Annotated in this window: 55 protein-coding genes and 1 pseudogene (1 of these 56 cut by a window edge); 30 read left to right on the top strand and 26 right to left on the bottom strand. The window is 55.2% G+C overall.

The window, feature by feature from the left end; all coding sequences use genetic code 11:
- Positions 1 to 243: 243 nt before the first annotated feature.
- Positions 244 to 801 (bottom strand): SgcJ/EcaC family oxidoreductase, encoded by a 558-nt coding sequence (locus tag V8G57_RS11365; RefSeq protein ID WP_425458267.1) that lies wholly within the window; start codon positions 799 to 801, stop codon positions 244 to 246.
- 396 nt (positions 802 to 1,197) lie between these two features.
- On the opposite strand from V8G57_RS11365, the gene V8G57_RS11370 reads away from it, so the two are divergent.
- Together V8G57_RS11370 and V8G57_RS11375 are read left to right on the top strand one after the other, a co-directional pair.
- Positions 1,198 to 2,451 carry an alginate lyase family protein gene (locus V8G57_RS11370; protein WP_342829478.1) on the top strand — a complete coding sequence of 418 codons (1,254 nt, stop codon included), beginning with the start codon at positions 1,198 to 1,200 and terminating at the stop codon, positions 2,449 to 2,451.
- 59 nt (positions 2,452 to 2,510) lie between these two features.
- Positions 2,511 to 4,781, top strand: coding sequence for a carbohydrate-binding protein (locus tag V8G57_RS11375; protein WP_342829479.1), 2,271 nt, complete (start codon positions 2,511 to 2,513; stop codon positions 4,779 to 4,781).
- A gap of 3 nt (positions 4,782 to 4,784) precedes the next feature.
- On the opposite strand, the gene V8G57_RS11380 is transcribed toward V8G57_RS11375, so the two are convergent.
- Positions 4,785 to 6,296, bottom strand: a complete 1,512-nt coding sequence (locus V8G57_RS11380) for an FAD-dependent monooxygenase (RefSeq protein ID WP_342829480.1) — start codon at positions 6,294 to 6,296, stop codon at positions 4,785 to 4,787.
- Positions 6,297 to 6,351: 55 nt separating this feature from the next.
- Here V8G57_RS11380 and V8G57_RS11385 point away from each other — a divergent pair, with 55 nt between their 5' ends.
- Positions 6,352 to 6,990 carry a TetR/AcrR family transcriptional regulator gene (locus V8G57_RS11385; RefSeq protein ID WP_342829482.1) on the top strand — a complete coding sequence of 213 codons (639 nt, stop codon included), beginning with the start codon at positions 6,352 to 6,354 and terminating at the stop codon, positions 6,988 to 6,990.
- On the opposite strand, the gene V8G57_RS11390 is transcribed toward V8G57_RS11385, so the two are convergent.
- Positions 6,987 to 7,931 (bottom strand): LysR family transcriptional regulator, encoded by a 945-nt coding sequence (locus V8G57_RS11390; RefSeq protein WP_092399473.1) that lies wholly within the window; start codon positions 7,929 to 7,931, stop codon positions 6,987 to 6,989. The two genes, V8G57_RS11385 and V8G57_RS11390, sit on opposite strands and share 4 nt — an antisense overlap.
- A gap of 105 nt (positions 7,932 to 8,036) precedes the next feature.
- Between V8G57_RS11390 and pcaD the strand changes: the two genes are divergently transcribed.
- Positions 8,037 to 8,828, top strand: coding sequence for a 3-oxoadipate enol-lactonase (gene pcaD, locus V8G57_RS11395; protein ID WP_342829685.1), 792 nt, complete (start codon positions 8,037 to 8,039; stop codon positions 8,826 to 8,828).
- A 35-nt stretch (positions 8,829 to 8,863) separates the two neighbouring features.
- Here pcaD and V8G57_RS11400 read toward each other — a convergent pair whose 3' ends face one another.
- From V8G57_RS11400 to V8G57_RS11410, 3 genes are all read right to left on the bottom strand, one after another.
- Complete coding sequence (locus V8G57_RS11400) at positions 8,864 to 10,237, bottom strand: FUSC family protein (protein WP_342829484.1); 1,374 nt, start codon at positions 10,235 to 10,237, stop codon at positions 8,864 to 8,866.
- A 51-nt stretch (positions 10,238 to 10,288) separates the two neighbouring features.
- Complete coding sequence (locus tag V8G57_RS11405) at positions 10,289 to 10,918, bottom strand: glutathione S-transferase family protein (RefSeq protein WP_342829686.1); 630 nt, start codon at positions 10,916 to 10,918, stop codon at positions 10,289 to 10,291.
- Between the two features lie 164 nt (positions 10,919 to 11,082).
- Positions 11,083 to 11,874 (bottom strand): SDR family NAD(P)-dependent oxidoreductase, encoded by a 792-nt coding sequence (locus tag V8G57_RS11410; RefSeq protein WP_342829485.1) that lies wholly within the window; start codon positions 11,872 to 11,874, stop codon positions 11,083 to 11,085.
- Positions 11,875 to 12,106: 232 nt separating this feature from the next.
- Here V8G57_RS11410 and V8G57_RS11415 point away from each other — a divergent pair.
- Positions 12,107 to 12,202, top strand: a pseudogene (locus V8G57_RS11415) (transcriptional regulator); the annotation flags it as partial.
- A 38-nt stretch (positions 12,203 to 12,240) separates the two neighbouring features.
- On the opposite strand, the gene V8G57_RS11420 reads toward V8G57_RS11415, so the two are convergent.
- The 13 genes from V8G57_RS11420 to V8G57_RS11480 form a co-directional block, all read right to left on the bottom strand.
- Positions 12,241 to 12,813 (bottom strand): DUF6529 family protein, encoded by a 573-nt coding sequence (locus V8G57_RS11420; protein WP_342829486.1) that lies wholly within the window; start codon positions 12,811 to 12,813, stop codon positions 12,241 to 12,243.
- Between the two features lie 64 nt (positions 12,814 to 12,877).
- Entirely contained in the window at positions 12,878 to 13,576 is a 699-nt protein-coding gene (locus V8G57_RS11425) for a CDGSH iron-sulfur domain-containing protein (RefSeq protein ID WP_342829487.1), read from the bottom strand.
- A gap of 19 nt (positions 13,577 to 13,595) precedes the next feature.
- A complete protein-coding gene (locus V8G57_RS11430; protein WP_342829488.1) occupies positions 13,596 to 13,979 on the bottom strand; it encodes a cupredoxin domain-containing protein in 384 nt (127 codons plus the stop codon).
- Between the two features lie 3 nt (positions 13,980 to 13,982).
- Positions 13,983 to 14,888 (bottom strand): metallophosphoesterase family protein, encoded by a 906-nt coding sequence (locus tag V8G57_RS11435; protein ID WP_342829489.1) that lies wholly within the window; start codon positions 14,886 to 14,888, stop codon positions 13,983 to 13,985.
- Between the two features lie 80 nt (positions 14,889 to 14,968).
- Positions 14,969 to 15,358 carry a c-type cytochrome gene (locus V8G57_RS11440; RefSeq protein WP_342829490.1) on the bottom strand — a complete coding sequence of 130 codons (390 nt, stop codon included), beginning with the start codon at positions 15,356 to 15,358 and terminating at the stop codon, positions 14,969 to 14,971.
- Positions 15,359 to 15,465: 107 nt separating this feature from the next.
- A complete protein-coding gene (locus tag V8G57_RS11445) occupies positions 15,466 to 16,170 on the bottom strand; it encodes an anti-sigma factor family protein (protein WP_342829492.1) in 705 nt (234 codons plus the stop codon).
- A complete protein-coding gene (locus tag V8G57_RS11450; RefSeq protein ID WP_342829493.1) occupies positions 16,170 to 16,799 on the bottom strand; it encodes an RNA polymerase sigma factor in 630 nt (209 codons plus the stop codon). The genes V8G57_RS11445 and V8G57_RS11450 overlap by 1 nt, the downstream gene beginning before the upstream one ends.
- A 359-nt stretch (positions 16,800 to 17,158) precedes the next feature.
- Positions 17,159 to 17,671, bottom strand: coding sequence for a dethiobiotin synthetase (locus V8G57_RS11455; RefSeq protein WP_342829494.1), 513 nt, complete (start codon positions 17,669 to 17,671; stop codon positions 17,159 to 17,161).
- Positions 17,672 to 17,774: 103 nt separating this feature from the next.
- The gene (locus tag V8G57_RS11460; protein WP_342829495.1) at positions 17,775 to 17,912 is read right to left on the bottom strand and encodes a hypothetical protein; all 138 of its coding nucleotides are present in this window, start codon (positions 17,910 to 17,912) and stop codon (positions 17,775 to 17,777) included.
- Positions 17,913 to 18,349: 437 nt separating this feature from the next.
- The gene (locus V8G57_RS11465; RefSeq protein WP_342829496.1) at positions 18,350 to 18,715 is read right to left on the bottom strand and encodes a nuclear transport factor 2 family protein; all 366 of its coding nucleotides are present in this window, start codon (positions 18,713 to 18,715) and stop codon (positions 18,350 to 18,352) included.
- A 112-nt stretch (positions 18,716 to 18,827) separates the two neighbouring features.
- Entirely contained in the window at positions 18,828 to 19,457 is a 630-nt protein-coding gene (locus tag V8G57_RS11470) for a glutathione S-transferase family protein (RefSeq protein WP_342829497.1), read from the bottom strand.
- Between the two features lie 57 nt (positions 19,458 to 19,514).
- Positions 19,515 to 19,952, bottom strand: coding sequence for a DoxX family protein (locus V8G57_RS11475; protein WP_342829498.1), 438 nt, complete (start codon positions 19,950 to 19,952; stop codon positions 19,515 to 19,517).
- 95 nt (positions 19,953 to 20,047) lie between these two features.
- Positions 20,048 to 20,803: an SDR family oxidoreductase gene (locus V8G57_RS11480; RefSeq protein ID WP_342829499.1), complete on the bottom strand. Its 756-nt coding sequence runs from the start codon at positions 20,801 to 20,803 to the stop codon at positions 20,048 to 20,050.
- Between the two features lie 105 nt (positions 20,804 to 20,908).
- Between V8G57_RS11480 and V8G57_RS11485 the strand changes: the two genes are divergently transcribed.
- The 13 genes from V8G57_RS11485 (at position 20,909) to V8G57_RS11545 (ending at position 35,846) form a co-directional block, all read left to right on the top strand.
- The gene (locus tag V8G57_RS11485; protein ID WP_342829687.1) at positions 20,909 to 21,826 is read left to right on the top strand and encodes a LysR family transcriptional regulator; all 918 of its coding nucleotides are present in this window, start codon (positions 20,909 to 20,911) and stop codon (positions 21,824 to 21,826) included.
- A gap of 275 nt (positions 21,827 to 22,101) precedes the next feature.
- Entirely contained in the window at positions 22,102 to 23,361 is a 1,260-nt protein-coding gene (locus tag V8G57_RS11490; protein ID WP_342829501.1) for a tyrosine-type recombinase/integrase, read from the top strand.
- A 20-nt stretch (positions 23,362 to 23,381) separates the two neighbouring features.
- Positions 23,382 to 24,884 carry a hypothetical protein gene (locus V8G57_RS11495; protein ID WP_342829503.1) on the top strand — a complete coding sequence of 501 codons (1,503 nt, stop codon included), beginning with the start codon at positions 23,382 to 23,384 and terminating at the stop codon, positions 24,882 to 24,884.
- Positions 24,885 to 24,894: 10 nt separating this feature from the next.
- Entirely contained in the window at positions 24,895 to 27,015 is a 2,121-nt protein-coding gene (locus tag V8G57_RS11500; protein ID WP_342829504.1) for a hypothetical protein, read from the top strand.
- A gap of 8 nt (positions 27,016 to 27,023) precedes the next feature.
- Entirely contained in the window at positions 27,024 to 27,422 is a 399-nt protein-coding gene (locus tag V8G57_RS11505) for a hypothetical protein (RefSeq protein ID WP_342829505.1), read from the top strand.
- Between the two features lie 177 nt (positions 27,423 to 27,599).
- Complete coding sequence (locus tag V8G57_RS11510) at positions 27,600 to 27,812, top strand: hypothetical protein (protein ID WP_342829506.1); 213 nt, start codon at positions 27,600 to 27,602, stop codon at positions 27,810 to 27,812.
- Positions 27,813 to 28,101: 289 nt separating this feature from the next.
- On the top strand, positions 28,102 to 28,935 hold the full coding sequence (locus tag V8G57_RS11515) for a hypothetical protein (RefSeq protein ID WP_342829507.1): 834 nt from the start codon (positions 28,102 to 28,104) through the stop codon (positions 28,933 to 28,935).
- Complete coding sequence (locus V8G57_RS11520) at positions 28,932 to 29,561, top strand: hypothetical protein (protein ID WP_342829508.1); 630 nt, start codon at positions 28,932 to 28,934, stop codon at positions 29,559 to 29,561. Before V8G57_RS11515 ends, V8G57_RS11520 begins: the two co-directional genes overlap by 4 nt.
- Positions 29,562 to 29,564: 3 nt before the next feature.
- Positions 29,565 to 32,918, top strand: a complete 3,354-nt coding sequence (locus tag V8G57_RS11525; RefSeq protein WP_342829509.1) for a UvrD-helicase domain-containing protein — start codon at positions 29,565 to 29,567, stop codon at positions 32,916 to 32,918.
- A gap of 87 nt (positions 32,919 to 33,005) precedes the next feature.
- Positions 33,006 to 33,497, top strand: a complete 492-nt coding sequence (locus V8G57_RS11530) for a hypothetical protein (protein WP_342829510.1) — start codon at positions 33,006 to 33,008, stop codon at positions 33,495 to 33,497.
- Positions 33,498 to 33,983: a DUF7665 family protein gene (locus V8G57_RS11535; protein WP_175501071.1), complete on the top strand. Its 486-nt coding sequence runs from the start codon at positions 33,498 to 33,500 to the stop codon at positions 33,981 to 33,983.
- Positions 33,937 to 34,458, top strand: a complete 522-nt coding sequence (locus V8G57_RS11540; RefSeq protein ID WP_175501070.1) for a Mov34/MPN/PAD-1 family protein — start codon at positions 33,937 to 33,939, stop codon at positions 34,456 to 34,458. Before V8G57_RS11535 ends, V8G57_RS11540 begins: the two co-directional genes overlap by 47 nt.
- 2 nt (positions 34,459 to 34,460) lie before the next feature.
- On the top strand, positions 34,461 to 35,846 hold the full coding sequence (locus V8G57_RS11545) for a ubiquitin-activating E1 family protein (RefSeq protein ID WP_342829511.1): 1,386 nt from the start codon (positions 34,461 to 34,463) through the stop codon (positions 35,844 to 35,846).
- Between the two features lie 310 nt (positions 35,847 to 36,156).
- Here the strand turns inward: V8G57_RS11545 and V8G57_RS11550 are convergent, their stop codons facing one another.
- Together V8G57_RS11550 and V8G57_RS11555 are read right to left on the bottom strand one after the other, a co-directional pair.
- Positions 36,157 to 36,894, bottom strand: a complete 738-nt coding sequence (locus V8G57_RS11550; protein WP_092399441.1) for a DUF5677 domain-containing protein — start codon at positions 36,892 to 36,894, stop codon at positions 36,157 to 36,159.
- Between the two features lie 9 nt (positions 36,895 to 36,903).
- Entirely contained in the window at positions 36,904 to 37,257 is a 354-nt protein-coding gene (locus tag V8G57_RS11555; protein ID WP_342829512.1) for a hypothetical protein, read from the bottom strand.
- A gap of 474 nt (positions 37,258 to 37,731) precedes the next feature.
- Between V8G57_RS11555 and V8G57_RS11560 the strand changes: the two genes are divergently transcribed.
- From V8G57_RS11560 to V8G57_RS11570, 3 genes are all read left to right on the top strand, one after another.
- Positions 37,732 to 38,640 carry a hypothetical protein gene (locus tag V8G57_RS11560; protein ID WP_342829513.1) on the top strand — a complete coding sequence of 303 codons (909 nt, stop codon included), beginning with the start codon at positions 37,732 to 37,734 and terminating at the stop codon, positions 38,638 to 38,640.
- Positions 38,641 to 38,860: 220 nt separating this feature from the next.
- Positions 38,861 to 39,289, top strand: coding sequence for a hypothetical protein (locus V8G57_RS11565; protein WP_342829514.1), 429 nt, complete (start codon positions 38,861 to 38,863; stop codon positions 39,287 to 39,289).
- 94 nt (positions 39,290 to 39,383) lie between these two features.
- Positions 39,384 to 40,973, top strand: a complete 1,590-nt coding sequence (locus tag V8G57_RS11570) for an MFS transporter (RefSeq protein ID WP_342829515.1) — start codon at positions 39,384 to 39,386, stop codon at positions 40,971 to 40,973.
- A 75-nt stretch (positions 40,974 to 41,048) separates the two neighbouring features.
- On the opposite strand, the gene V8G57_RS11575 is transcribed toward V8G57_RS11570, so the two are convergent.
- Positions 41,049 to 41,180, bottom strand: coding sequence for an ATP-binding protein (locus tag V8G57_RS11575; RefSeq protein WP_425458268.1), 132 nt, complete (start codon positions 41,178 to 41,180; stop codon positions 41,049 to 41,051).
- 112 nt (positions 41,181 to 41,292) lie between these two features.
- Entirely contained in the window at positions 41,293 to 41,526 is a 234-nt protein-coding gene (locus V8G57_RS11580; RefSeq protein WP_342829517.1) for a hypothetical protein, read from the bottom strand.
- A gap of 299 nt (positions 41,527 to 41,825) precedes the next feature.
- On the opposite strand from V8G57_RS11580, the gene V8G57_RS11585 reads away from it, so the two are divergent.
- From V8G57_RS11585 to V8G57_RS11600, 4 genes are all read left to right on the top strand, one after another.
- Positions 41,826 to 43,208 carry an aminotransferase-like domain-containing protein gene (locus tag V8G57_RS11585; protein ID WP_342829688.1) on the top strand — a complete coding sequence of 461 codons (1,383 nt, stop codon included), beginning with the start codon at positions 41,826 to 41,828 and terminating at the stop codon, positions 43,206 to 43,208.
- A gap of 300 nt (positions 43,209 to 43,508) precedes the next feature.
- A complete protein-coding gene (gene mqo, locus V8G57_RS11590; protein WP_092399423.1) occupies positions 43,509 to 45,227 on the top strand; it encodes a malate dehydrogenase (quinone) in 1,719 nt (572 codons plus the stop codon).
- 603 nt (positions 45,228 to 45,830) lie between these two features.
- A complete protein-coding gene (locus tag V8G57_RS11595; protein WP_342829519.1) occupies positions 45,831 to 46,466 on the top strand; it encodes a hypothetical protein in 636 nt (211 codons plus the stop codon).
- Between the two features lie 220 nt (positions 46,467 to 46,686).
- Positions 46,687 to 48,189 (top strand): arabinofuranosidase catalytic domain-containing protein, encoded by a 1,503-nt coding sequence (locus V8G57_RS11600; protein ID WP_342829520.1) that lies wholly within the window; start codon positions 46,687 to 46,689, stop codon positions 48,187 to 48,189.
- Positions 48,190 to 48,255: 66 nt separating this feature from the next.
- Here V8G57_RS11600 and V8G57_RS11605 read toward each other — a convergent pair whose 3' ends face one another.
- Positions 48,256 to 48,891: a LysE family translocator gene (locus V8G57_RS11605; protein ID WP_342829521.1), complete on the bottom strand. Its 636-nt coding sequence runs from the start codon at positions 48,889 to 48,891 to the stop codon at positions 48,256 to 48,258.
- A gap of 136 nt (positions 48,892 to 49,027) precedes the next feature.
- Between V8G57_RS11605 and V8G57_RS11610 the strand changes: the two genes are divergently transcribed.
- A complete protein-coding gene (locus V8G57_RS11610; protein WP_342829522.1) occupies positions 49,028 to 49,519 on the top strand; it encodes an Lrp/AsnC family transcriptional regulator in 492 nt (163 codons plus the stop codon).
- Positions 49,520 to 49,544: 25 nt separating this feature from the next.
- On the opposite strand, the gene V8G57_RS11615 is transcribed toward V8G57_RS11610, so the two are convergent.
- Both V8G57_RS11615 and V8G57_RS11620 read right to left on the bottom strand, forming a co-directional pair.
- On the bottom strand, positions 49,545 to 50,687 hold the full coding sequence (locus V8G57_RS11615; RefSeq protein ID WP_342829523.1) for a branched-chain amino acid ABC transporter substrate-binding protein: 1,143 nt from the start codon (positions 50,685 to 50,687) through the stop codon (positions 49,545 to 49,547).
- 126 nt (positions 50,688 to 50,813) lie between these two features.
- Positions 50,814 to 52,046 (bottom strand): NAD(P)/FAD-dependent oxidoreductase, encoded by a 1,233-nt coding sequence (locus V8G57_RS11620; protein ID WP_342829524.1) that lies wholly within the window; start codon positions 52,044 to 52,046, stop codon positions 50,814 to 50,816.
- A 300-nt stretch (positions 52,047 to 52,346) separates the two neighbouring features.
- Between V8G57_RS11620 and V8G57_RS11625 the strand changes: the two genes are divergently transcribed.
- From V8G57_RS11625 to V8G57_RS11640, 4 genes are all read left to right on the top strand, one after another.
- The gene (locus V8G57_RS11625; protein ID WP_425458269.1) at positions 52,347 to 53,753 is read left to right on the top strand and encodes an aminotransferase-like domain-containing protein; all 1,407 of its coding nucleotides are present in this window, start codon (positions 52,347 to 52,349) and stop codon (positions 53,751 to 53,753) included.
- A 509-nt stretch (positions 53,754 to 54,262) separates the two neighbouring features.
- Positions 54,263 to 55,810: a phage tail sheath family protein gene (locus tag V8G57_RS11630; RefSeq protein WP_342829525.1), complete on the top strand. Its 1,548-nt coding sequence runs from the start codon at positions 54,263 to 54,265 to the stop codon at positions 55,808 to 55,810.
- Between the two features lie 12 nt (positions 55,811 to 55,822).
- The gene (locus tag V8G57_RS11635; protein ID WP_342829527.1) at positions 55,823 to 56,350 is read left to right on the top strand and encodes a phage tail protein; all 528 of its coding nucleotides are present in this window, start codon (positions 55,823 to 55,825) and stop codon (positions 56,348 to 56,350) included.
- 6 nt (positions 56,351 to 56,356) lie between these two features.
- A protein-coding gene (locus V8G57_RS11640; protein WP_342829528.1) for a T4 family baseplate hub assembly chaperone crosses the window boundary here: on the top strand, positions 56,357 to 56,989 show its 5' portion. It continues 147 nt past the right edge of the window; 633 of the gene's 780 nt are visible here — the first part of the coding sequence; it begins with the start codon at positions 56,357 to 56,359; the stop codon falls past the right edge of the window.

Consider the following 56,989-nt stretch of genomic DNA (forward strand, 5'->3'; position numbering starts at 1 on the left):
CAGTCGACGGCAACGATATCTGGCTAGGCGCCGAATACATTGCGCATGGCTGCACGCTGGGGCAATTTGCCAGCCTCGCCGATCCGGTGGCGCAGTTCAGCTGCAATGGCAGCCGCGTCGCCCTGACCAACTGGGCCACCCGCATCAGCAGGATCCAGCCTTGAAATCTTGAGCGGAGAAGAGGGACCTGGCATCGTTCGCCCGGTCCCTCGGCTAACCGGCGCTGGATGGCATTCCGTACTATTATTTCTCCGGCATCATGGACGAATGATGGGTCGAGATGAGCCATTGCTTGCCATCCCATTTATAGGTAAAGGTATAGCGCGCTTTTACCTCTTGCCCCGTTTTCCCTAGCGTGAACGTATACAGGCCGATATCGATGGCGGTAGTGCAATCGATCTTGATGGTGCGCCAATTGATTTTCCCGCTCGGCTTGTTTTCCAGGAAATGTTCAAAATAATCGATTTTCTCTTCGCGGGTAACGCGCGGCTTGTTTGACAGGGTGGCAAGCAATACCGATTTATCCGCATAATTTGCAGCAACCTCACGCGGGTTGCCGGTCTTTAGCGAATTGTTCCAGCGATCAAACAATGACGCGATGTCAGGCTCGCTGGCTGCGGGACACGCTTGCGCATTTTGCGGTCCTGGAGTGTCGCTTCCTGTTGGAGTCGTGGCGCAGCCGGAGATCGCAAAAGCGATGGCTGCTGACAGTGCTATGCGGCTCATTTCCATGGTTTTCCTATCGGGTAAGAGAGTTTGCCCACTTTCGGCACGGCTTGAAACTAATGCAAATAATGCCATATGGAAACATTGAAATGTGGAACAGATGCATATCGGCTGTGCATATTTTTATATGAAGGCCTGACCAGGCAGCCATCCTCGCCAACAGCAGCAAGTCCACCTGGAAAAACAACAGATCAGATGACTTGTGGAAAAATTAATGTAAACAACGGCTTGTGCGCGTATCCGAGATACCGGAACAGGACCGGATCGCCTCTCCTGCAATACCACTGAAATACAGGTTGACAGCATTTTTTGCAGCTCCTACAGTCATCAGACAAGTGTTTCCGCATGGAAATATCGAGGATAGATTAAACCGGCGCAACAAAAAAGCGAGGCCTGCAATGTGTTCGACCTTGGCCATCGCACACCGCGCCGACAGCAGGCAAGCCATTCCAATCTATCCAGGAGAATCAATTGACATCGAAAATGATAAAGGGCCTTGCGATCGGCCTTTCATGCATGGCGTTCTCAGCGCATGGCGCCGAACAGGCAGATGCGGCGGGAACCAGCGCCACCAGCTTGAGCAGCTTTAAACATCCCGGCGTGCTGGTCGACCTGGCGCGCCTGAATTACATAAAAAGCCGGGTCAATGCCGGTGCCGAGCCTTTTTCCTCGGCTTATGAGGCGGCCAAAAGCAGCGCGCTGGGATCGCTGAGCTACAGGGTGCAAGGGCCGCCGTCGAACCACCTGATCGAATGCGGCTCCGGTTCAGTGCCTGACCACGGCTGTTCGACCGAGGACAGCGACGCCGCCGCGGCCTATACCCAGGCGCTGCTGTGGTTCATCTCCGGCAACGCCACTTACGCCAAGAACGCGATCGCCATCATGAACGCCTATGCCCGCAACCTGACCGGCGGGCACACCAATTCCAATGCGCCGCTGCAATCCGCATGGACTGCGGAAAAGTGGCCGGCGGCAGCTGAAATCATCCGTTATACCTATACCGGCTGGGCGGCTTCCGACATCACGGCCTTCCAAAAGATGCTCTCGACCCAGTACCTGCCATATATCAACGGCAACCAGGCCGCCGGCAAAAACGGCAATTGGGAATTGAGCATGATCGACGGCATGATCGGCGTCGCCGTGTTCACTGAAGACAAGGCGCTTTACGCCTCGGCGGTTGCGCTGTGGAAGAAATGGGTGCCGGCCTACTTTTACAACCATGCGGCAGACGGCGGCGCACCGGTGAAGTTCAGCGGCAGCCCGAGCGGCTGGAACGGGCAAACCGTGTTCAACGCGGCCACCAGCGGCGTGTCGCAAGAAACCTGCCGCGACACCCAGCATGTGCAGCTGGGCCTGGCTGCCGTCTTCAACGCTGCCGAGACCGCCTATGTCCAAGGCACGGACTTGTACACCCCGATGCAGGCGCGCCTGACCACATCGCTGGAATACCTCGCGCGCTCGCTGCAAGGCGTGCGCAATACCTCGCAGACAAACACGGTCAACGTGCCTGCCGGGTTTCCCGGCCTGTGCGACGGCAGCTACATCCCGGTGCTGAAGGGCACGATGGAACGCGCCTACAACGGTTATCACAACCGCCTGGGCGTTGCGCTGCCGCAGACATTGAAACACCTGGTCAATGACGTGCGTCCGCATGCAAATCCCAACGATGAGCATGACGTGATCCTGGAAACGCTGACCCACGGCGGCAGCCCGGCAAGCAAATAAATCCATTGCCGGCCCCCGGCCGCAACCAGATACCGAAGAAAATCCAACAGGAGAATATTTTGGAGAATGCCCCCGTTGCATATTTATTCAAAAGCATTACGCTGGCCTTTGCAAGCGCCTGCATCCTGAGCGCTTGCGGCGACGGCGCGACATCCGCTTCCAGCTCGGCCGCCAGCGCTGCGAAACTCGCGGCAGCCGCCGGCACGCCTTACGGTGGAACCGCATGGCAGCTGCCGGGAACCGTCCAGGCGGAAAATTTCGATAGCGGCGGACAGAACGTCGGCTACTTCAACGCCGCCAACACCAACCAGGGCGGCCAGTACCGCAGCGCCGAAGGGGTGGCGATCGAAGCGTCCACCGATGCCGGCGCCGGCTACGATGTCGGCTGGACCACGGCGGGCGAATGGCTCAACTACACCGTCAATGTGACGGCCGCCGGCAGCTATACGGCGCAGGTGCGGGTGGCCAGCCTGGGGCAGGGCGGCACTTTCCATTTCAATGTCGACGGCGCGCCTGCGACCTCCCAGCTCACGGTTCCCGATACCCAGGGCTGGCAGAACTGGCAAACGGTGTCGGCCGGCATCACCCTGAGCGCAGGCCCGCATGTGATCCAGCTGTTCATGGATAGCGCGGGCAGCGGTGGGGCGGTCGGCAATTTCAACTGGTTCGCGATAGGCAGCGCTGCCGCAGCGCCGGATTTCGGCCCCAATGTGCTGATCTTTGATCCGTCCATGCCGAGCTCGGCTATCCAGGGGAAACTGAATACGGTCTTCAACCAGCAGCAGAGCAACCAGTTCGGCGCCGCACGTTATGCGCTTTTGTTCAAGCCTGGTTCATACAGTGTCGACGTGAATGTTGGTTTCTACACCCAGGTGCTGGGCCTGGGCAATTCTCCTGACGATGTCAACATCACCGGCGCGGTGCATGCCGAAGCCGACTGGTTCCAGGGCAATGCAACGCAGAATTTCTGGCGCGGCGCTGAAAACATGGCGGTCAATCCGTCCGGCGGCCTGGACCGCTGGGCGGTCTCCCAAGGCTCGCCGTTGCGCCGCATGCATATCCGCGGCAACCTGGCGCTGGACGACGGCGGCTGGTCCAGCGGCGGTTTCCTCGCCGATTCCAAGATCGACGGCCAGGTGCAGTCCGGCGGCCAGCAGCAATGGTTTACCCGGAATTCCCAGATCGGCAGCTGGAGCGGCTCCAACTGGAACATGGTGTTCGCGGGCGTCGATGGCGCACCCGGCGGCGTCACCTGGCCGAATCCGCCCGATACGATCCTGGCGACTACCCCTGTGGTCCGGGAAAAGCCATTCCTGACGATCGACGCCAGCGGCAAATACAGCGTTTTTGTCCCGGCGCTTGGCAGCAACGGCCACGGCGCCACCTGGGCCAGCGCGGCGGCGCCGGGCCAGGCGATCGCGATCAGCGAGTTTTATGTGGCGAAGGAGGGGGCCGATACCGCGGCCACCATCAACGCCGCGCTTAGCCAGGGCAAGAACCTGATACTGACCCCCGGCGTCTACCACCTCAACGATACGTTGCGCGTGACCCGCGCCAACACGGTCGTGCTAGGCCTCGGCCTTGCCACGCTGACGCCGGACAACGGCGTGGCGGCGATGTCGGTAGCCGATGTCGATGGCGTCAAGATCGCCGGCATCTTGTTCGACGCCGGCCCGGTAAGTTCGCCGATCTTGCTGGAAGTCGGCCCCTCGGGAAGCACGGCCGGCCATGCGGCCAATCCAACCTCGCTGCATGACCTGTTCTTCAGGGTCGGCGGCGCGGCCGTAGGCAAAGCCGCCGTCAGCCTGAAAATCAACAGCAGCGACGTCATCGGCGACCACTTCTGGATCTGGCGCGCCGACCACGGCAACGGCGTCGGCTGGACCACCAACACGACCACCAGCGGCCTGATCGTGAATGGCGCCAACGTCACCATCTACGGCCTGTTTGTCGAACATTTCCATCAATACCAGACCTTATGGAACGGCAACGGCGGCCGCGTCTATTTTTACCAGAGCGAGCTGCCCTACGATGTGCCTAACCAAAGCAGCTGGATGAACGGCAGCAAGAACGGCTATGCATCCTATAAGGTGGCGGACTCGGTGACCAGCCACCAGGCGTGGGGCCTGGGCATCTACTGCTATTTCAGCAGCAACAACAGCGTAAAACTCGGCAGCGCCATTGAAGTGCCTGCAGCCGGCCTGAACGGGGCGATGATCCACGACATGACGACCGTGTCGCTGGGCGGCGTGGGGGAAATCACGCACGTCATCAATCAGTACGGCAACAGCGCGAACTCGGCGGCCAATGTGGTCAGGCTGGGGCAGTAAAGGTCAGGCCGGCGCCGGGATGAACCAGCGCCGGAGCGCTTCCTTCAATCCGTCCATGCTGTCCTCGTCGCCAGCCCAGGCAACGCAGGCATCGGGACGGATCAGCATCGAAGGCCCTGTGTCGACCGCCACGCAGCGTATCCTCTGCGTGGCGGCCGCAGCGAGATTGGAAGCCTTCCCTCCGGTTGAGGCATCGAGAAGGACGCCCATGCCATCCTGCATGGCATCGTAGAGCGAGACGCCGGCATCGCCGCGGCTGATCGGCTGGTCGCCGATCAACCGTCCGATGCCATCCAGCTCGGACCCGAGATCGTAGCGGGTGGAAAGGCCGCTCATCATCTCGCCGATGAGCCGGTTGACGTCATCGAATTGCATGAAGTTCGCCACGATGTCCCGCATTGCACCTGATTGCGGATCGGGCCGCAGCAGGGCGATCTGGGCAAGCGTGTTGGCCAGCACGGCTTGGGCGACGGGCCGCCGCTCGGCGGTGTAGCTGTCGAGCAGGCTCTCCGGCATCTCGCCGCGGATGACCGAAGCGAGCTTCCAGCCGAGGTTTGCAGCATCCGCCAGTCCGAGGCTCAGGCCCTGGCCGCCGAAGGGCGAGTGAACGTGCGCGGCATCGCCGGCAAGCAGCACTTTGCCTCGGCGGTAGGTATCGACCAGCCGCGTGTTGTCCGTCCACCGGCTTCCGCTTTCGAGTGCTTTCACACGGACCTCGGCGCCGCTGATGCGGCGCAGGACGGCTTCGGTCTCTTCAAGCGTGACCGGAGCCTGCCGGTCCTCCGGCGGACCGCTGAAGTCCAGCATGAACAATCGGCCGGGAACAGGCCCGTAGGTGAACACGCCACCCGATGTGCGATTCCAGCCAATGGGCAGCAGGCGGTCGGGATGGTCGATCTCCGCAACAACCTGGTAGAACGTCGACGTCGGGGCCGTGCCGGGGAAGTCAAAGCCGGCCATCTTGCGGATCAGGCTGCGCCCGCCGTCGCAACCAACGAGATAGGCGCAGGAGATACGGCCTTCGCCCGCCGGAGATATCCACTCCAGGTCGACGCCGTCTGCCTGCTGGACGAAGCCGGTGACCTCGCACCCGCGGCGTACCTCGATCCCGAGAGCGCGCGCACGATCGGCCAGCATGGCTTCGATGTCATGCTGACGCACCAGGCGGGGACGCCGCTCAGGCTCTTTCTGCGCGTCCTTTCGGATCAGGGACAGTCCGCCGAAATGGCCGCTGTACTTCGACGCCCGGCTACGCAGCTCGGCGCCGGTCTGTTTTGTAAACTCATCCATCGCCGCGAAAGTGCTCGCCTCCGCGGCCGCAATCGCCGCGGCCATCCCGCGACGCGTCAACGCTTCGCTGCCAAGAGGCCCGACCGACATTGCTTTCATGATCATGTTCACGCCGGCCAGGCGCTCCAGCACGAGCACGCGCACGCCGCCCAACGTCAGTTCGATGGCCGTCAGCAGCCCGACCGGTCCGGCTCCCACCACTACAACATCAATTTGTGTTTCCATGTACTTGATCCTAATGTATACTGAGTACATATATTATTATGCCATCAGGAGCTACATGTCAACACCATCCGACCTCCGATCCCGTAAGCGCCTTGCCATGCGACAAGGCATATCCAATGCCGCCACGCGCCTTTTCTTCGAGCGGGGCTTCGATCACGTGACGGTGGACGAGATCGCGGCGGCCGCCGATGTCGGACGGATGACAGTGTTCAATCATTTTCCCCGCAAGGAAGACATGTTCTTCGACCGCGACGAGGAAGGCCGCGAAATATTGCGCGAAGCGTTGCGCCGGCGCGATCCCGGCGTCGCTCCGATCGAGACCTTGCGCCTGCTGGCTCATCGGCTGGTTGCGGAGCAGAGTCCTTACGTCAGGTTTTCCGTTGAGAGCCAAGGCTTCATAGAGACGATCGAGGGCAGCGAAACCCTGAAAGCACGGGCCAGGGCGATACGCGACGAGATCGCGCAAGTCGTCACGCTGGCGCTAACCGAATGCGCAGGGCGCGAACCTGCCGATCCCGACGCTTGTCTGGCGGCTGACCTGCTTCTGGCGACATGGGCCGTGGCCCTCATCCAGGCTCACCGGACTTTTCGGCAGAAGCGAGATGCAAAGGAAGCGGAAGCCGCCTTTCTCGCTATTGTCGATAAGGGAAGCATCGGGTTAAAAGCGGCTATGGCGAGCACGCCTTACGCTTAAGCAATCGGCTCCGGTCCAATGGCCGGTTTCCGAGGTTCGAGCGCGCGGCGCAATTGTGGCGCCTCTTGCTGGATATGGTCCCACAAGCGGTTCGCGACCGGCCCGTGCGGCCGGTCGCGGCGGCGCGCCACCGCCAGTTCCTCGATGCGGCCTGGCAGATGGCGGCCAGCAATCGATTGCAGCCGGCCGTCGTGCAGCTCGTCTTCGATCAGGAAGCGGGGCATGTGGCCCCATCCGAGGCCCTGCAGGATGATTTCCTTCTTCATGCCCTGGTCGGCAACCATGCATTGAGGCGCGCCTTCGATCATGAAGTAGTCTTGTTGCGGTGAATGGCGGGCAGTGTCGCGCATGATGCATTGGGTGAAAGCGTGCATCCGGTCCGGCGTAATGGGGCGCTTGGTGCGCTCTGGCAGAAAGCCCGGCGCCACGACGGGAATGAACGGCACCTTGCACAGGTCAACCCATTCCACGCGCGGGTCGCTCTTGTCGATCCAGTGCAGGATCAAATCGGCGTCACCGTCGAATAGCCGCTCCCACGGGCCACCCACCGCTTCGAAGTGCAGGTGCAGGCGCGTGCCAGGACACTGGGCGAAGAACCGTCCGAGCATCCCCAGCGCCTGCGGGCGCGGGCACAGGTCGCCGATCACCACATGGATATCGCTTTCCTCGCCCATCGACAGCTGGGCGGCATGGATGCGCAAGCCGTCCAGTTCGCGCAGCAGCGATTGCGCCCGCCGATGGAACGATAGCCCCGCCTCGGTAGGATGCACGCGATAGCCGCTGCGATCCAGCAGGACAAGGTCGAGTTGCCGTTCCAGCTTGGCGACGGCGGCGAACACCGCCGGGTGCGAGCGATGCAGCATGGCCGCAGCAGGCTGAAAGCCGCCGGAGCGGACCACGGCGTCGAAGCACTGCAGGTCGTGCAAGGTGAAATCTGACATGTCATTTTTTCCTACAGAGATCATCATATCTTTGTAATATCATACAAATTGCGCCGCAGCTAGAATTTGCTTCATTCATCAATCAACAAGGAAGGTGTTTCCATCATGAATGAACTGAATTTTGTCAGCGCCGGCGACGGCGCCCGCATCGCTTATCGCATCGACGGCGACGCCGGCAAGCCGGTGCTGGTGCTGTCCAACTCCATCGGCACCACGCTGCGGATGTGGGACGCGCAGGTCGACGGCCTGTCCGCGCATTTCCGCGTTTTGCGCTATGACTTCCGCGGCCATGGGGGATCAAGCGTTCCGGCCGGCGCCTACTCGCTCGACCGGCTTGGCCGCGACGTGATCGAGCTGCTCGATGCGCTCGGCATTGAACGGGCGCACTTCCTCGGCCTGTCGCTGGGCGGCTTCGTCGGGCAATGGCTTGGCGTTCACGCTCCCGAGCGGATCGACCGCCTGGTCCTGAGCAACACCTCGTCCTATCTTGGACCGGCAAAGCAGTTTGATGAACGGATTGCCGCCGTGCGGCAGGCGCCGGACATGGCGGAGACCGCCGAAATGTTCCTGGGTAACTGGTTTCCTGCACATATGCTTGCGGCGAAGGCCCCCGTCGTCGAGGGGTTTCGCACCATGCTGCAGGCGATAGACAGGCAAGGCCTGGCTGGCTTGTTCGCGGCAGTGCGCGATGCGGATCTCCGTCGCACAATTGTGCTGGTCTCGCGGCCGACGCTGGTGATCGCCGGCCAGTACGACACTGTGACTGCCGCCAGCCACAGTGAGCTGATCGCGGCTACGGTGCCCGGCGCAAAGCTGGTTGTCCTGCCGGCGGTTCACTTGTCGAACGTGGAATATCCCGCCGAGTTCATGGAGGCGGTGCTCGGCTTTCTGCGCTGAATTACTTCGATGGCGAGTACGATGACGTCGTGAAACTACTCTGTCATCGAACGATGCAAATCCTGCAAGGCCGGCAGGATATTCCGGGGCTCATGCATGGATTTGCGTGCGGCGCCGACAGCTCGGCGCACGCTGCCCGGTGTCTCGCCCTTGTCGATCAGTGCGATCGCAGGGGCCTTGCACGCCATCAGTATGTCCACCCAGTCCGCAGGCTGCATCGGCTGGAAGCGTCGCGTCACGAAACGGCTTGCACGGAACGCCGGACGCATCTGTTCCACCCCTGCGACTGCGACAGCGAAGCCCTCGGAAGTGCGAATGGCAACCGCGGGATCTAGGGCGTCTGCAAGGGCCGCCAATGCATCTGCCAGGCGTCGCCGCAGTGCGGCGGTCGACCGTACCGGCAGTACGAACCAGGCAGCGGCGACGCCTATGATCGCGCCGATTATGATTTCCTCCAGGCGCGGCCACAGCATGTGCGGCGCCGGCGAGCCTGCGAAGCCTTGCAACAGTGCCAGCGCGATGGTGACGAACAGCGCCCACCATGCGTAACCCAGCGGCCGCAGCCATACTCCAAGAAAGATCGCGACGAGGATCTGCACCGCGGTGATCTGGTCGTGGGATCCGCTTTGCATGCTGAGCGACAAGGCAATGATGGTGCCTGCCGCCGCTCCCAGTACGCGCAGCACACTCTTGTAGGCAACGTCCAGCCGGCCGCGATTGCCGCTGTTGACGATGAAGGCGGTGAGGACGATCCACGACCAGCGTTCGCTAAAGAAGACATAACCAATCACAAACGATGCTGCAAGCGCCGCGGCCATCTGGATTGCCATCCTGGTGGAAGCTGCCGGCCTTGACGAACTGGCACGTGCTGGTACCGGCAGCGGATATTCCGGCACCAGTGCTGATGCCAGAAAGCCAGCGCGGCGGGCGAGCGCGTGCAATGCGCCTACCCACAGCAGGGCGAGCAATGCGACGATCACGGGCATCAATGCCGCCAAGGCAGGGGCCACCCGCGTTGCCGGGATATACGGCGTGCTGAGCAACGCGACGAAGGGCAGTGCGATGAGAGAGCCGGCGCGGCGCGCCATGGGGCTGAATCGACGCAACCAGATCGACAGAAACATGCCTGCAATAAAGACGAGTGCGCCGATCCATGGGGCGACCCGCAATAACATGCCGACACCGACTGCGACGAGGCCGACAGCCGGGAGTACGATGGCTGCTTCGATCCTGCCGCGGCGGTCGCGATCCAGCTGGCTGCGCGAAAGTGAAATGCAGAGCACCACCGCCAGCACCGCAGGACCCGGTTCCGGGTCAATCGCCAGTGCGCACAGCAAGGTGGCAATGGCGGCGAGCATGGTCGCTACGGCTTCCCGCAATGCACGGAAGACAGTCGCCGCATTAGGCATGCGTCGCGCCAAGGCTGGAAAGGTCACAGATCGATCCAATAGGTTTTCATGTCAATTTTTCAGTTGAAGATTGGCAAACGCCTCGGCAATCCGCAGGGGAGCAGTGGGGCGGGCATACATTCTATCCAGATAAGTGCGCAGTCGCGGGTGTTCATTGATCAGATGATATTCATTGGCCCAATCCATCAGGTACGCGGTCACGCAATCGGCTATGGTTATGGTGTCGCCAACGATGAACTGCCGTCCTGCCATGTGTTTATCCAATATGGTCGCCATGGCAATGAATTCCTGGCTCGCGATGGGAATTTCTTCAGGAATCCGCTTGTCTTCCGGATATAACCAGGAATGGCGCGTGATGCGCCACAACGGCTGTTCCAGTTCTGTCATGGCAAACATTACCCAGCGATACGCTTGGGCCAACTGCTCGCGGTCAGCAGGAAGCAGCCCTTTATCCGGGTATTTTTCAGCGAGGTAGATAACAATGGCGGCGGATTCGGTAAGTACCATATCGCCATCGACGAGCACAGGCACCTTGCCGGCGGGGTTGATGCGGAGGAACTCGGGATGACGATGTTCTCCAGCCAAGATGTTGACCGGTACAAATTCGAACTCGGCACCGAGTTCATTTAATGCCCACAGCGCGCGAATTGAGCGGGTGGCGGCAAATCCATAGAGTTTCATCATGATATTTCCTTTCAGGTTTAGGTTGGTTGCTAATGACTAGTCGAATGGCGAAGCGCAGGATCGACAGCCGGAGGTTGAAGATTGCGCATCGAATTGACTCTCCAGACTGGCTTGTTAGCGACCTTTTCCTGAAAAACTCCATGGAGCCTGATGGATGGAAATTAATGAAGTCCCATATTCCTGCTTGCCATTCCAGCGATTTTGGTGACCAGCGAGCGCGGCAGGAACCGGGGCAGCAATGTTCCCACTCGCACACTCAGGCGAGTGGGGTAGGCGACGCTTTTACCTTGATCGAATGCTGCAAGCGACTTTTGCACTACCGACTCTGAACTATCCATGTCTTTCGCAGACAGCTTGGTTGTGGTTCCGGCGAAAAAATTGGTGGCTGTCGGGCCCGGGCACACCGCCATCACATGCACACCGGCTGCGGCCAGTTCATAGTTCAGCGCTTCGCTGAAATGGAGCACGAAGGCCTTGGTCGCGGCGTAGGTAGCCATCGCAGGGAGCGGCTGGAAACTGGCGTTGGAGGCAAGATTGATGATGCCTCCCTTGCCGCGGCTTTTCATGCCTTTGCCTAACAGATAGCTGAGGGAAACGAGCGTCTGTACGTTCACCTGTATGCTGCCTTGTTCCTGTTTCAGTTCGTGCGACAGAAAATTGCCGCTTAATCCCAAGCCGGCGTTATTGACCAGCAGATCCACCTGGATGCCGCGCCGTCCAAGTTCAGCGGAAATCCAATTCGCAGACTCCGGATCCGCGAGGTCGGCACTGAGTGCAGTACATTGAATCCCGTACTTGGCCGACAAGCGCTGCGCCAGGTTTTCCAACGCATCTAGCGAGCGCGCAACCAATACCAGGTTCATGCCGCGCGCGGCAAGATGCTCCGCGAAGACTTCGCCAATTCCTTTGGACGCACCGGTGACCAACGCGGTCGATCCTTGATAGTTAAACATTTTCATTTCCTCTTTAAAAGCTGGATAGATTATCTGCGCAGTTTGCTCATCCGATAATTGGCGTAGCTTTTGAATTATTTTCAAATTATTTTGGATAATCTATGGACAACTTTTGGAGCATTGTCGTGAAAGATGACGTCGCAACATCAAATCCCAACGTAGATAGGCATTGCAGCGGCCGGAAATCGCGGCCGCGCTGTATCAGGCGGTATCACGTAGAAGCCGCAGGCTGGGGGAGTTAGATGGCGGACGGCCGAAGTCGACTGTCTCGCATCATTTCAAAGTGTTGCGCGAAGCAAAATCGGTCTTGACTGAAACGACCGGCAGCAAATGGATTCTGGGGACGCTTACGTTGGATAGGATATGCTATATGCCAACCCCAAAGGTACTGAAGTACCAGAATGCCGATGTAAGCCACAACCCCAGGAGAATGGAGAACAGCGCACTTCCGGCAAGTGGCAGCGCCCAGCCTCGAAAGCCGTTTGAGCGGACAATGAGAACCTTTGCGAGAACGGTCCCGTAGAGCAACGACCCCAGCAATGAGTGAATGTAGGCACGGGCATCATATGTCCCGAAACCGAGCAGGAAGATGCAGTGGTAGGCCACTGGCAGTGTCAGCAGGATGGCTGCGCGCCCCGACCAGCGATGCACCACATGGTAAAAGCGCCCCTTCGGCGGGAAGCGCAGCACTTCATAGATGCGCGACGCCGTCAGCAACTGGCCCAATGCCAGTAGCAACGCAACCGTAATCAGCCACGCCTTCATATGCAGGGTATCGCTGAAGAAGAGGTGAAAAAAAGGAGTTTCGTAGGGCTGCCTGACGGTCTTGCTTGCCGCAAAACCGACGGTGATTGCGACGAATGCGACGAGTACCAGAGGGAGCACAAGGAACGCTCGACCGAGAACGGTCCGCCTGCCGGGACAGGGATTATCGCTCATTGATCTATTAAACATGACCTGCCCCTCATCTTGCGCCAGCGAGCGCCGCGATCAATTTGCCGGCTCAGTTCTTGTCGCTGAACCTGATCGACACATGCGTACCGTCGCAGAAAGGCTTGTTCTGCGACGCACCGCAGCGGCACAAGGTCACGCGATTGCGTACTTCGTATTCGAAACCGTCGCTCCCGACCAGCTGCACCCCACCACGCAACCATAGCGGCCCTGAGCACTCCTTGGCGGGGTCCTCGACCAGGCAGATGGATGGCGCATACATCGGCTCGATGGGTTTGCCGGTCTGGTTGTCCCAAGCCACCAGCCGCCCCGAAGGGCAGTCGCAGGCCTGTCTTGCGAAATGTTTACTCGCCGGAGGGTTGTCCGTTGCGCTGACGAGATCCCACACCCCTCCATGTGGATCGCAAAAGCGCGCGAACGCGCACAAGCTCTCGACGTCCGTCAATGACATCGTCGGGCCTCGTATTACCTTGGCCTGATCGAGATACGGCTGGCGGCTCGCGGTTTCGGTTCCGTCAAATCCGGTTTTTGTATGCGAGCCGTCGCAAAATGGCTTGTTCGCGCTGCGGCCGCAGCGGCACAGCGCGTATCGTCCCTGAGGCGGATATTCCTGTTTCCGCTCCCACTTTACCGATTCGCCATCTTCGTTTGCGCCGATGATCTCCTTGCTCAGAGGTACATCGCCCGAGACGATATACGGGCCGTTCTTCGAAATCTGGACTTTCGCGCCTGCGGGTTTCTGCTGGTTCATCTGAGGCCTCCGAAACGTATCAGCCTGTTACGGTTATTTTTCCACTCATTTCCTCATGGCCGCTGCCACAGAAATTGTCACATAAAAAATCGTATTCGCCGGCCTTGTCAGGTGTCAGCCTGACCTGGGTGACCTTGCCTGGCGGCAGGTCGGCGCGGATATTCATGTCTGGTATCTTAAATCCATGCACGAAATCCACTGAAGTGAACTCCAGCACTACCGGCTCGCCCGTTTTCAGGACAATTTCGTTCGGTGTATAGACGAATTTTTTGGCCTGAATTTTTATGACCCTTTCTTTTGCAACCTTCTTTGTCTGCCCCTGGGCGTTGATGACCGCCCCCGATAGAAGCGCCCCGATACCATAGACGGCGCGTAAACATATCTGCCTTCTTGAGCGATCCATGGCTTACGTCCTTGTCACAGGAAACTCAGTGATCTTGTAATCGCTATCCTTGCGTTCAGCTTCTACCTCGCGAAAACCGAGTCCGTTATTCGGCGCAGCGGCATCCCACGGCAAGGGGGTGCGCTTGTCTTGCGAGCCTGGCGCCGGCAATGGGAAAATGAGCGACTTGGCCGCGTGGTGCGCGATCTGCCCCGTCATGTGGTGATTTTCCTGGTGAATGTGGCCATAGAACACCGTTACATTGCTGTATGGCGTCAATAACCCAATCGCTTTGTCGCCATCGCGGGTGGCCCAATCCCATTTGGGTACCAGGTCGAACAGGGGACGATGCGTGAAGACAACAATTCGCGCATCTTTTGCTTGTTTGGCTAGATCGTTTTTAAGCCAATCCAGTTGGGCATCGCCAATACTTGCGCCGGGATCGGACACGTTATCCAAAGCGATGAAATGCACCCCCTTATGATCAAACACGTAGTTAGTCGGGCCAAAGTTTTCCTTGAATGCCGCGCCGTTATCGAGCGAAGCGTCATGCTCTCCCGGGATAAAACGCACGGTTTTCACTTTCAATCCGGCGGCAATCTCTTTGAACTCGGCCATACGTTTCCGGCGTTCCTTCGGATCATCCGTGGTGTGGGTCAGGTCCCCGGTAAAGATGATAAAGTCCGGTTGCACTTCAAGTGCATTGACAGTCGCAACCGTCTTCTTGAATGTGTTGAGCGCATCCGGATTGGCCGCGCCGCTATACCCCCAATGAATGTCGGACAACTGAACGAAGTAGAAATCGTCGTAAGCGGATGCCGCCGCCTTCTTGTCGGTAGTTGCAGCTTGCGTCTGGCCATATAGCCCGGAAATAAATACCGCACCGCCGCCGACAGCGGTCAGTTTCATAAAGCTTCTGCGATCAATCATGATTTTTCTCCTTTAAATGGTTGGAATAGCTGTAGGGCAGACCGTTGCAGGACATTTTGCGCAACAGGTCGGTCGCGTGGTCAGGGCTTCTCTTCTCGTCCCGCCTCTTTCTTCAAATAGGCGATCAAGTCGGCGCGGTCTTTTGCGTCAGGCACCATGAAGCCCATTTTTTGCCCCGGAATCAGTTTCTCGGGATTGGTCAGCCATTTATCCAGCGTTTTGTCGGTCCAGACAATGCTGGATGCCTTCACGGCTGGTGAGTAGAGGTAATCAGCGCGACTGCCAGCCTTCCTGCCAAACAGCCCCTTGTGCGCCGGCCCCACGCCGTTGTAGTCAATCGAGTGACAGGACATGCACATGCTTTGGTAGAGCTGCTGGCCGCGCATCGTATCGTCGGCAGCGGCAGCGGCGCCGCTGAAGCCCATCAGCATGGCCAAGCCCAGGCCAAGGAATAAGTGATCTTGTTTCATGTGGAAATCCTTTTGATTTGCAAGTTTGCTGGTGCCCGATCAATGTCATCCATTCCTGTAAACGGTATAACTTGGAACGAGAGGAAAATATTCCCGTAAATCGCGATTTATTCTTTTAACGGGTTTTCTTCATGGTCTTCCTCTGCCAGTACCGCTTGCTCGAACGCATGCAGATGGCTGGATTGGGCATCGGTGATGGCCCAGTAAGCCATGCCGTTGCGCTGCCAGTGAGCTATCGCATAACCATCCGAGGCCCGTGCCGCGGGAACCGGCGTACCGCCGGCATCGGGAAATACGTACAGGTCGATGGGGTGCTTTTGGTAGCGATAGATCAGTACCGCGACGGTGCGGTGACCCACGTAGTCGATTCGTCCGCCGACGAGCGGAAAACCTTGCGCGGCGAGATCGACGACCGGCGGCGTATAGTCGAGTCTGCCGTTGAACCATGGCTTGACGGTGTGCTGATCGGTCGACACGACGTCGACCGGGTGCTGCGACAACAGCGAGCGCACGTGGCTCGACACAATCTCCTGGGCGATTGAGCCGGTTGGCGCCGGCCGCTGGATCAAGGCGGCTGCGCTCAGTGCCAGCGCACAGACCGCGATCCCCGCAACGCTGCCGTTAAGCCATGCCCGCACGCCATCCGTAGTGAAGCCGCCCCATGCGAAGACGGTCCGGCGGGAGGACTCGCGCGGTAATTCGCGCGGCAACTCGGCGAGCACACGCGCACGCAGGTGGGGTGGGGCGCGATGATAGAGTGAGCCGTCACGCAGCACACTGCCAAGCGAGCTTAATGTTTCTTTCTTGTCCATTATTTAACTCCTTTTGGTGAACCCGGCACAGGCATCCTGACCAGGTTGCCGTCTACCTTGCCGCGCACGGGCGCGAGCTCTGAAGGAATCGCCACCTGCGCCTTGCGCACTGCCGCACAAAGCAGGCTGCGGCCACGCGCCAGCCGCGACATCACTGTGCCGATCGGAACGCCCGCGACGGTCGCAATGTCGCGGTAGCTCATGTCTTCCAACTCGCGCAGGACCAGCACCTCGCGATATTCGACCGGCAATAAGCCGAGCGCGCGATGAATCAAGTCCACGTCGTCGCGCCGCACAGCGAGCGTTTCGGGATCGCTGCCGATCTCGTCGCCCCATCCTGGGAGCCGCTCGTCGTCGTGCAGTCCGTCGTCATAGGGGGTGTCGTCGGCTGCGTCGTTCCGCCTGCGCCATTCGGTAAACCAGGTGTTGCGAACGATCGCGAGCAGCCATGCGCGCGCGTTGTCGCCATGGAAGCCGTCGAAGAACCGGAAGGCGCGCAGGTACGCATCCTGCACGACATCGTCGGCATCGCTCGCGCTGCCGGTCAGCCAGCGCGCCAGGTTGTAGGCGGCATCCAGATGCGGCAACGCCAGTTCTTCGAATCGGCGTGACTTGTCGGCCGCGATCACGGCGATCTCCCGCTTTCTCCGATTTGCGCCTGGTCTATTTGACGACTACGCCAGCCATATGGGGGTGTCTTGTAATCGTTTCTCATGGGTTCCTCCATTGCCAGTCCGGTCGGGAGATGCTCGCTGCATCCGAGTGCCGCAAATGCTGACGTTCATACCCCTATAACCGTCAGTGACCGGGATTTATTCCCGCGATATTTTTTGATTGCCGCGGCAAATCCGGGAATAAAACGAAGAACGCGACGGTATACGCGGAAATCCTTCCACCGCTTGTCTCATGGAAACGCATCAAGGCCGCAGTGGCGCCGTCTGGCTCAGCCGGCTAAGCCAGGGCGGAGCACCCCGAATCACGATCACTTTCAATTCTGTTCCTCTTCCGGATCCGGGCCGGCTTGGGTAAGGCGCAAAATGCCATCCGGATCGAAGTAAAAATGCATCATCGAATACCACACGCCGTCTTGCAGGAAGCGGTAACTCCAGACATGGCGCCGCATGAGCGGGAAATAGGCGGTTTCGGCGGGTCGCCCAAAATGCACCAGCACGTCCTGCCTGGTCCACTGGCCGATTCTGGCCTGGCCGAATTCCTCGATGGTCAATACCTGCTTGATGCTGACAACTCGCCCATGCCCGTCGATGTCAGCTGCCCACGTGTATTCGCCGGCAGGTTGGGTTGGATAAAGCCAGCGTGTGGTGCCATCCGGCAGGTGATAGACCTCGCGCGGAGCGCCGAGCCGCGCTTGGACGTCGGCCTGGCTGGCGCCGGGCGGAATGGATGCCGGCGTGGCACAACCGGCTACCAGCATGGCGACGGCGATAGACGCGTAGTGAGCGTTCGACCACCAGTCGTACTTCATGGAGTGGATGGGACTCATGGTTTGCCTCCAGCGAATAGTCATATGAATCGGATCGCGGCTGCCAGGGAAAATAACCGGGCAGCCGCCGTCAGGCCGCCTCAACAGGCTGTTGCAGCTCGCGTCACTGTCCGGAGTACATGTTGCCCTGATCTGACGACATGCCCGAGGCAGCATTCATGGGATCAAGCTGTGCGCATCCGGCAGCGGCAAGAGTGAGGAGGGTGACGCCAATGGCGAGAATGGTTTTTGCGAATTTCATGATGATCTCCTATAAGATCGAAATACATGGCAAACCGGGAAAAGCGTTGGTTTGCCAATCAAATGAACACCAGTGTGTTATCTGGTGCCAGCCGGGGGCGGCACTGCGCCGCAGCGCCTCTTTTGCGCTGTGGGCCTATCCATGTTTCCGGTTCTGGAAACACTGGTGCGTGTCGTCACTTGTATAACTGCCGGCCGTCGAAAGTTATTCTCGTCATATTTTTCTGCCTGCTCTCCATGGCCGGGAATAAAATCAAGCGCGCGCACGTATACCGGCGCCAGGAATACACAGGAATCCAACCAAGCGCGTGATTGTGTGTGGGAAGGAGGGAGGTGCCGGCGCAGCTTGCTGCTATTCAGTGGTCAACCTTGCCTCGATGCCGAAGCAAGGTTTTTTTGTTTGCGCGCTTCGTCAAAACGCGTGACGTCAACGGATGGTCACGAGGGGTCGGAATCGAGAAAGACATATAGCGCAGCGATTTTTCCATCCCGAGCGATGATCACATCCCAGCCCGTGTACTCAGGAGCATCGCCGCGTGGACCGGAACCCCAAGCTATGCGGCCGGCGTTGTGGAGGGCTTGAGGCTTGCTGTGCGGCGTATATACGAAGTGCGGATGCGTCGCACGCAGTTCGCCCGAGAATTTGTCGAGCGCATCGTGCCCGAGGATAACGCCCATGGGCGTATAGATCATGCAGTCCAGGGTATAAAGTTCTTTGATCGCTGCGCGACGACGCACTGCGTCGCCTTCGCCGAAAACCTCCTGGAGGTTGCGAAAAAGCAGTTCATGGGTACGGTCTTCCATAATATTTCTCCTTAAATTTTTGCTGCAGGCCGCTTGCGGCCAGATGGTTTGAAAATTTCTTTGTGCCCATGTCCTGAAGCGGATGCGCCAGGACGATGTGAATCGCGCCGCGCTACTGGGCAAGCGCCAAGGTCTTCGCTATCGCAGCGACGACTGCTGATCGGGTCGAGACTTCGCCATACCAGCGCCGCACGTTCGGGAACTTGTCCAGCGACGCACCGATTGCCTGATGGCGCCAAATCCATCCGAAATGGGCGATGTCTGCGATGCTGTATTCGCTGCCGGCGACGTACTCGTGATGTTCGAGGACGTGGTTGAGCACGCCGAGCGCCCGGTCGACCTCCGCAAGTGCGCGCTCCTTGGCTTCAGGTTGCGGTGACTGCATCGAAACCAGAAAGGCCTGCAGGAAGGCCGGGCTCAAGCCTGAAGCGTGGAAGAAAAGCTGTTCGAACACCTTTCCGCGACGGGCTCCGTCGCTTGGCAAAAGTTGTCCGCTCTTCTCCGCGAGGTAGACGAGGATTGCAGCGGACTCGCTGAGTACCACTTTGCCGTCTCCGAACTTCGGGGCACGGTCCACCAGTACAGGGACCTTTGCGTTGAGATTCATCTCCTTGAACGCAGCGGTTTTCTGTTCGCCTTGGCGCAGGTTGACTGGGACTAGCCGATAGTCGAGTCCCATCTCTTCCAGCGCGATGGGGACTTTGACGCTGTTTGGCGTCGCGAATGCAAAAACTTCAATCATAGTGATCTCCATAAATTGGGGGGCAACGGCACGTATGGCCCGCCGATTGCAAATGCGTCACGACCGACGGCCGTCCAGGCTGATGCGGCCACCGCCAAGGGCAATCACGTGCAACAAGCCGCCGGCCATCGCGACATTCTTGAAGAAGTGGATGAATTGGTTCTGGTCGGCGAGATGATTGTGGAAGAACAGGGCGGTCGCGAGCGTGAACAGGAACATGACGCCGCCGACGATGCGGGTTTTGTAACCTAGCAGTAGCGTAACGCCACCGACGATTTCGATGAACGCGGCAACGCCTAACGCGATCGCCGGGAAAGGCAAGCCAACCGATTGGATGTAACCGATGGTCATGGCCGGGGCCGCAATCTTCGACAGCCCTGACAGAATGAAGATGATACTGATCATCAGGCGTCCGATGGCCGGAACGATCCCGTTGAGGGCACTGGGATTGGATAGAGAAAGGCCTTCTGCCTTTGCGTTAACTTGAGTGTTCATGATTTTTCCTTTGAGGTTGAATTTCCGGGATGATGTTCAAAAAGTGATGTGTCAGGCGGCCTGTTCCAACTGGAGACCGGCCACCCGGGGCCTTGTTAAACCTGTGCTTGCCCGCCGTCGACGAAGATCTCCGTACCGGCGATGTAGCTCGAATCGGACGAGGCCAGAAAGGCTGCGACGCTCGCCACTTCTTCGGGGTCGCCTACACGTCCGAGCGGAACTGTGGTCGCCATGTAGTCGAGCAAATCTTGTTGCTGTGCTGCGTCAGGACCGGCAAGGTCGACCAGGCCGGGCGTCTTGATCGGGCCGGGGCTGATGACGTTGACGCGAATGCCGCGCGACTTGAGGTCGAGGGTCCAGCTGCGGGCAAAGTTGCGTACTGCGGCCTTTGAGGCACTGTAGACGCTGAATGCCGGCGTCCCCTTGATGCTGACGTTGGAGCTGGTGAGAATCACCGATGCGCCATCGACCAGCAGCGGGAGCGCCTTCTGGACGGTAAAGAGCACACCCTTCACATTGCGATTGAATGTGTCGTCATATTGCTCTTCCGTGATGGCGCCCAGGGGCAGCATGGAGCCGCCGCCAGCGTTGACGTACAGTACGTCGATGCGGCCGGCTTCCGCTTTGACGCGTTCGTACAGGTGGTTGAGATCGGTGAGATTGCTGGAGTCCGCCTGGATGCCAGTGGCCTTCGCCCCGATCACGGCGACTGCCTTGTCGAGTTCTGTTTTGCGCCGGCCGGTAATGAAAACCTGTGCGCCTTCCATTGCGAAACGCTTGGCCGTGGCCAAGCCGATTCCAGAGCTGCCGCCGGTGACAACGGCAATTTTTCCTTCGAGCTTGCGTGACATGAATTTCTCCTTGATTGGGGTGGTGTGGTGCTACACGACCAATTTATGGCATCATGGAGATCTTTAAAATAGCAATAATTGAAAATCATCGTTGCAAATTTGAAGATGTCAAAACTACCGGATTTTGAAGGCCTTGCCATGTTTGCCAAAGTCGCCGAGGAGGGCTCCTTCGCCGCGGCCGCCGCAGCAATAGGGGTATCGGTTGCCACGGTGTCCCGTGCCGTCACGCGCCTTGAGGAGCGGCTGGGCGGGCGCCTGTTCAACCGAACCTCGCGACGGCTTTCGCTGACGGACTATGGCCATTCGCTGGCCGAGCGAGCAGGGAAGATGTTCGCGGCGGCCGAGGAGACGGAGGACTTTGCGCGTGAAACCTCGAGCCGCCCCCGTGGGCTCATCAAGCTGGCGGCGCCGTTGTCATTCGGATCTCGCTGGGTCGCGCCATTGCTGCCTGAGTTCTTTCGGCTCTATCCCGATATTTCGGTAGATCTTCACCTCGGGGACGCGCACGCCGATCTGATCGGCGACGGATTTGACGCGGCCCTGCGTATCGCCATCATGGAAGACTCGTCGCTTGTCGCGCGTCTCATCGCGCCAGTACGCCGATTTGTTGTGGCGTCACCCGCCTACCTGTCAAGATATGGCTATCCCCAGCATCCGCACGATCTCGGAGTGCACCAATGCCTTTCCTACATGAGCAGGAGCAAGCACGATGTGTGGCGCTTCACCAACCGGAAAAGCGGCGAGGAATGTGCGATCACGCCATCCGGGATGTTACGGGGAACGAGCCTGGAAGCGCTTGTGCCGGCGGTCCTTGCTGGCATCGCCATTACCGAGCTCCCGGAGTTCGCAGCAGCCCAGTTCCTGCGCGAGAAGCAGCTTGAGGCCATATTGACCGATTGGCGCTTACCGGAAGGCGGTCTGTATTTTGTAACTCCCTCGAACCGCGCTCGAGCAGCAAAGATCAGGGTCTTGGCTGATTTTTTCATCTCCAGACTTACCGAGGCAGCGTGGCGTGCGGATTAGGTTGCCGTACCTGATATTCGGATATTTCATGTTTTCCTCTGCACGACTATAATTTCGCATAATTTGTATTATGTAAAACGAGATCCAATGTTATTGATGTTCACTAAGCGCTCTAACTCATTGAATTGATTATGTTCTGCATTGGACCCGATTCCCCATTAACCCCAATGTTTGACATGTTCATATACGACTCTATCTTCATGAATCTAAAGGCTTTATAGCAGTCGTTCAAATACACGCTTGCAATCAACGAGCTGCCGCCTATTATGGCGGCCATGAAAATATTTCCTTGTAGATTGTCCGATGGCCGACGCCTTCCCGTACTCTTCAGACTCATTCCGTCTCAGCCTGTCCTAGTTCCATTTCTCTTTGTAGTACTTAAGCGCCAATACAGGGCCTTCAATACGATCCGAAATGATCTCGTTGCTATTAAAGCATTTTATGAATTTCATTCGCTTCAGAATATAGACGTCGATGAAACGCTGATCAATGGACAGCTATCGTTGTTAATGAAGAATCTGGAGCAATTCATAGCTTGGCTTTCGATAGAAAAAAAAGCGAAAAATATCGTAGGAAGAATTGGAAATAAAAAACTGGGACACCATTACGGAATCGATCCCATAACTAGAGACGGCTATTTAAGGTCACTCAAACTCTTTTTTACCTGGTGCGCTCAGCGATACATCAACACTGACGCACCGAAGACAGATCTCGAAAATTCGTTTTCATCTTCGCTGTCCTCAATAGCCTCTCGATTTGACAGCCATTTAGTTACTCCTGTAACTCGCCAAGTTAATTTTAGAAGCTTATGTGATATTGAAATTGCGGCGATCAGAGAGCTCAGCCATCCGTCGTGCGCGCTCAATCCATTCCGCAAACAAAATCGACTTCGCAATTGGCTGATTATCGAAACGTTCATTGAAACAGGAATTCGCATCGGCGAATTGCTAATTCTCACGACCAGTTCAGTAAACAAAGGGAAAAATCACTATTACGTAAGTGTTATTAATCGGCCAGATGCCGGTGAAGATACTCGCGCTAAAGCCCCCTCTTTGAAGACGAACAAAAGTCAACGCACCATCGGCATATCCGAATCACTGTACGACCGAATTCAACAGTACGTGATTCATGAGCGTCGCCCCCGACGCAATAATCTTCCAATGAAACTCAAACACGGATATCTCTGGGTAAGTGAACGCGGCAAGCCACTGGCATTAAATAGCGTTGCCAGCATGTTTAGCCGAATAGTGACGGCGATCCAAAGCAAAAATCCAGATCTCCTGAAATCGGCATCACCTCATTCCTTCCGACATACTTTTGCGGAGCGTTTCCTGGAATATTTGATCGAGGTAAAGGACTTTGATATGGAACGAGCAAAAGATGAATTACGTACGATATGCGGCTGGTCTGACGCGTCGTCAATGCCTCAATACTATGCTCGTCGATATATACACAATATGGCAAATCTCCATAACAAGGACAGAGTCGAAACAGCATGGAAGCGTTTGAGTGAAGCACTCCCCTCTTTCAATTGAAATTAAATGGGTTTTTATATATGCATCCAGAATTGTCCGAAAAAGCAGAAGTAACAAGGATTGGATACGCGTTTCCAAATCCAGGTCGAGCAAAAATTAGAGTTCGTACTGAGGACGCTGAGCATTATGTTGATACAACAGGAGCAACCTGGAAATGGACCGACAGTGGGACAAAGTATCGCATTCGTTGGAACGAAATCAGATTGCCAGAAACTGTAAAAGAAATTGCGAAAGCTTATATTTTTCATAGACTAGAATCGAGATCACCGCATACTGTTGGCTCAGACGCATCGATGATCAAAGACATTGGCGCTATTGAAAATTCTATTGTTTTTCCTTGGACTACTGAGTCAGCTTTAGCAATATTAGTGAATCTATATAAGCGAGACGTGAAACTTGCTATTTTTTTCCGTGTATTTTATTGCTGGTGTTTGGCCAGTGGAAAACCTGGTTTCTCAAGAGAGACATATTTTGTGCTAGAGGAAACGAAGCTAAACATAAGTAGTCCGTATCAGTCTTTGTTTCTTCACCTACGATACGTAACTCAAGAGCAAGAAATCTTGGTCTTGCGAATTATCAAGGACTCATATGACCCCGATGATTGGCATGCATTAAGGAGTAATGTTTTGCTACACATATCGTTTGAATTGGCTCCTAGGCCAAGCCAATTGTATGCACTTAACGCGGAAGATTTGGAGGTGCTAAAAATTCCTAGCAAGGATTTGGCAAATAAAGAAAATGAGTTTTACAGTTTATGGCTTCCCATGGCGAAGAAGCGAGGCGCCGGCATTCCTGAGCGGAGGCCGAAACAAATAAGCACTGAACTGGGCAATAAGATTCAGCAGCTTATCCGTCTCAATGAAGTGTTATTTGGAAAAAATATAAATGCTCTTTTCTTAAAAAGTTCTAGAATTCGACTTTCCGCATATTCAATTAGCGTTTGCCTGATTCAAAAACTCGAGCCTCTCAACTTACCCACAGGGGGCGGGGCTACTTTGCTACGTCATCATCTGGGCCAAGGATTGGCCGATCAAGGCGCTCCTGCTGACGTGATTGCAGAAGCCATGGGGCACAACTCTACGGTCGCGGCGAGAGCCTATATCGCAGCAACCCCAACGATTGCAAAAATAAAAGCACGGGCGCTAGGAAAAAACGATACATACAAAAGCATTATGAAGATGATGCTGACCGGAGAGATTGCGGCAAGAGACGATTTTGACAAAGAGCGCTGGGTTAAAGGTGTAGTACATACGCAATATCTAGTAGGTATTGGTGGTTGCGATTTACCCGCGCAAAATCATTGCCCAAAAAATCCAATCTATTCCTGTTATACGTGCCGAGATTTTCATCCGTTCGCAGACGGTCCGCATGATAAGGTCCGCTCTGCACTCGAAATGCAGGCTCAATTTTTCATAGACGCCGCGTTAAAGTCCATGGAATTAGATCGTTCGCGAGTGCCCGTGCAACTTGAACAGACACTAGAAGCAGTCGATGCCGTGATTTCTCGTTGTAATGAGAAGTAGAGGGTTAAGGATGAACAGGAAAAATTCAATAAAAATTGACGAGACGACGGAAAGGCTTCGGGAGTTTGTTGAGAAAGAACGTTTATATCTTGAGCAAGCCGCATCAGACATTGTTTGGAAGAACGATAGTTGGAACACAAAAAACTGGCTCTCGAATCGAGGAAAAGACACCAAACTGCTCTTTCGTATACCTCCAAAAAAATCTCAGGAAGAAGGCAACTCCCCTACTTCATCTAAAACTCCTTTGCCTGACGAGTATGCTGATTTTTGCAAAGCCGTAATCGTTTACTTTCAACGAACACGCAATCTCAGCCATATGGGGGTTAGAGTCTACGTTTACGATCTTCGAAGAATTTTTAATTTCCTCCTTCAACGAGGAGAAGTTAGCCCGTTATCTTTCACCACATGGCATTTTGAACAAACTGTTCGTCTTATGAAGGACCAGAATTATTCCGGTCTTTATGATGCGTCCACTCGACTGCAAGCGATTGCGGAATTAATTGACAGAAAGCGAATAACCATATCTCCGATTAATTTCCAGCATGGCGTTTCGGCGAAAAACCAATATCTGAGATACGTATCGATGACTGATCCTGAACGAGACGAAAAAATACGTAAGGATGAAGATAAATTGCCTAGCAGAGAAGCATTGGAAGCATATGCGCTGTGTACAAATAATCCGATTAATAATGATGAAGAAATTTTACTCAGGACCATTGATTTGTTGATCGCAATGGGACAAAGAGGAAACGAGATTGCATGCATTCCGTTTGATTGTTGGGTCGAGCATCCATTAAAAACCCTCTCCGGGGAAATTATGAAAGACGCGAATGGGAGGCCAATAGTTGAAGTTGGAATTCGCTACTACCCAGAGAAGCATTTCGAAACGAAGATTCATTGGCTGGCTGACCAAGATATCGCGCTGGCTAAGCGCGCCGTAACAAGATTGACCGAACTGACTAAGGACGTCCGTGAGGTCGCAAGATGGCAGGAAGCCAATCCAGGACGATTATGGAAGTACTTTCCGGATGAGGCCCTGCATGAAGATGACCTGCTTAAGACATTGGGCTATGCCAATAGACGTAATCTCTATTTGTTCCTTTCTGTGAATAAGAAAATTAAGCCAGTTCACGAAGTGCCAGATAGATACAGTGCTCGCGTTGATCGATATTATCGTGCCGGAGATGTAGAGGCGCTGCTAGTACCATCTATTAGCGACCATATTGTTCTAAAACAAAAAAACAACGAGAAATGGCAAATTGTTCTGCGTACTAGCGAAACGCTCAGCATCCGATTTGATGGAGCTTTCCGTTTTGTCCGCGCCCAAAACGTGTTCAGGGTGATGCCGCGAGGGACATCATTGATTGAAATTAATGGGGCACTGGGTGCAAATCCACAATATCAATCGATATTCGACCGTCGGAAACTGACAGAAGCGGATGGTCAACGTATTGCCTTAACTAGCCACCAACCTCGTCATTGGAGAAACACTCTGTACGAGCTTGCCGGCATGAGCAACGTTCAACAGGCGCTAGCGATGGGGAGAAAGAAACTAGACCAGAATAGTGTTTATCAGCACACCACATTGCAAGAACGTATTGAAAATCATCATGAGTTCTTAAGCTTTAACAGCGCCCAAGAAAAGCTATCCTTTGTTCACGAAGGAATACGTGCCAGGCGGATTTTAGGGGGAATTACAGACGGCTATCATTTCTTGAAAAAGACTAAAGATTTGATCACTGCAGAGAGATTTCTAAGTATGCATGCCCAGGCAATGCATGTTACGCCTTATGGCGCATGTTCTCATGACTTTAGCCAAGCCCCCTGCCCCAAACATTTGCAATGTTGGAATAATTGCAGCCATCTACATCGGACCAATACAAAAGGAGAGCTACACAGTATCAGCTTTCAAATACAAAGTAGTGAAATTGCGCTGAACAAAATGCGGGCAGGCGCGAGTGATGAGTACGGCGCAGATGTATGGGTTCAAGATCTCGAGAAAAAGATTAAAAATATGAAGAAAGCATTGGCCATGACGGTTTGTGAAGTTCCTATTCCAATATTTTCACCGGCAGAATCTATTGATCACGCGTCGCCCATATCAGGTCGAAGTTCGGTATCTGATAACTAGGAACTCGTATGCCGCGCAAGATCCGAGGTGACGAATTAAACCAAAAGCTAGATCGGCTATTGGCTGAGATGCTTGCGGAAGGGTATCAAGTTGCACCAATTTCTCGTACAGCGATACAAAAGCGGCTTGGTCTAAAAAGCCGCGCTACGCTCGGTGGAAAGCGCGCGGAGCAAATCATGGCAGCGCGTGAAAGACAAATCCAAGCAGCAGGTCCCTACAGTGATTCGCGATTCCGACGAGCTTCCTTGGAGGAGCAAAATGAACAACTCAGAAAAAAGGTAGCGGAACTGCAGTCGGCCCGCGATCTTTACGTCGAGCAATTGATGGTTATTATTCAGCTTATGCAGTCCAAAGGAATAGACGTAGAGCAAAATATGGCCGTTCTTTTGCCTAATTTTCGTCGTTGAATTGATTGAAATTTTGCTGGGGAAGCCTAGCTCAGGCAATATTTGTTTGTGTTTTTTACATTTTTAAGTCGTAAAGATATAACCTTCTGCAAGCTAGGAGTGATTTTAGGCGATTACAGAATTGCATAAAAAATATCGGACTATAATTGAAAAGAATGACTCAAATTGGAGCTGGCCATGTCTATCAAGGGAGCAAGTCGATTCTTGAATCCAGGTATTCTCACTGACGCGTCAACTCTCTTTGGCGTGCCAGAAAAAGTCTGGCATCAAGCTTTTACGGGCAATTTCGATAAGGAGATGGTGGAGGTACGACGTCGTGTTAAAGAAATGGCTCGGCGCAATGCTGAGACGATTGAACGTGAAAATTCAGTCCCCCCACAACGAAAGTAAATCTGCGATTTCTTGAGAGATAGATCACGTGCAGCATATTAATGCTATAAAGAAACAATTGGTTGAGGCACATGCACTCCATCCAAGTTACTGCAGCCTGTCTACCGAAGTGCGAGTGTTCATAGACGCTTCAATCAGCGGTTTGAGGGATGACTTAGCCCTCAAATTTAATTCGATAGCTTGACTTCGGTCGGCTCTCGGCTCAAGGGTAAAAAATAATTCGCCCGTACCCCCCGCTTTTCTCCCGGTCGGATCGCTAACTAATAAGAACAGTGATTTCGGAGGCTGCATGGCTACACGTCGAAAAGTGGGGGTAGAACCAATGCCACCAAAATCAACCGACCTCAAAGGCTGGCAGGAGGCTATTGCTGCTGGGCATCTATCGGGATTTCCCCTGAACGACTTGGCTGCGGCGATCCAGGACTTGGGGGCGGATGTAGATGCTCGGGTGAGAAATGCCCTCGCAAAAGAGCTTCACGATGCGTTTTATCGCATTCTTCGAAAGCAGGTCGGGTTCAACCATCCTAATCAGGGCTTGGACATTATTCACCGAACGATCTTCAAGCTTTTCAAAGGTCTTTCCACGCCAGGATCCTGTGATGGCAATGCCATGCGCAAGAGTTGCTATGCCATCATCAAGTTACGTATGATCGATGCGATCGTCGAGGAGAGGCGTGAGCGTCGCACGCCAGATGATTTCTTCATGACCGAGTCGCCGTCTGGCGCCGAGAGCAATGAAAGTTATCTAGACAGCGAAACGGGTGAAATGGTCACTGTCACTGACGACAAGCACAGCGACGGAAGTGGTGACTGTGAATCAAGCGACGGAAAGTTGACAAATGTCAATAACGAAGGCGTGTCAGGAAAGGCCGACTACGAGGCACCGGTCGATTTCAATCTCCTCAGACAGCAGGAAGTGGAGATTCTGCATTTTTTGGAAGCCGCGATTCCCAACAATCTCAAGCGCATGGCATTTCGTTTGTACATGGAGGACGTTCCAAGTAAAACGAATGACGAAAAGACCCATTCCATCGCGAAAGCGGTCGGCAAAGATGAAAAGACCGTTCGCCTCTGGGTCAAGGAGTGCATCGAGATATTGAAAGTGAAAGTGAGCCAGACATGAAAAATCGAAACAACGCCCTTGTCCGAGACGAAGTTCTTTTGGCATTTCACGAGACATGTGAGAAGCCAACCGCAGAGGAAATCATCTCTTGGACCAATCAATACCCAGAATATGCCGAGGACATTCGCGAGCATGCGGCTATCGCTCTGGACATAGCTGCTAGCGAGAAAAATGCTCAAGATCAGATTGCCGAACGCGACTTGAATATCTCGTTCAGTCACGCCTTGAATGGTCTAAGTGCTGGTGACAGAGAGCAAAAGGCTCTGTCGTCAACCAATGATTCTGCTTCTTTTCATGAAATTATTGCTGCTCATGGAAAAACAATTGCTTCCCTAGCCAATGAGATAGGAGGAATGATTGGAATAGGACGAGATGTCGTCGCAGCCCTTGCAAACGGAGGAATGGCTCCCCCTGTTGGTCCCAAATTTAAGAAAGCCGTGATGACTGCACTCTCACTTAGCAGTGAGGCCTTCGATCATAAATTAAGTATTGCGCTTGCCAATCCTCGAGTTGGCATGGCGAAATCCAAAGTTGCGCCGAAATTGAACCAACGAAGTTATGAAGAAATTATAAGAGCTAGTGACATGGATACTAGCCAAACGCAGTATTGGCTAAGCGAGGACTGAACCATGAGCGACTGGATTGACATTCGAAGAAAAGCCCGCGATTGCCGTCAATCCTTACTTGACATTGTGGAAGGAGAACGCAAGGTCGATAAGCTTCTTGAAGCCGCGTTAAAGAATGCCAATCTTGTTAAGAACTACTACGTGCACGGAACGATCTTTAACGAAGGGGTTGTCGGCATGCTCGACCGTGTCGCCGAGATCATATATGTGCAGGCAGGCCTGACACCTGAAGAAGAAGCGATGGTCATCGCACACGAATTGGGACATTTTTACATCCACACTGACCCATTACATGAGATACGGTTGCTTCCCGATGTGCTGGGAGGTGATCCTGTCGATGGAGGTGCTGCGAAAGTCGAAGGCTATTCCCCAACTGAAAGGAATGAAGTACAGGCGAATGTATTTGCAGATGAGTTTTTGTGCCCTTCTGAGTGGATCCGCACTGAATACATCGAACGCCGCCTACGGCCCGCCGTAATATCAGTTGACCTCGGCATTCCGGTCAACCGCGTGGTTAACCAACTCATTCGCGCCCTGCTATTGCCTCCTCTGCGCGATCCGCTCGCTAAGCCGGTTAGTCCAACAATTTCTCTGGACCCCTCTCAACATGAAGCGGCAACGTGGGCGAAAGGGCCACTTCTAGTCGATGCCGGTCCTGGTACCGGCAAAACGCGAACTCTTGTTCACCGGGTCAAACATTATTTTGATATAGGTTCGTCTCCCGCCTCAATTCTCGCTCTTACGTTCTCCAACAAAGCCGCTGAAGAAATGCGGGAGCGTATTTCCAAAATGGATCCAGCGGCGGCGGTACAGATGTGGATCAGCACGTTTCACTCGTTTGGTTGGGAGGTTATTAAAAAATGGCCTTCCGAAATCGGGCGTTCCGACAAAGTCAAACTTTTTGACGAGGTGGAGGCTCTCGCCCTCTTAGAAGAGAACCTGTCGAAGCTTGACCTTCAATATTATCAAAACCTCTATGAGCCAGCGATTGATCTAGTAGCAGTTCTCAAGGCAATCTCCCGCTGCAAAGATGAGATGATTACGCCGCAGGAATACCACCTTCACGCGCTCAAGGCTAAGGAAGATGCACCAAATGACGAAGCCCGAGAAAACGCCGATAAGTCTCTAGAAATTGCAGGCATTTATGAGGTTTATGAACGGCTTCTCCTTGAGGCTGATGCCGTCGACTTTGGTGATCTTGTGTCTAAATCAATAGTGATAATCGATAAAAGTTCGGCGGCCAAGCAATACATTGCAGCCTTTAAACACGTTCTTGTCGATGAATACCAGGACGTAAACCTTGCCAGTTCATGCCTTTTGCAGAAAATTGCGAAGTGTGGCGCTGAGGCCTGGGTCGTCGCTGACCAAAGACAGTCCATCTACAGATTTCGAGGAGCTGAACCGTCCAACGTTGCACGCTTCGAAACTGAATTTGATGGGAATCGCAGGCCGTTAGGTACAAATTACCGGTCATTCGCACCCGTGGTGCGCAGTTTTGAGAACTTCTCTGCCTCAATGGGAGGCCAGGGTCGGATGCGCGGACAATGGAATGCAAAACGCGGAGACGGTGGCTCTGTTTCGGTGACCGTTACGCCGGACGTGACGGCCGAAGCAGAACTTATTCAAGCGAAAGCCAACCTGTTTCTATCAAAAGGTATCCCTTATAGTGACCAAGTCATCTTGGCGCGAACTCATCTGAATTTAGGGCGTATTACGAGCGTGCTTGAGAAGCTGGGCGTTCCTCTCTTATACCTTGGTGATTTATTCGAACGTGCGGAGATTCGCGATCTTCTGTCACTTCTAGCCTTGGGCGCAGAGCCTGGCAATATTGGGTTCCCCAGAATTGCCGCGTTTCCCGAATATGATGTTTCCAAGAGTGATGCCCTTTCTGTCGCGACGTGGGCGGATACCCAAAAGGTTTCAATTTTCGAAGCATTGAAGCGGACGGCGGAAATCCCTGAGATATCCACTAGTGGCCGCACAGGACTTGCGAAGCTAGCTGTTCATCTTGATGGACTTGAGAATGCTTCCCCTTGGTCATTCTTGACCGTATGGCTATTCGAAAGAAGTGACTATCTACAGCCACTTCTGAGCAAAAAAAATGCCAAAGCGCAGCAGAATCTAATTGCTATCTATCACTTCCTCAAGGTTTGCGGCGAGAACGCGAAAGCCGGCCGCGTCGGCAGGCGAGAGTTCTTAAAGCGTATCCGTCGCATCGAAGCGCTCAATCAAGACACGCCATTCCGCGCTGTTTCATCGGAGGCATCTGATATCGATGCAATTCGTGTCATGACAATCCACGGCAGCAAAGGATTGGAGTTCGGAGCAGTACATTTTCCGGTCATTGCCACCAGGTACATGCCGATGTCGCGAAGCGGCGGCGGCGTCCAATGCCCGCCGCCGCCGACACTCGCTCAACTAAAAATGGACAAGGATGATCACGACGCTGAAGAGGAAGGACTCTTCTTCGTGGGGTTATCGCGCGCGAGAGATTTTCTATCGCTAAGCCGAGCGGAAAAGTATGCCGCCAAAGTGAGCGCTAGCGCTTCAAAATTTCTTGACCATATCGGAACTCATGTCACGCACGCCGATTTCAAGGGTGCTGGAGCATCTTTCGCGGGCACGCCGCTCTACGTGCCGTGCGAGGCTTTCTCGATCTATCCCGAAAAGCAGCTTTCTCTTTATATGGAGTGCCCTGCGCGGTTTCGTTACGAGATCCTTGACCGGTTGAAAGGGGCACGTGGCGACAATCCTTATGCTCTCTTTCATCGCTGCGTATACATAACGGTCGATTGGCTGGAAAAAGAAAGGATGGCCGGTAGCATGCCGACGGTCCAGGAGGGGCTGACGCACCTTGCTGCTGTATGGAGCGAGCGCGGCCCACTGACCCATGGATTTGAACTCTACTATCGTCGCGCGGCTGAAGGTATGGTACGCGCTATGTGCGAGGCCATATTGCGCGAAACCGGCCAGTATGCTCGCGCGGAATGGCAAATCCCGCTGTCCAATGGGATCGTTTCCATCACCCCCGACAGGGTACTCATTGAGCAGAGCGGACTTGTTCGTGTCCAACGGACACGCACTGGGAAAAAGACGAAAAGTGAGCTAGGGAAGCCGATCTACGCCTTACTGCAAAAAGGCGCGACCCTTCATTATCCGAACCACCCGGTCAGCATTGAGACATTCTTTCTCGCCTCCGGCGATGTGCAGGTCATTCCGTCCGGCGACGATAGCAAGAAGTTGGCGCTATATGATGAGGCAATCGCCGGGATAAAGAAGGGAGATTTCAATATTCCTTCTCCATTGCCACGGTTTTGCCCCAATTGCCCGGCATACTTTGCCTGCGGCGCTCACTAGCAAAGGAAATACCCGTTTTTTTCGGAGTCGCATCGCTTACTTCTTATAGGCACCCAATTCGGGGCCACTTTATAGGAGTAAGTTAGTATGACCACCCTTGTTGTCTTCATCCAAGTCCAGGGCCGCCCTGGCATCATCGAGACCAAGCTTGGTCCGGCCACCACGATCGGCGAACTCAAAGCTGCGCTCGCCGCTGTCGGCGTAAATATTGACGTAGAGACGTTCATTTACGTTGAGGATGCCGAGAACCACCTGCACGGGGAGCACCACGAACCCGCGTATGGCGTTAAGCACGGGTGCCGCATCCACGTGAGCCGTTGCAAACGCATCCGCGCGACTGTCCACTACCTCGATAAAACGGAAACCCGCGATTTTGCGCCGGGTGCTCGCATTCGCGCGGTGAAGGCCCACGCGGTCGATGTGTTTCATATTCCACCTAAGGATGCCGGGGAGCACGTCTTGCAGCTCTGTAATTCCCAGGAGCGCCCGGCGAGCGATACGCCGCTGCACACGCTTGCCGATCACAACACCTGCGCCGTGTGCTTCGACTTGGTGCCGGAAAAGCGCATAGAGGGTTAGATGATCAGCGCTCCTTCTCCTGATCACTTGCTGCTAGAGCAAGATCTCGCCACCCCGGAAATTCGGTGCGGCGAGATCGAGGAGCGCTGGCGGCATATTCGCACGTCGTGGCCGCACGTCTTCTTTGCAGTATCCGCGCCGCAACGCCCGAATGGCCCGAAGGAATTCGGATTCCGATTCGAATACACCGGCTACCGCCAAACACCTGTGACCGCCCAGCTTTGGGATCTGGAGGCCGATGCGCCCCTTCCCCATGCGAAATGGCCAACGGGAACGTATGTTGTGCCGTCCGTCTTTCGCAAAGACTGGCAACAGGGTAACTGTCTCTATATCCCCTGCGACCGCATTTCGATCCAAGGTCACACAGCTTGGCTCAACGACCACCCTTCGCGCCTGTGGCAACCGGCGCGTGGGATCATCTGCTATCTGGAGCAACTCTATGAACTTTTCAATCAAGGCGACTATACGGGCTTGGTCAGCGCCTGAGCACAAGCTGGCCTGTCGGAAGCAACTGTGGCGGAAAATCGTAGCGGAACTCGAGCGGCGCGGTAAGCGCCGCCACGAAGCCGGAACCTTTTTGCTTGGTATCGAGCGCAATGGCCGCAAAGAAGTGCAAAGTGCGGTGTATTACGATGATCTCGACCCGAGTGCCTACGATTCCGGTGTGTGCATTCTGCATGGTGATGCATTTGCAAAGCTCTGGTCACATTGCCGCGAGAAAGGCCTGACCGTCGTTGCAGATGTCCACACGCACCCCGGCGCGGGCTTTCAAAGTGATTCTGACCGCACCAACCCCATGGTCGCGCGGCAAGGACATATCGCGATCATCCTTCCCAACTTTGCACGCTGGCCTATTCGTCAGGGCAATCTCGGCATTTATGAGTATTGCGGTCAGCATGAATGGCTGGAACGTAGCCCGGCCCATGCCCCCAACTTCTTTTACACGGGTTTTTGGAGCTAACTATGAACCTTACACTCGATCACACTACGTTGCACCGCGCTGCCAAATATTTCATGGACAGCGGTAAAGCCGCATCGCATGAAGCCGCCATGAATCTGCTTCAACAGTTTGGCCTGACAATCTATGTCGGCGAGGAAATCCGTAGTTCGGCTGCGCACCAGATTGCTCTCCTTACTATCGTGAACGTCACGCGACGTACGCTTCTCGGCGGCGTGGAAGTTATCGGGCTGCCGGACTGCGACAGCCTGACGGCACTCGCCCCCAACACGGGGTTGAAAGAGGCAGTGATGGCACTTGGCGGCACGCCAGTAGCCGTTGCGCGCCCCGAGTGGCCTACTGCACTGATCGGAAGCGTCGAAGACTACAGCAATAAAGACACTGCTTGGCGCATTACCTGGGAAGGTTGGCGCGCAGGAGCAGCTCCGCTAATGATCGGTGATCGCCTGTCCGAGGACAATTCTATGGCCCTGGCACCGGCATTGGCGGCGGCAGTCTGCGCCGGCGAGGTTTTCTCTCATTATGCGGGTGATCATCCGATGGCCGGACGGCGGACGGCGGGCCTGTCCCTTTGGCAGCCGGGCGCCGATTGGCTGGACGTCGACGAATCAGAGCCTGAACTCGCTTTTCTTCCTTCGAATCTTTGGATAATTGGTTTGGGCAATCTTGGCCAAGCCTTTGCGTGGTTGTTGGCACTAATGCCCTACGAAACGCCCCAAGAGTTGCAATTGGTCTTGCAAGACTATGACCGTATTGCCCCTTCAAATGACAGCACGTCGCTGCTGTCTTACAAACACGATACGAACAAAATGAAGGCCCGCGTCGTCGCAGACTGGCTCGATAAACGTGGCTTTACTACCTTCATCGAAGAACGACGTTTTGGCCCGTGGACGAAGCGGCATGCCGACGAGCCTGGCGTGGCTCTATGTGGCGTTGACAACGCTTTGGCACGCTCAGCCCTAGACCAGGCCGGCTTTCCGTTGATCGTCGAGGCTGGCCTTGGCGGTGGTCCGCAGGCTTTTCGCAGCCTTGGTATTCACACGTTTCCATCGTCGCGCACAGCTGCGGAAATCTGGGCCAAGCAGGTAACTCTGGCCGATACTTCTACGGAAGACATGCCAGCGTATCAGGCGCTCAAGAAGAGCGGTATAGACGCGTGTGGCCTTACGCAGCTTGCATCCCGGACCGTCGGGGTGCCGTTTGTAGGCCTGATTGCCGCGTGTCTTGCCATGTCGGAGCTTATTCGACGGTTGCATGGTGGAAAGGCGTTCGAATTTATTGCTGGATCTACTGCTACGCTACAGGACATCGAATTCGGGACACTACATGCCCCTCCCTACGCACATGGCTATACGAGAGCTATGCCGATGGGCTGGCCGACTGCCCCATAAGATCGCCCTAAGCAAATCGCGCAAGCAGTTTCACTTAGAGTTACGACCATTGGATTATGACGGGCCGTGTGATCGCGTCGCTGTCTTCGCAATGCGTTAGAAGGCGGATCAATTAGAGAGGGGTACAAACCTAGAAACGTGTGTGAAATCCCGAAGTTATGCAGCGCCACATCGCCGGCCAGTCGAAGCAAATAAAAACAGCCCCACGAATGGAGCCGCCGATGATTCAAATTATGGAATCAAGCGCCTGCCGCGTAAACCTCGTGCTTTCACCACCTTTAAGCGCCGTGCAGGCAGAATTTTGTGCCACTCAGTTAGCCACAGCGATGTCGTGGCGATCGTCGATATTTTTTGCAATGGCCTGAACGTTCTCGGCAGCTAGATCAGTAAAGTGACATGTCAATTCGATTAATCGGGTAAGCACGTAGATGCCTATGCTTAACAACATGGATACTACTTTTGCATTGGGCGGCGCACGATAAACCAATTTGTATACACCCTCCACATTATGCATATGCCTGGAGCTCAAGCTTGTTAAATTTGGATGCACAAATGCACACATAACTCCATATGCAGCGTAGAGATATTCGTTCTGCGTAAGCTGAAATTTCTCCTCACGCGTTTGCCTCTTGAATCCCTCCTCCTTTAAGGAGTCACGTGTCGCGCTAGCGTACTTTAATACTGACGCAATTTCAGACGCCATTTCTGCCGGGATATCGGCTGCTATCGAATCTCGATAGTTCGCAATCGTTGAATTATCCGCTTTTGCATTGTCGAAGCGGAGCTGCTCGAGATACCGAGGATCACGAGTCAAAAGAATAATATCGGCCACCCCCTCAAGCATAGAGCGGATTGGTGCCGCAGCATGGGTTTCGCAATTATTGTCGATCAAGCACAGCATCGAATGGAATTGTTCGCCAACAGTTAGCGCAAGCGCTGCCGTAACACGCGCCTCATTGGAATCCGCAACATGCCATGCCGCGACGAGTGTGTCGAATTGCACAATTACATCCTCAGCAACACCACGTAACTGCTCAATTTTTGTCATAACATTCCTTCAAGAGATCATCGCATGAACAAATGCCACTGCGTCGCAAATAGGTGGAATTGCTGCGATGAATGCCGCTGCCGCACTGAATCCAGCGGCAATCGCATTTAGCCGCCCGCTCTTTTGGGCTTGAAGCAGTAACGGATTTGCACTCACTATCGTTATACTTGGACCCGCTGCAACACCAATCAGGTTGTCCGGCACAGATGTCCTGGAGGAGAGAAACCAAAACCACGCTGCAATCAGTGCTGAAAGAGCGGCGAGTAAATTTGCCACCATGCTCATAGACATAAATAAATTTTCCATTAAGTACGATGAGTCGCGCATGCAAAAAAAACCGACTCGAAAGCCTTGCGCTTTCATGACTGAGCAGGCAGCGCTCGTAATTCTATACGGCGTTACCAGTGCTACGCGCCAAGTCTCGAACAACGGCACGAATACCCTCTAAGGCCGCGGATGCGTTTTCCTCCGCCCCTTCAATCTGGGCCGCGTCGAAGGTTGCGATCTCCAGTTCCCTTAGCAGATCCGTAAGGGCTCCCATGAAGCACTTGATGTGACTAGACATTGAACATTGGCGTCGCAAAAAAAATAGTCAATATGCTCTTCGATTTTATTGGTCATGTTTTTTATTATTTACTTGTTTGTGCAAACACGCTCTGACGCTAATGCATTGTATGCCACCTTGAGTGACATCGATCTTTGGCAATCTTCGGCCTATAAAATAAACACGATTTTGTCTTTGTTCAGCAATGTCGCGTTGACTGCAACGTACTTTGGATAGATTTTTTCTGACCGCTGAGAGGTATGATAGCAGTTCAATATTGTCTGCGAGTTGAAATGATCACTATCAATACTGCCAAAGGGCCATTCAAAGTGGAGTCTTGGGAAGACGTTCTTGAGCGCCCGGGCTTTACTCCCGATCTAGACCCCAATCAACATAAGTTAGATTCGGTGATCGGCCGCTATGTCTTTGGAGATATGGTTAAGTGCGGCCTTTCGAACTGCCACACGCCACATGCACGAGGCTATATCGTAGCCACGAAGAGTGGATTGGAGACGAATATCGGGAAGGACTGTGGAAAGAAGTATTTCGGCTTGGACTTCGACTACATGGCAAAACAGTTCGATATCGACATGGCAGCGCATGAAAACCGTGACATCCTTTGGAGCTTCAGTTTTCAGGTTGAAGAACTCGAAGCGAAAATTGCTATGCTCCGAACATCTGACAAGGGTGCGGACTGGGTCAATAAAAATGCAAATGCCCTGACTGATCCAGGCAAACTTCCGCTGACGGTCACAAGACAGATTGGCGAACTCGTTAAGCAAAAGTCAGGCAGGTACACTAGAGAACGCGAGGCCACTGCACAAGAAGCCGAGGACATGGAGACCAAGGCCGGCCGAAAGCTTGATCGACCTCTGTACATCACCGATTATGAAGTCAACATTCGTGGGATTGAGGCGCTCTATCCAGAGAACAATCTTCGTGAGCTGCTAATTGTTCAGATTCTTGATGAGTTGAAAGCCTTTAAAAAACTGTCCATTGATGAATTGTCGCACGCTCAGTTGATCCGCTGGAAGAAATGGGCAACCTCAGTCGACCTAATTTTAGATAACGCCAGTGCCTCCATTGATCATGGACGTGTTCTTTTGACAAAAGAAAATCTTGAACCGCTATCAAGACTTGAGAACTTAAATAAAAACGGTGAATTACAGCGTTTCCTCGCTTTTATAGGGCAGCTGTGCTGATTAACCATAGCAGCGGAACGTAGAGCCAATAATGAACATCTTTTTGTGAACAAAAATAGCGGCAGGTTTAAAGAAACAACTTGTTAATCAGATACTTATCGCACCAATGAACAAGCGACATTGAGGACTCGTTCAATAATACTTTCACAGAATAGTAAATAATCAATGCCCATATGCAACACGCATGTGGGCATTTTTTTTCTGACTAGAGGGAAACCACATGAAGTATCCAAACGAACGATACGGCAATCCTGAAGCACTGAAATACTGGGCGCGAGGCATACCCCTGCACATGCTGGCTTACAGACTTAAACGAAGTAAAAGATGTGTATCCGACTGGCTGAACGGAGTGAAAAAAATACCTTACTGGGTACCAGAACTCCTACGCCTGCAAACAATGGAACATGAAAACATCATCCGACAAATGCGCATTGCTCCACTACGGAAGAAACTTGGACTAGTTCAGAACACAGGCCAAATCGTATTAATATTTTTAGGCGTCGCTATCCCAAACGGGCCTCGCCGATCTGCATGGTTTGGAGGTCCATTGATCAAAGACTTCGAGAGTGAATCACTCCCGATAAATCAGCCCTACGACATCAAAACGCGGATAGTCATTGTCAGTTTCGGCTGCGATTCAACGGGCTGACCGACCGGACCAAGCAATTGTCGATATTGCACCCGGCATAAATAACAATTTAGGCTATGCTTGGAACACATCAGCTCATGCGGGAGTGATATCAATGACTGTATCGCCTGCCCGCCCTCGCGACGAGGGCGCCGTTGCCGACGCGGCGGCAGATTCACTGTGCAAACTCAGCGCGCGCCCGTGGGTGCTGGCGGCCACGATACTCGCCTCAAGCATGGTGTTTATCGATGGCACCGTGGTCAACGTAGCCCTTCCCGCCCTGCAACGCGCATTCGGCGCCAGCGCATCGGATGTGCAGTGGGTAGTTGAATCCTACGCCCTATTCCTGGCGGCACTGCTGTTGGTTGGCGGCGCCGCAGGCGACCGCTTCGGGCGGCGGCGCGTGTTTGCCCTTGGCGTCGCGCTATTTGCTGTAGCGTCCATCTGGTGTGGGATGACTGGCAGCGTCATGCAATTGATTTTCGCCCGAGCGGTGCAGGGAATCGGCGGCGCCTTGCTGGTCCCAGGCAGCCTAGCGCTTATCAGTGCTTCGTTTCCCGAAGACGAGCGTGGCAAGGCGATCGGTACCTGGTCCGGTTACACCGCCATCACCGCCGCGATTGGACCGGTGGTCGGCGGATTTCTGATTGAGCATGTTTCATGGCGCCTGGCATTCCTGATCAACGTTCCGCTCGCCTTGCTGGTCGTGTTCCTCACGTTCAGATATGTACCGGAAAGCCGCGACCAGCGCGCCTCAGGCAGCCTCGACTGGACCGGCGCTGCACTGGCCAGCATCGGACTGGGATGCCTGGTCTATGGCTTGATTGAATCGTCGAACAAAGGATGGGGCGACGTTACGGTGATTGTTACGCTGGTTTTGGCTGCGCTGATGATCGCCATTTTCATCGGCGTCGAGTTACGGCATCCAGCCCCTATGCTGCCGCTCGGCTTATTCCATTCCCGCAATTTCAGCGGAGCCAACTTGCTGACGCTCATGCTATATGCGGCGCTTGGCGGCGGCCTGTATTTTCTTCCGATTAACCTGATCCTGGTGCAAGGATATTCCGCGGTCGCCGCTGGCGCTTCGTTGCTGCCATTCGTGCTACTGATGTTTTCCCTGTCAAGGTGGAGCGGCGGACTGGTTGACCGATACGGCGCCAAGAGACCGCTGGTGATTGGCCCGATGATTGCGGCGATCGGCTTTGCCTGGTTCGCCATTCCCGGCGTCGGCGGCAGTTACTGGGCAAATTATTTCCCAGCGGTGCTGATATTGGGATTCGGCATGTCGATCAGTGTCGCGCCGCTAACCACGACGGTCATGAATGCGGTCGACCAGAGCCTTGCAGGCGCGGCATCAGGCGTCAACAACGCCGTTTCGCGTACGGCCGCCCTCCTCGCCATTGCGATTTTCGGAATTGTGATGAACCTGGCGTTCAATGTTAGCCTGGACCGGCATCTCAAGAACTTGAATATTGTCCCGGAAACCTTACACGCGATACAGATGCAGCGTGCAAAACTTGCTGCAATCGAGTTCCCAGAAGAAGCAAGCAAACGGGAGAAAGCGCTCCTGAAAAGCGCAATCAGCCAATCGTATGTATCCGGCTTCCGATGGGTGATGTTGCTCTCCGCATTGTTAGCGTTGGGGAGTGCTCTAAGCGCTCGGGTGTTAATTAGCGCCCATTCTCAAGAAAACAAAAAATCTTGAATCATAACTAAAGACGCAGAATAACCAGCCAGATTAAGCGTGTTGAATTATATGAAAGATATTGTGCGAACAGAGTCAGAAGTTGAAACTCTTTTTCAAATTTAGTCGGTCATTGTTTTTTTTGTTTCGTTGTTTCCGCATCGACTCTCCCTTTAGTTCAACTCGATGCGTCTCACTAGCTAAACGATCCAAAATAGCATCTGCCACGGTAGAGTTTTTTTTACCTAAATTGCTATGTGACCCGCCTGCCGAAGCTGCCCAATAGCCGCATCGGGAATTGCTGCCGCATCACTGGATATCGGCCGACTATTCTTTGCCATCATGGAAAGGTCAAGTCCAAACCGAGCATCCTGGCAAAGACGAAAGTGACGAGCACCAGGCCCAAGAGCGATAGCACGAAGGCTGCGGCCACCTTGCCGCCCGCGCGTAGCACCGCGCGCTTCTCCTTCCCCTTCTTCCCTTGGTCGTAATGCCACTTGATGGCGAAGAACATGCCCGTGCCGAGCACGAGAACCTTGAACGCAACTAAGACTATAGGGATCCAATCCATCATTTTGAGTATTTCCAGGCTATTGCTTGACACTATCTATCGTGAGGAACACTACCTCAAAACGCTGCTTCAGCAGCTTCATTTTTTGTTCAAACCATCCCCCTCAGGCATTCTGCTTGAATCTTTCATTACATCTACCTATGAAATAAGAATGGCATCCAGCGGAGTGATTTGCCGAATGCAGATGAGAAAGGAGAAAACGTCAACGACTGCCATGCAAGGATGATGTTGCTGCACGTCCTGAGGCATACTACCTGAAAGCAATTTCCATACATTGAGACAAAATGTCCCAGTTGAAAAACATGCAAGATGAAAATTTGCCAATCTGGTTGCCGCGATTGGCCGTGCACGGCGGGCCACGTTTTTTGCAGATTGCGGATGCGTTGCAGGCGGCGGTGGCAGAAGGATCGCTGAAACCGGGTGACCGTCTACCTCCGCAGCGCCAGTTGGCAGCACAGCTGGACGTCGACCTGACGACGATCACGCGCGCATACGACGAAGCCAGACGCCGCAACTTGTTGGAGGGCCGCGGCGCTCGAGGCACTTATGTCGCGGCGCCGAAAGTCGAATTGACCTCGATCCTCGACCTGAGCATGAATACCCCGCCACCGCCGGATGGCGTGGACTTCGACGACATGTTGAAACAAGGTTTGTCTCAAGTACTGATGAGGGCAGATAATGAATTGCTGATGACTTACCACTTGGCCGGGGGAAGCGACTCCGACCGTAAGGCTGGAGCCAAATGGCTCGAACCGATGTTTGGACATCTGGATTCTCGACAGGTTGTTGTCTGTCCGGGTGCGCAAGCGGCGATCGCCGCATTGATCCTTGCGCTGACGCAGCCTGGCGATGTCATCCTGGCAGAACCAACGAGTTATCCCGGCTTGCGTGCCGCAGCGACCCAATTCGGCCGGCACATCATTGCGGTGGAAGCGGACAAGCACGGGATGGAGCCTGAGATGCTTGAGGAAGCGTGCCGCCGGCACAAGCCTGGGCTGGTCTACCTCAATCCGACATTACAGAACCCGACCGCCATCACCATTCCGGAACGCCGGCGCAAGGAGCTCGCCAGCATCGCGAAGCGCTGCAATGTACGCATCGTCGAGGACGATCCCTACTGGCTCCTTGCCGATGCCCCGCCACCACCTATTGCCACGTTTGCCCTGGAACAGGTGTACTACATCTCAACCCTGTCGAAATGCCTGACACCCGGCTTGCGTGTCGCCTTCGTGCTAATACGCGACCCGCACGAACGCGAACGTTTCCTGGTCTCGCTAAGATCATTTGCGCTGATGGTCGCTCCTCTGACGGCCGCACTGGCCACTCAGTGGATCCTCGACGGTTCGGCTGACGGATTGATGGAAGGCGTACGCAACGAGGCGCGCCTGCGCCACCGGATGGCTCGGGATATTCTGGCGGGGCGGTATAGCGGCGCCGGAGACGGCCTGCATGTATGGCTCGAGTTGCCGGCGTATTGGAACTCCTCACAGCTTGCGCGTGCAGCCGACAGCGAGGGCATCGCAGTCACGCCGGCGGAGGCATTCGCAACTGGCAGCGGATCGGTGAATGCAATTCGGATCTCTTTGGGTAGCATCAAGGACCGTGGGCGCTTACAGGCGGGTCTTCAACGACTGTCTCATCTGCTTGCGCGGCGGCCCGAGTCGTTCAGCGCCGCTGTGGTTTAACTGTCGAGGAAACACTGTGCTTCATCCGGGAGTTCTCTCAATGCGGTCGCACTTTGGTTTGCTGCCTCAGTGTTTATTTATCGTGAGATCACGCGCGAAAGTAAACAGACTGGAAGAAAGCTACGTTAAGTTCACATCCGATCAATGTGATTGGAATTGTTTGTTTTGTGATGAGCTTGCAAATCAAGCATAATTGCGCACCTGTTCCTCGATTGAATGAGGTTTTTTCGGTATCCGGCACCGTTTTTTTTGATTGAGGGTGCCGATCGCTTTCAATATTACTTACGACGAAAAATTTCCATGAGTCAAACAAATAACAAGAATACGGTAGTAAACGCCAAAGGCAAGCGCTTCTCCCGACGTAAATTTATTGGCGCTGCCGTTGGCGCCGCAGCCGTATGGGGCGGCTACTCGGTCCTGTTCGGTGGCCAGTTCCGTGCCGCCAAGGCGGATCGCACGGTGGACGTGCTGCTGATCGGCGGCGGCATCATGAGTGCGACGCTCGGTGTCTATCTGTCCGAGCTGGAGCCTGGCTGGACCTATGAAGTGTTCGAGCGCCTGGACAAAGTGGCGGAAGAAAGTTCGAATGGCTGGAACAACGCGGGCACCGGCCACTCGGCGCTCTGCGAACTGAACTACACCCCGATGGACGACAAGGGTGAAGTGCATATTACCCAGGCGATCGGCATCAACGAGAACTTCCAGATCTCGCGCCAATTCTGGTCGCATCAGGTGCGCAAGGGCGTTCTGGGCAATCCGCGCGAATTCATCAATTCGACACCGCACATGAATTTGGTCTTTGGTCCGGAGAACCGTGAATTCATTCGCAAACGCGTCGCGGCCTTGAAGGCATCGCCGCTGTTCGCTGGCATGGAAATGACGACGGATCCGACCAAGATTGCTGAATGGATTCCGATCATGGTGGAAGGCCGCAAGCCGGACGAGATGGTCACCGCCACCCGTTCGCCGCTCGGCACCGATGTCAACCTAGGCTCGATTACCCGCCAGTTCTACAAGCATCTCAGCAGCAATGCGGGCAGCAAGATCACCACCGGATATGAGGTACGCTCGATCACCCGCAATGAGGATGGCTCCTGGCGTGTATCGGCTTTCGACATCAAGAATAGTTCCAAGATTCAGACCGTTGATGCACGCCACATCTTCATCGGCGCCGGTGGCGCCGCATTGCCGCTGCTGCAGTTGTCGGGCATTCCTGAAGCGAAGCAGTATGGCGGTTTCCCGGTAGGCGGCGAATTCCTGGTCACGGATAATCCCGCCATTACCTCGCGCCATCTGGCCAAGGTCTACGGCCTGGCGGATACGGGTTCGCCACCGATGTCGGTGCCGCATCTGGATACCCGAGTGCTGGATGGTAAAACCGTGCTGCTGTTCGGGCCGTTCGCCACCTGGTCCACCAAATTCCTCAAGAACGGATCGTATTTCGATATCGCGAAGGCAACCACGCCCTCCAATATCATTCCGCAACTTCAAGTCGGCGCCCATGAGTTTGCACTTGTCAAATATCTCGCGCAGCAATTGGAGCTGTCCAGGGAAGACAAGATGGCGGCGCTGCGCCGCTACATGCCTGAGGCAAAGGACGAAGACTGGCGTTTGTGGCAAGCCGGTCAGCGTGTGCAGATCATCAAGAACATCCCCGACAAGGGCGGCGTATTGAAGCTGGGTACCGAAGTCGTAGTTTCCGAAGATCGCTCCGTGTCTGCATTGCTGGGCGCGTCACCTGGTGGCTCTACCTCGCCAGCGATCATGCTGTCACTGCTGGAGAAAGTTTTCCCCGATCGGATGAAGACACCTGCCTGGCAGAAAAAAATTCGCGAGATCGTTCCCACTTATGGACAAAAGCTCAATGAGAACCCGCAGTTGCTTGCGACGACATGGGCAAGCACCGCTGAAACTTTGCAATTGACTATCGCATCGCCAAGTTTGGAGGGCTTCGTTCAAGGGGCCGCTCCCATCGAGCACCCTGGACAAGTGAAAAAAGTGCCAGATATCGCGCTATAGTGCCGCGAAGCTCAGGGTAAGCGACATCCACTTACTCCCTATCCAACCTGCAGCAAGCAAATCCAGCACCTCGCGCTTCTCGACTCCTGCCATGAGCAGGAGTTTTTTTTAGCCTGGCCACTTCCCGATAATGCCATATATTGAAACGCTGTACCTCCGGCCATCCGCAAACATGTTCCCGAGTTCAGCCGCAAGATATCTGAAGGTCGGCAGGAACATGCCGCGTGGGTCACTGGGTTCCATTCCGCCCGAGGTCAAGACGCCCAGTTCAAGCTCCTAAGGGTTCAGTATTTCAACGCTGAACGCTCCATCGCCCCGCGCAGTAACTGATCCTGCGGGCATCGCCTGGTAGCCCCACCCCGGACGAACTAAGGATCACAGAAGACACCACCAATAAGAAAATTGATATCAATCCGATGCAACATGTGATTGGCTTCCTGAAATGATGATTGCTAATATTGGCCAGAGGCAATCAATTTGAGCGACGGCGATAGTCGGGCTTGTGTGGAAGTTGAACCTGGCGCCCGAACTGAATGCCCTCTCCAGCGTTAATTGTTCGGCGTAGGTGGTCACTGGAAGCTCAGCAAAGAAGGAAAAGAAGAAATGTCTGTTGCTCAAAAAGTATTCCCGGGATGCTGCATGATTGCCGCGGCGTGCCTGTGCTGTTACCTGCTGATAGGCGCTGATCAACCACACAGCGCCGTGCTCACGCTGATAAGCGCCCGGCAGTCGGACGGCACCATACCATTGCCGGCGCCCGATGCCAAGTTCCAGGCGATGGCGGATTCGTCAGATGCTGCGGCACAAGGCAACCTGCGTTGCGCCGACATGGTGCTGAGCAACCCATACGGGCGAGGCGCTTCGAACTGTTTGAATGATCCGGAACCGTTGGTCGCTACCGCGGATGGAGACGCGAAGATCTTGCGCGCCAAGCTAGATCTGGTATGGCCATGCCAGGGAATCCAGCAACCGAATGCGGCACCGTCTGAATGCACCAAGATCAACGCCGACGCGGCAAATCTGGTCAGGCAGCTCGAAACGCTAGCAGAGCATGGCGACAGCCAGGCAAGCACCGATTTGTCGAATCTGGTGCAGAGCCGGAAAAAAACCGCTACCGGTGAATATTTAGATGCGCTTGACCACGCAGAAGCCCGGATCTCGCGCAGGTCGATCAGTGGCGGAATAGAAGCGGGGAAACAGATTTCTCGGCCCTCCCCGGCTTCCGCCGATGGTGTATGACCCAAGGAGATTTCGCTCACCGGAGACCAAGCTGACGCGGTCCGCTCAAGCTGGGGTGTGGCGGATTTGCCGGCATCGGCTCACTTCATTGACATTCACATTATCAGGCACTTAACACAATACGTTTTTGCCGCAATGGATTTTACGGGTTGAGAAGTAATGGCAGGTGGAATGGAGTGTCGAGAGACATGGTATCAAAATAAATAACTATGGAGACTAAATGAAAAATCATTGCGTGCAGCTGGGGTTGAATGGGCACCGCCCGTTGAGTAGGCATGCCGTAAGTACAATAAATCGCTTTTTAATGCTTTTGGCGCTTATCGTATTTTTCAGCGTGGGTTTGTTGCCAAAGGCTTCGGCCGCCACAAGTACTTGTGACATTTACGCTGCGGGAGGTACGCCGTGCTCTGCGGCCCACAGCACAGTGCGAGCCTTGTTTGGGGCGTATAACGGAAAGCTGTATCAGGTCAAGCGCGCATCTAATGGCGCCACCATGGATATTGGCACTTTAACAGCCGGTGGTATTGCCAATGCTGCTGCACAAGATACTTTCTGTGCAGGCTCCGTATGTACCATTGAAACGATCTATGACCAGACCGCAAATGGAAATCACTTGACCGTTGCGCCGGCCGGGGGAAACGGTAGCGCAGACATCACAGGCAGTGCCACCGCATTGAAGGTGACGATTGGCGGAAAGTCTGCGTATGCGGTCTATATCTCCGCGGGCGTCGGGTATCGGCGTAACAACACCTCAGGCATTGCAACCGGCAGCGCATCAGAAGGCGTATACATGGTTACCAGCGCTACCCATGTGAATAATGGTTGCTGCTTTGATTATGGCAATGCCGAGACAAATAACCTTGATACTGGCAATGGACACATGAATGCGGTCTACTTTGGCACTCTGTGCTGGTTCGCATGTACCGGATCTGGCCCCTGGGTCATGGCAGACCTTGAGAATGGGCTATTCCTGGGCGGCAACGGAAGCAATACGAATAATACTGGCCGCAATACCACTTTTGTCACGGCCATGATTAAACAAGACGCCACGACATATTCCATCAGGGATGGCGATGCCCAAACTGGCCCGTTAAAAACCGATTATGCGGGGCCGCTGCCTACTACGTCAGGATATGTGCCTTTCCACAAAGAAGGTGCCATTATTTTGGGTATTGGCGGTGACAACAGCAAGGTGGCAATCGGTAATTTCTATGAAGGCGCAATGACAACAGGCAAGCCTTCTGATGCAACCGAAAACGCCGTGCAGGTCAATATCGTTGCAGCGGGTTACAGCGGAAATGCCCTGAGTTCTTATAAAAAACTCGTCAACCAAAACAGCAGCAAGTGCGTGGACGTTCAGCAACCCAATACCAGCGCGGGTAGCAATGTCGACCTCTACACGTGCAATGGATTTGCTTGGCAGAATTGGCAAATGGTGGACTTGGGCAACGGATACTCCAGTATTTATAGCGAGCACAGCGGCATGTGCCTGGATGTCAGCGGATCTTCCACAGCCAATGGCGGCAACGTGATCCAAAATACCTGCAGCAGTAGCGCCAGTCAGCAATGGCAGGTAACAACGACCACCGCTCCCTGGTTCCGCTTGACCTCGCGCAATAGCGGAAAGGTGTTGGATGTTTCCAACTGTGGCACGGCCGACACGACCAATATCCAGCAATGGGACTGGCTCAATAATGCTTGCCAACAATGGCGGCTGCAATAACCAATGAGTTAGATGGATTTTTGCGCCAACATTATTACATCAGAGCGCTTGCACAAATAACGGGCCTCACCCCGGCTGGCCCGCAACGGCCAGCCGGGCGCCAAAACCGATCAGCAGTACAGCGAATGTCCAGCGCTGTACGGTTTGGACTACAGGACGCCTTTCTATCCAATAGCCGAGGGCCGCACCTGCCGTCGCGTACAGAACGTCGAACAGCAAGCCGATTGCCACGAGTAACACGCCCAACAGCAAGAACTGGCCAGCGACGTTGCCGGCGTCTGCATGCACGAACTGCGGCAACAGCACCGAACAGAACAGTAACGCCTTGGGATTGGTAATGTTGGTCAACAGGCCGCGCCAGGCAGCAGTACGGTAGGCCTGCGCTGAGACAGCGGACGTCGCCGCGGAGGTTTCGGGTACAAGGGACGAGGCTCGCACCAGTTTGATCCCGAGCCAGACCAGATACGCCACGCCGACCATTCTCACCACCTCGAAGGCCCAAGGCACGGTTCGCAAGAGCGTCGCCAGGCCGACGGCCGCCAAAGTGACGTGAGCGGCCCGCGCCAAGCCCAGGCCTGCCGCAGTCGCCAACGCATGCCAGCGTCCCTGCGCACTGGAGGTCTGCAGGACCAGCACCATGTCAGGCCCGGGAACCAGATAAACCGCAACCAGTGCGCCAATGAACATCCCAAGATTCGCCATGCCTGAAGCCTTCTGAATAGATAGTTACGAGCCTGATAGCATAACTGCATACCGTAGGGTTCACGTTGCGAATCGGATCGCCAAATGTTCTATAATTGGCACAGAATGCCATTCATATCATATAAAAATTCATTTCATGCCAAATATGAAGTTGGACAATCTTGACCGGCGCATCCTGGCCGCGCTACAGCGCGATGCCCGCCTGACCAATGTGCAACTCGCGGAAGAAGTGGGCTTGTCGCCGTCCCCGTGTCTGCGCCGGGTGCGCCTGCTTGAAGAGGCCGGCGTCATCCGTGGCTACCACGCGGATCTGGATCGGACCGGCATTGGCTTGGGGCTGACGGTGTTTGTCGGGGTGAAGGTCGAGCGCCACCATGAGGAGACATCGACCTCCTTTCGCAACGCGGTGGCTCTGTTGACGGAGGTCGCGTCCTGCCACCTGGTTTCCGGCGAATCCGACTTCCTGTTGCAGGTCGTGGTTCCGGACTTGCGGGCCTACGAGAATTTCTTGCTAGGCACGTTGCTCAAGCTGCCGGGTGTCAGCGACATTCGCAGCAATTTCGCCATTGCCACGGTCAAGGCGCAGATGACCATGCCCCTCGGGCATCTGCCTCAGGCGGTACAGTAAATTTTCAAGGACCGAATGGCAAGCATCAATAAGTCTTCACCGGCACAGGCACGCTTTTGGTGAAATGATAGACAGTCACCGGGGAATTCTTCAGATCCCTGTTTTGATCGAATTCGTAAGAACCCGCAATGCCTTTATAACTGACGGTCGCCATTGCCGGAGCAAATTTTTTCGGATCCACCGAATCGGCTTTCTTCATTGCCTCTGCAACCACCATTACCCCGTCATAGAAGGATATTGAATACATCAACGGCTTCAGCTGGAAGCGTTTCTCATAGCGTGCAGAAAAGTCTTTGCCGAGCGGATTCTGGTCAAGGATGATGCCGCCGACCGTACACAAGACTTTTTCATCAACCGCGTCGCCGCCGAGTTTCCCCATCTCGGCGTTGCAGATGCCGTCGCCGCCCATCAGGTAAACATTCATCCCCAGCTGCTTCATCTGGCGCTTCATCCCGGAACCTTGGCTGTACATGCCGCCATAGAATATGCCGTCGGGTTTCTTGCTCTTGATGGAAGTAATGATGGCGTTGAAATCGGTGGCCTTGTCGTTGGTGTAGTCGCGTCCGATAATTTCAATGCCGTTGGCCTTGGCTTTTTTGATGAATTCATCCGCGACGCCGACGCCGTAGGCGCTGCGATCATCGATCACCGCGACTCTTTTCAGGGCTATTTCCTTTGCTGCGTAGATGCCCATCGTGCCGCCCAGCGCATTGTCGCTGGGCGTAACCCTGAACACGTAGGGATAGCCTTGCGTGGTTATTTTCGGATTGGAAGCGATCACCGCGAGCACGATCTGCGCATCGTTGTATACCTTGGAGGCAGGCATCGCGACCCCTGAATTGTACGGCCCTATCACTGCCTTGACGCCTTCATCAACCAGTTTCTGCGCCACCTGCACGCCGATTTTCGGATCGGCCTGGTCGTCTTCGTTGAGCAGCTGGAACTTGATTTTCGAGCCGCCAATCACCAGCCCCTGCTGGTTGAGCTGATCAATCGCCATTTGTGCGCCGTTCTGGTTGTCCTTCCCGATCGCCGCTTGCGCTCCCGATAATGGGCTGGTCAGGCCGATTTTGACGATTTGCTCCCCGGCGCCAAAACACCATGCCGGCATGAGCGCCGCTGTCACGCCAAAGCCTGCCAGGGCCAGTTGAAAAGATATTTTGTTCATGACCATCTCCAAGTTGATGTTTGAGAGAACACAAATCCCATTCCTGCCGCGCGACTTCCCGAATCCGGATCTGTATTTTTTGCGCCCCTACTGCCCTGCCGCCCTGCCGATCTGCATTTCCTGCTTTCAGTAAAAACGATCCGCTGCATACGGCGCCAGGCTGAACGGCGAAGTCCGGCCGGCGACCAGGTCTGCAACCACGGCGCCGCTCAGGCCGCCCAAGGTCAGGCCGATATGCTGGTGGCCGAACGCATAAATCACGCGTGCCGATGCGCGCGATCGGCCCATCACTGGAAGGCCGTCCGGCAATGTCGGCCGGAAGCCCAGCCAGGATTCGCTGGGTGCGGTCAACGCCGGCAAGGCGCGCTGCGATGAAAATCGCAGCAATTCCAGCAGCCCTTGGTGTTTGCGCGGGTTCAGGCCGGCCAGTTCGACCGTGCCGGCCACGCGGATGCCTTTTTCCATCGGTGTCATGTAGAACCCCCGCTCCGCCCAGCCGACCGGGCGCGAGATGAGATTGGCGGTGCCGGGATACGTGATGTGGTAGCCGCGTTCAGTGTCTAGAGGAATGCGGTCGCCGCACTGCATGGCGAAGGGGCGCGAGTGCGCGCCGGCGCAGACCGCGACGTAGTCATAGGCCGCGCTGCCCGCGGCGGTTTCCAGCAGTACGCCATTCGGTTGCGGCTTGATGGCATTTACGGCACGGGTCTCCATGCGTAAACCCGATTGGCTTAGCCAGGCTTCCTGGGTTTTCAGAAAGGCCTCCGGGTCAGACAAAAACCAGGAGCCGGAAAACAGGACGCCGCGGTCGAAAAGAGGACTCAATTGCGGTTCCATTTGCTGGACCTGCTCGCGGCTGACAATGCTGAAATCGACGCCAAGCGAGCGCCGCAAGGTTAACGCCGGCTCGGATGCACGGAAGGCCGCCGCCCCCGAATACAGATACAGGCACTCGCTGGGACGGATGAACTGCGCCAGGTTTGCCTGTTCGATCATTTCACGATAGCCGTCATGCGCACGGCTCAGCAGCACCGACAGCGCGCCGGCGGAAGCAGCATAGCGCCGTTCCGTCGAGTTCCACAGGAACCGCGCCAGCCACGGCGCCAATTGCGGCAGGTAACCCCAGCGCAGGCGAAACGGGCTGTCCGAAGATAGCAAGAAACGGGGAAGATCCCGGAACACCGACGGATTATTTACCGGGATGCACGCATAGTTGGCAAAGGTGCCCGCGTTCCCATACGAAGCGCCGCCGGCGACGCCGGCCGGATCGTACACGGTGACCTGGTGACCGTCCCGCATCAGCCAATACGCTGCCGACAGGCCAACAAAACCAGCGCCGAGAACTGCCACATTTGCCATGACCGGTCCGCCCGTAGATAAAGGAATGTCCAAGTACGCCGAGCTTTCCGCTGCAGACCGTCCGCACCGGGTGTGCTCTTCTACTTTAGATGGTAATACAAATAATTTTAGTGTCCACACAAAATTTACAATTCATATATTTACATAAGTTTTGTATGGGTACAAGATATTTTTATCCTTCCCTTCTAGCGGCCACAAACTCTTATCTTCTAGCAATGTTGTCGATAATCAGAAACACAAGACTGGGTTACAATGCCCGTGTTTGCACGATTCAAATTATTTTTGTATGGAGCCATTCTCTTGCCAAAACACGAAAATCGTCATTTCGCCCCTCCCCTGCGTCGCCCCGGACTGGCAAAACCGTTCACCTACCAGGAGCTGGCTGCCAAGCTGGAAGCCGACATCCGCAGCGGTGTCTATGCGCCGGGGAGTTGCCTGCCGCCGCAGCGGCAACTGGCGGAGGAAATGGGCATCAATGTCTCGACCGTGTCGCGCAGCTATCGCGAATTGCAGCTAAGCGGACTGGTGATCGGCAGCAAGCGGCGCGGTTCGATGGTGACCGGCGGCGCGATGCCGCATGTGCCGGCCGTCGGCCCGTCCCATTCCAACGGCATCGACCTGACCATGAACCGTCCGGCGACGCGCGATTATCTTGACCAGCTGGCGCTGACCATGGCCGTTCTGCCGAAAGATCCGCGTTTTGTCGAATTGCAGGAGTATCAGCCGCCGCAAGGTCCATCCTGGGCCAGGGCCGCTGGCGCGAAATGGATGGCGGCGCCCGGCTTTGAACCGGACCCTGAGAATGTCGTTGTCACCAGCGGCGCGCAGCATGCGCTGTACGCGGTGATGAACAGCTTGATGGGAATCGACGGTGCAATACTGGCGGACCGCTTGACTTACTATGGCTTGAAGGCACTGGCGCCGGTATTCCATTTCGAGATCGTCGGAGTGGCCAGCGACGCTCAGGGCATGTTGCCGGAAGTGCTTGAGCGCGAGTGTGCAGCACGCAAGGTGAAGGCGATTTTCATCGTACCGAACTTCCAGAATCCTACCGTCGTTGTCATGAGCCTGGAGCGCCGGGCCGCGCTGGCGGAAATTGCTCGGCGCCATGACATCCAGATCATTGAAGATGATGTCTACGGCCCCTTGGTCGATCAGCGCCTGCCGCCGCTGGCGAGCTTGTGCCCTGAGCGCACATATCACATTTCCTCGACTTCAAAACTGCTGGCTCCTGGCTTGCGCCTCGGTTTTTTAGCGACACCGCCGCACCGTGCCGCGATTGCCGCCGAAGCGGTGCGCACCACCGCCTGGATGCCGGCGCCGATCTCCATGCTGATCGCCTCCTTGTGGATCGAGAATGGCATCACTGCCCAGCTGCTCGCAGCGCAACGCAAAGAACTGAAATATCGCCACGACCTGGCGCATGGCATTCTTAACGGCGCGCAGATCAGCAGTGATCCCGCATGCATGTTTATCTGGCTGGTCCTGCCGGCCCCCTGGCGCGCCGATGACTTCGCAGCCAACGCAAAGGCGCGCGGCGTTAGCGTGATGCCGGCTTCGGCATTTGCCGTCGATCGCTCGGAAAGCGAACACGGCGTAAGAATCAATCTTTCCAGCGCCTCGTCGCGGGAAGACCTGATCGTGGCGTTGAAGATACTTGCGGAAACGCTGAATGATCGGCCCCGGGCGCTTTACGGCAATGTTTAAGCGCTGCCATATTCAATAAGCCTTGATCAGGCGCGCCACGCGATTGAATATTCCGCCTGCAGACTGAATAACTTGAGGCTGCCGTTATCCAGTCTGCCTGCCAGTCCATCTATCCGCGGCCGGCGAAGTTGAAGCGCGAGGCCGCGTCAAAAAACTTGACTTCCAAATGAACAGAAACTATGTTGAATTCAAGCGATATTGACGTACGGCAACAACATAAAAAACCTTCCTCCAGTTGCGCGCAGCAATGCGGGAGAAGCTTGTGGCTAGCGTTATCTAGGGACCTATCGTGAGCACTCTCCCCCGCGTTCATCACCATATTGCCGCTGTGGCGAGCGAGTTTGTCCTCGCCCGATGCCTCCGGACTCTTTCGTCAGGTCAGTAATCAGGAAACGTGCTCCTCTGAAGTAAGGGCACGCCACGATTGTTGTGCAAGACGTTTTGATGCTTCTAATTGTGGGCAAGTCTCGGAAGACGATTCTCCGAGGGTTTGCTGAAGGAGATGCTCCATGCCTGTCGCAGTCAGCTATCCTGGTGTCTATGTCCAGGAAATTCCCAGTGGTGTACGGACTATCACCGGCGTCGCCACTTCCATCGCAGCTTTTGCGGGCTGGGCTCCTAAGGGACCGATCGACTCGGCGGGACTTGTCCTGAGCTGGTCGGACTATTCCCGCCAGTACGGCGGCATGGACACCCGCAGTTTATTGGGTTATGCGGTATCGCATTTTTTTGCCAACGGCGGACAGCAATGCTACATCGTACGGCTGGCCAACAGCGGCAGCGCGGTTGTCACTGAAAATGCCGCAGCAGCCGCAGTCACGCTCGATACCAAGCTCACGGTCACCGCTGCCAACCCTGGGCTATGGGGCCAGGATTACGCGATCGTGACCGCCAAACGCGCAGACGATGCTACCCGCTTTCGGCTGGCCGTGGTCAACATCAAACAAGACCCCAAGGGCGTTACTGCTGAAGTATTCGAGAATTTGTCGATGCTGCCAGGTGATGCGCGCTTTGTCGGAACGGTACTCAAGCAGGACTCAGCGCTGGTAACCGCCTCGGTGGTCAACAACGCAACCGATCCGCCAGCCGACACCGTCATTCCGGCCAATGGCATTATTCCCGATGCCGCCAAACTGGCCGGCGGCGCCGACGGCACCGTATTGGCGCCGTCCGATGCCGCCTTCGGCACCGCCCTCCTCCCTCCTAGCCAGGTAGGCGGAGTGTACCTGCTCGACCATGTCGACCTGTTCAACCTGTTAATCGTGCCGGGTGAAAGCGACGCCACCACCTTGTCCACCCTGGAAGCATATTGCCGCGATCACCGTGCATTCCTGATCGCCGACTGCGCATCGGACGCCACCTTTACCTCGCAGAAGAACGGCGCAACCGGACTCACCGGCGACAATGCAATCAACGCCGCTTATTATTTTCCTTGGGTGAATGCACCCGATCCCTTGAAAGAAAACCGCCTGAAAGCATTCCCGCCCAGCGGCTTTGTCGCCGGCCTGTATGCCAAGACCGATGCCAGCCGAGGTGTCTGGAAAGCGCCTGCAGGAACCGATGCCAGCCTGAGCGGAGTGGCCGGCGCAGCCGTGCCCCTGACTGACAAGGAAAATGGCGTGCTCAATCCGCAGGCGATCAATTGCATCCGCGACTTCAACGTGTACGGCACCATCATCTGGGGCGCACGTACCTTGCGCGGCAACGATTCTGTCGGCTCGGAATGGAAATATGTGCCGGTGCGCCGTACCGCCCTGTTTATAGAGGAAAGCCTGTACCGCGCGCTCAAGTGGGTGGTATTCGAGCCTAACGATGACCCCTTGTGGGCGCAGATCCGTCTCAATGTGGGCGCGTTCATGCAGAACCTGTTCCGCCAAGGCGCGTTCCAGGGCAAGACCCCGCAGGACGCCTATTTTGTCAAATGCGACAAGGAAACCACGACGCAGAACGATATCAACCTGGGCATCGTGAATATCGTGGTAGGTTTTGCTCCGCTCAAGCCTGCTGAATTCGTGGTCATCCAGATTCAGCAAATCGCCGGGCAGATAGCGACCTAAGGAGAGATCGTCATGGCCGAATTTACCGTCAATGCGCAGCGTTTCGATCCGTACAAGAATTTCAAATTCCGGGTCAAGTGGGATGGGCGCTACGTGGCAGGCGTGAGCAAGGTAGGCATGCTCAAGCGTACGACCGAGGTGGTCAAGCATCGCGAAGGCGGCGATCCAAGCAGCAGCCGCAAATCGCCTGGCAGAACCGAGTTTGATGCCATCACGCTGGAGCGCGGCGTCACGCACGATACCGAGTTCGAAAAATGGGCGAACAAGGTCTGGCATGTCGGCGCCGGCCTGGGAGCGGAAGTATCGCTGAGAGACTTCCGCAAGGATATGCTGATCGAGGTCTATAACGAGTCGGGCCAGCTGGCGATGACCTATAAAGTCTACCGTTGCTGGGTATCCGAATTCCAGGCGCTGCCGGACCTGGATGCGAATGCCAATGCAGTGGCGATCCAGCACATCAAACTGGAAAACGAGGGATGGGAGCGCGATCAGGAAGTGCCTGAACCGAGCGAACCGAGCTTCACTGTTCCAGCGGGATGAACAAAAATGCGCACGCTGTCGGCTTCGGAATTGCTGGGAGTCTGGGAGCGCGGGCGAGTCCAAGGGCCGATCGAGCAAGCCCTGCTGTTGCTGGCGACCGCGTGTCCCGATGCTTCCGCTGACGAATTGGACTGTCTTCCCATCGGGTTGCGTGACCATGCTTTGCTGACTTTGCGCGAATCGACTTTCGGCAGCAGCATTTCCAGCGTAGTCGAATGCCCGCGATGCGGCGAGCGGCTGGAGTTTGATTTTCATGCAGCCGAACTATGTCGTGATTCACCATCTGACGTGGTTGCGACCAAGGCAGATTCGGAAGCCGAAAACATCCTGCTCCTGGACATCGAAGGCTACGCATTGCGCTTTCGCTGCGTCAACAGCCAGGACCTGGCGGCGCTGCAGCGGCAGGCATTGGCTGCCGACGATCAGGGCCGCCAGCTTGGCCGCTACACACTGTTGGAACGCTGCGTATTGACAGCGCAACGCGACGGCGATCCGGTGCTGGTTCGCTCCTTGCCCGGCAAGGTGGTCGACGCCCTCGAAAGCCGAATGGCGCAAGCAGATCCGCATGCGGATCTGCGCCTGGCCGTCAGTTGTCCGAACTGCCACCTGCAGTGGCATGCAATTTTCGACATCGTCTCT

It is taken from the genome of Collimonas rhizosphaerae (assembly GCF_038896935.1).
Lineage (GTDB): Bacteria > Pseudomonadota > Gammaproteobacteria > Burkholderiales > Burkholderiaceae_D > Collimonas > Collimonas rhizosphaerae.

What these genes read in the sequence shown, in the direction of transcription:
- V8G57_RS11480 (WP_342829499.1), bottom strand. Translation starts at nt 20,803, where the DNA reads ATGTCACGCAAGCTCGAAGGAAAAATTGCCGTTGTCACCGGCGGCAGC.
- V8G57_RS11520 (WP_342829508.1), top strand. Translation starts at nt 28,932, where the DNA reads ATGAAAAATCGAAACAACGCCCTTGTCCGAGACGAAGTTCTTTTGGCA.
- V8G57_RS11610 (WP_342829522.1), top strand. Translation starts at nt 49,028, where the DNA reads ATGCCAAATATGAAGTTGGACAATCTTGACCGGCGCATCCTGGCCGCG.
- V8G57_RS11490 (WP_342829501.1), top strand. Translation starts at nt 22,102, where the DNA reads ATGAAAATATTTCCTTGTAGATTGTCCGATGGCCGACGCCTTCCCGTA.
- V8G57_RS11485 (WP_342829687.1), top strand. Translation starts at nt 20,909, where the DNA reads ATGTCAAAACTACCGGATTTTGAAGGCCTTGCCATGTTTGCCAAAGTC.
- V8G57_RS11580 (WP_342829517.1), bottom strand. Translation starts at nt 41,526, where the DNA reads ATGATGGATTGGATCCCTATAGTCTTAGTTGCGTTCAAGGTTCTCGTG.
- V8G57_RS11525 (WP_342829509.1), top strand. Translation starts at nt 29,565, where the DNA reads ATGAGCGACTGGATTGACATTCGAAGAAAAGCCCGCGATTGCCGTCAA.
- V8G57_RS11425 (WP_342829487.1), bottom strand. Translation starts at nt 13,576, where the DNA reads ATGAACCAGCAGAAACCCGCAGGCGCGAAAGTCCAGATTTCGAAGAAC.
- V8G57_RS11565 (WP_342829514.1), top strand. Translation starts at nt 38,861, where the DNA reads ATGAAGTATCCAAACGAACGATACGGCAATCCTGAAGCACTGAAATAC.
- V8G57_RS11445 (WP_342829492.1), bottom strand. Translation starts at nt 16,170, where the DNA reads ATGGACAAGAAAGAAACATTAAGCTCGCTTGGCAGTGTGCTGCGTGAC.
- V8G57_RS11530 (WP_342829510.1), top strand. Translation starts at nt 33,006, where the DNA reads ATGACCACCCTTGTTGTCTTCATCCAAGTCCAGGGCCGCCCTGGCATC.
- V8G57_RS11510 (WP_342829506.1), top strand. Translation starts at nt 27,600, where the DNA reads ATGTCTATCAAGGGAGCAAGTCGATTCTTGAATCCAGGTATTCTCACT.
- V8G57_RS11410 (WP_342829485.1), bottom strand. Translation starts at nt 11,874, where the DNA reads ATGTTTAACTATCAAGGATCGACCGCGTTGGTCACCGGTGCGTCCAAA.
- V8G57_RS11630 (WP_342829525.1), top strand. Translation starts at nt 54,263, where the DNA reads ATGCCTGTCGCAGTCAGCTATCCTGGTGTCTATGTCCAGGAAATTCCC.
- V8G57_RS11550 (WP_092399441.1), bottom strand. Translation starts at nt 36,894, where the DNA reads ATGACAAAAATTGAGCAGTTACGTGGTGTTGCTGAGGATGTAATTGTG.
- V8G57_RS11470 (WP_342829497.1), bottom strand. Translation starts at nt 19,457, where the DNA reads ATGATTGAAGTTTTTGCATTCGCGACGCCAAACAGCGTCAAAGTCCCC.
- V8G57_RS11390 (WP_092399473.1), bottom strand. Translation starts at nt 7,931, where the DNA reads ATGTCAGATTTCACCTTGCACGACCTGCAGTGCTTCGACGCCGTGGTC.
- pcaD (WP_342829685.1), top strand. Translation starts at nt 8,037, where the DNA reads ATGAATGAACTGAATTTTGTCAGCGCCGGCGACGGCGCCCGCATCGCT.
- V8G57_RS11460 (WP_342829495.1), bottom strand. Translation starts at nt 17,912, where the DNA reads ATGAAATTCGCAAAAACCATTCTCGCCATTGGCGTCACCCTCCTCACT.
- V8G57_RS11600 (WP_342829520.1), top strand. Translation starts at nt 46,687, where the DNA reads ATGAAAAATCATTGCGTGCAGCTGGGGTTGAATGGGCACCGCCCGTTG.
- V8G57_RS11570 (WP_342829515.1), top strand. Translation starts at nt 39,384, where the DNA reads ATGACTGTATCGCCTGCCCGCCCTCGCGACGAGGGCGCCGTTGCCGAC.
- V8G57_RS11585 (WP_342829688.1), top strand. Translation starts at nt 41,826, where the DNA reads ATGCAAGATGAAAATTTGCCAATCTGGTTGCCGCGATTGGCCGTGCAC.
- V8G57_RS11380 (WP_342829480.1), bottom strand. Translation starts at nt 6,296, where the DNA reads ATGGAAACACAAATTGATGTTGTAGTGGTGGGAGCCGGACCGGTCGGG.
- V8G57_RS11495 (WP_342829503.1), top strand. Translation starts at nt 23,382, where the DNA reads ATGCATCCAGAATTGTCCGAAAAAGCAGAAGTAACAAGGATTGGATAC.
- V8G57_RS11515 (WP_342829507.1), top strand. Translation starts at nt 28,102, where the DNA reads ATGGCTACACGTCGAAAAGTGGGGGTAGAACCAATGCCACCAAAATCA.
- V8G57_RS11620 (WP_342829524.1), bottom strand. Translation starts at nt 52,046, where the DNA reads ATGGCAAATGTGGCAGTTCTCGGCGCTGGTTTTGTTGGCCTGTCGGCA.
- V8G57_RS11500 (WP_342829504.1), top strand. Translation starts at nt 24,895, where the DNA reads ATGAACAGGAAAAATTCAATAAAAATTGACGAGACGACGGAAAGGCTT.
- V8G57_RS11400 (WP_342829484.1), bottom strand. Translation starts at nt 10,237, where the DNA reads ATGCCTAATGCGGCGACTGTCTTCCGTGCATTGCGGGAAGCCGTAGCG.
- V8G57_RS11405 (WP_342829686.1), bottom strand. Translation starts at nt 10,918, where the DNA reads ATGAAACTCTATGGATTTGCCGCCACCCGCTCAATTCGCGCGCTGTGG.
- V8G57_RS11475 (WP_342829498.1), bottom strand. Translation starts at nt 19,952, where the DNA reads ATGAACACTCAAGTTAACGCAAAGGCAGAAGGCCTTTCTCTATCCAAT.
- V8G57_RS11420 (WP_342829486.1), bottom strand. Translation starts at nt 12,813, where the DNA reads ATGAGCGATAATCCCTGTCCCGGCAGGCGGACCGTTCTCGGTCGAGCG.
- V8G57_RS11505 (WP_342829505.1), top strand. Translation starts at nt 27,024, where the DNA reads ATGCCGCGCAAGATCCGAGGTGACGAATTAAACCAAAAGCTAGATCGG.
- V8G57_RS11365 (WP_425458267.1), bottom strand. Translation starts at nt 801, where the DNA reads ATGGCATTATTTGCATTAGTTTCAAGCCGTGCCGAAAGTGGGCAAACT.
- V8G57_RS11605 (WP_342829521.1), bottom strand. Translation starts at nt 48,891, where the DNA reads ATGGCGAATCTTGGGATGTTCATTGGCGCACTGGTTGCGGTTTATCTG.
- V8G57_RS11545 (WP_342829511.1), top strand. Translation starts at nt 34,461, where the DNA reads ATGAACCTTACACTCGATCACACTACGTTGCACCGCGCTGCCAAATAT.
- V8G57_RS11540 (WP_175501070.1), top strand. Translation starts at nt 33,937, where the DNA reads ATGAACTTTTCAATCAAGGCGACTATACGGGCTTGGTCAGCGCCTGAG.
- V8G57_RS11465 (WP_342829496.1), bottom strand. Translation starts at nt 18,715, where the DNA reads ATGGAAGACCGTACCCATGAACTGCTTTTTCGCAACCTCCAGGAGGTT.
- V8G57_RS11555 (WP_342829512.1), bottom strand. Translation starts at nt 37,257, where the DNA reads ATGAAAGCGCAAGGCTTTCGAGTCGGTTTTTTTTGCATGCGCGACTCA.
- V8G57_RS11535 (WP_175501071.1), top strand. Translation starts at nt 33,498, where the DNA reads ATGATCAGCGCTCCTTCTCCTGATCACTTGCTGCTAGAGCAAGATCTC.
- V8G57_RS11560 (WP_342829513.1), top strand. Translation starts at nt 37,732, where the DNA reads ATGATCACTATCAATACTGCCAAAGGGCCATTCAAAGTGGAGTCTTGG.
- V8G57_RS11430 (WP_342829488.1), bottom strand. Translation starts at nt 13,979, where the DNA reads ATGGATCGCTCAAGAAGGCAGATATGTTTACGCGCCGTCTATGGTATC.
- mqo (WP_092399423.1), top strand. Translation starts at nt 43,509, where the DNA reads ATGAGTCAAACAAATAACAAGAATACGGTAGTAAACGCCAAAGGCAAG.
- V8G57_RS11595 (WP_342829519.1), top strand. Translation starts at nt 45,831, where the DNA reads ATGTCTGTTGCTCAAAAAGTATTCCCGGGATGCTGCATGATTGCCGCG.
- V8G57_RS11385 (WP_342829482.1), top strand. Translation starts at nt 6,352, where the DNA reads ATGTCAACACCATCCGACCTCCGATCCCGTAAGCGCCTTGCCATGCGA.
- V8G57_RS11615 (WP_342829523.1), bottom strand. Translation starts at nt 50,687, where the DNA reads ATGAACAAAATATCTTTTCAACTGGCCCTGGCAGGCTTTGGCGTGACA.
- V8G57_RS11440 (WP_342829490.1), bottom strand. Translation starts at nt 15,358, where the DNA reads ATGAAACAAGATCACTTATTCCTTGGCCTGGGCTTGGCCATGCTGATG.
- V8G57_RS11455 (WP_342829494.1), bottom strand. Translation starts at nt 17,671, where the DNA reads ATGAGTCCCATCCACTCCATGAAGTACGACTGGTGGTCGAACGCTCAC.
- V8G57_RS11635 (WP_342829527.1), top strand. Translation starts at nt 55,823, where the DNA reads ATGGCCGAATTTACCGTCAATGCGCAGCGTTTCGATCCGTACAAGAAT.
- V8G57_RS11435 (WP_342829489.1), bottom strand. Translation starts at nt 14,888, where the DNA reads ATGATTGATCGCAGAAGCTTTATGAAACTGACCGCTGTCGGCGGCGGT.